Genomic DNA, 57172 nt, shown 5'->3' on the forward strand with positions numbered 1-57172 from the left:
TCTCGGTTCTGCTCCCCGACCCTTCGTCCCCGCTCAGCCGCGAGACCGCGGCGCAGGCGTTCGCCGACCTGCTCGACGGCAACGTTCCCGATGACGCGATCGCCGCCTTCCTGATCGGCCTCACCGAACGCGGCGAAACGAGCATCGAGATCGCCGCCGCCGCGCGCGCGCTGCGCGACCGGATGCTGCCGATCTCGGCGCCCGTCGGCGCGCTCGATGTGTGCGGCACCGGCGGTGACGGCCATCACACGCTCAACGTCTCGACCGCGGTGTCGATCGTCGTCGCGAGCACCGGCGTGCCCGTCGCCAAGCACGGCAACCGCGCCGCCTCGTCCAAGGCGGGCGCGGCCGACACGCTCGAGGCGCTCGGGCTCGACATGCAGCGCGCCGGGCAGAACGCCGAGGCGAGCCTCAACGACATCGGCATCGCCTTCCTGTTCGCCGCCAACCATCACCCGGCGATGAAGCGCATCACGCCGATCCGCCAGCGGCTCGGCCGCCGCACGATCTTCAACCTGATGGGCCCGCTCGCCAACCCAGCAGGCGTCACGCGCCAGCTGATCGGCATCGCCCGGCCCGACTACGCCGCGACCTATGCCGCCGCGCTCGAACAGCTCGGCACCGAAGCGGCGCTCGTCGTCTCCGGCGATGAAGGGCTCGACGAACTGTCGAGCGCCGGACCGAGCGTCGCGGTCGCGGTCGGCCAGGTCGACCTCCCGTCCGTTATCACCCCCGAGGACGCGGGCCTCCCCCGCCACCCGATCAGCGCGCTCCGCGGCGGCGACGCTGTCCACAACGCCGCAGCGCTGCGCCGGTTGCTCACCGGCGAGACCGGCGCATATCGCGATGCCGTCTTGCTCAACGCCGCCGCCGCGCTGATCGTCGCCGGCTCTACCCCCACCCTCACCGCGGGCGTCGCCCTTGCTGCCGAAGCGCTCGACAGCGGCGTGGCCAACGCACTGCTCGATCGCTGGATCGCTTATTCATGACCGATATCCTCAATCGCATCCTCGAGACCAAGCGCGCCGATGTCGCCGCGCGCAAGGCGACCACCGCGCTCGCCGAACTCGACGCCTGCATCGCCTGCCAGTCGCCACCCCGCGGGTTTCGCGCGGCGCTCGACGCGCGCGCGGCGTCGGGCGGCTATGCGCTGGTCGCCGAGGTCAAGAAAGCGAGCCCATCCAAGGGCCTGATCCGCGAGGATTTCGATCCCCCCGCGCATGCGCGCGCCTATCAGGCGGGCGGCGCGACCTGCCTGTCGGTGCTGACCGACGAGGCTTGGTTCCAGGGGTCGGACGCCTTCCTGACCGCGGCGCGCGAGGCGTGCGACCTCCCGGTGCTGCGCAAGGATTTCATGGTCGATCCGTGGCAGGTCCCCGAATCGCGCGGGATCGGCGCCGATGCGATCCTGCTCATCATGGCCGCGCTCGACGACGTGACGCTCGCCGAGATCGAGGCGAGCGCGCTCGAATGCGGGATGGACGTGTTGGTCGAGGTGCACTCGATGGCCGAGATGGAGCGCGCGATGAAGCTCAAGTCGCGGCTGATCGGCGTCAACAATCGCGACCTGCGCGATTTCACGGTCGACTTCGCGCGCACTTACGAGCTGGTGTCGAAGGCGCCGAAGGACTGCACCTTCGTCGCCGAAAGCGGGCTGACGACGCGCGCCGATCTCGATGCGATGGCCGAGCACGGCATCCGCTGCTTCCTGATCGGCGAAGCACTGATGCGGCAGGACGATGTCGAGGCGGCGACGCGCGCCTTGGTCGGCTAGGCGCGCGTCGCCGCGGCGGCCGGCGCGGAACGAAGCCCCGCGCTGCGCCGTTTGCGTCTCCACATTCGACACGGAGATATGCCATGAAGACCGCCCTGCTCGCCCTGGTTGCGATCGCCACGCCCGCCCTCGCGCAGACTTCCGCCGCCCGCGCGCCGCAATCGGTGGCGATCACCATGACCGACCACGGCTTCGTGCCCAGCACCATCGTGTTGCGCCGCGGGGGTTCGTACGTACTGCGCGTCACCAACCGCTCGGACAAGGGCCACAACCTCACGCAGAAAGCCTTCTTCCGCGCGGCGCGTCTCTCTCGCGAAGATCGTGGCTTGGCCAGCGACGGCCAGCTCGTCCTGGCGCCGGGCGAACGCGCCATGCTACGCTTCGAGGCGCCGATGACCCGCCCCGGCGGGACGTACCAATTCAGCAGCACGACGCTGGGCGATGCCGACAACGATTATACCGGCGTGTTCCGGATGCGCTGACGATAGCGCAAGGTTAGCCGCGCTTCCACGGAGCCGGGACACCGCCCCGGCTCCGTCGGTTTCGCGTTCGAGGTCCCGCTCCGCCTTACCGGTAGCGCCCCATCGTCACCTTGAGCACCTGCGGGCGGCTGACGAAGTTTAGACCGTAATCGGTCTGGTCGCCATTCCACACCCGGCTCATCGCCCAGCGGCCATTCTCGAACTTGCCCTCTTCGACGCGCACCATCACGCCGTTCGATCCGGTGCCGGGGGCGCCTGCGAACGACACGCGGACGTGATCGCCCATCACGAGGAATTCGTTCGCCGACAATTGCGCGACCGCGACCCCGCCGACGGGCTCCTTGCCCCATGGCGCCTGGTCGCTCTTGAGCCATTCCCAGTCCTTCATGCCGAACTGCCACTCACCCCAAGTCGCGGTGATCGACCAGTCGCCCATGCGCGTCGACTGGATCGCGCCATCATCGGGCTTGGCCGCCCCCCAGGTCGGCTTTTCATAGGCGATCTTCGCCCAGTCGCGCATCATCGCGCCGACCGCGGCATAGGGCAGCGCGAACGCGCCGAGTGTGGCGGGCGACAGGTCGGCCGCGCCGAGCGGGAAATTGACATAGCCGGTCTCGTCCATGCCGAACGGCGAGAAGCCGATCGCGCCACGCCCGATCGTCGGCCAGAAGAAGCGCGCGAAATCGCGCGTATTGCCCATCTCCGGCACCATCAGCGCATTGTCGGGCCGCGCATATTGGTCGAGATATTTGATCACATTGGCGCTGGTCTTGTCATAGATGTCGGGCGCCTGCAGATCGATCGCGGGAGCCGCCGCCTTCCAGATGTCGAGCACGTCCTGCTGCGGCCCGCCGCTCGCGACGCCGTACGGATCGGGAACGTTCGACGGCCCCGAGAGCGAGGCGTTGACGTACATCGGCAGCGGCTTGATCGCCTTGCCCGCCGCCGCGATCGCGTTGACATAGCTGCCGACGTACCAGGTGTTGAACGCGCGATCGGCCTGCGCGCCGAACGCCGCGCTCCAGCTGCCGCTCTTGTGCAGCCGCTGCGCGAGCGCGGGCGGGATCGGCTTGGCGAACAGCGCGTCGGCGGTCGCGGAGAAGTCGCGCGGGTTCTTGTAGCTGCCGGTCTCATTCTCGACCTGAACCATGATGACGGTATTCTGCGAATCGTGATCGCGCAAATAGGTCATCAGTTGGACAAAGGCGCGCTTGTCGGCGGCGAGCGTCGCCGCGCCGTGCGCGCTGAGCACGCCGTGATCCTTGCCGTCCTTGGTCTTCATCCGCGGAAAGCGGCGATTGTCGAGCTTGACCCAATCGGGCGTGTAGGAGAACGACGTGTTCTTCCACGTGCCGAACCACAGCAGGACGACGCGCTTGTCATGGGCGCGCGCCTGGTCGAGCAGCGTCTGGAGGAAGCTGAAATCGAAGCTGCCCTCCTTCGGCTCGACCTGTTCCCACGCGATCGGCACCTCGACCGTATTGGCGCCGAGCCGGTCGAGCACGGGCCATGCCGTCGCGAGCGGCTCGGGATAATTGGTCGAATTGTTGACCTGCGCGCCGAGCATGAAGAACGGCGCGCCATCGACGATCAGCGCGTGGCGGCCGTTGCGGCTCTCGATCCGCGGAAGCTCGTGCGAGGCCTGCGCCGAGGCGGCCGAGCAGCCGGCGAAGATCAGGCCGGCCGCGAGCAGCGATGTCATCGCGCGACGACGCAGGGCCGTGCGGCCGTGGGGGGTGCTGTTCATCATCGTCTCCGGATATGGCGTATGTCTGGCAAGAAGCGGGCGTTCAGCCGCGCGGGGTCGGCTCGAGCGTCATCAGCACGACGTCGTTGGTGTCGAGCGGCACCGTCGCCGCGTAGCGACCATTGGCGCCGATCCGCACGACCCGGTCCTGCTCGGGCTTGTCCTGCGTCAGCGCCTGCAATTGCGAGACTTGCGCCGGGCTCAGCGTGGTCGGCAGGCCCATGTCGATATAGGCCGAATAGGCGTCGTTATGGCGATAGCCGGTGCGGTAGGTCCGCAGCCGATAGCTGCCGGGCGCGAGCCCGGTGAGCTGGACCGCAGCCGGCGCCTGCGCGGTCGCGGGCACCAGCTTGGTGTAGAACGGGCGATTGCTGATCTTCTGGACGGGCTGGTGCCAGTCCCACAGCAATACGCTGGTCTTGTGCCCCTCGGTCGCGGCCCAACTGTTCGCATCGAGCGTCGGCACCGCCTTGCCGCGCAGCGCGTTGAGATATTTGTAGGCGAACCACGCCGGCTTGCGGATGCCCTGCGGGTTCATCAGCCCGAAGCCGCCTTGAAACGGCGCGGTCGGCGGGCCGGGTTCCTCGAACAGGTCGCTATAGGTCCAATAGCTCATCCCCTGGACGATGCCCTGCACCGCCTTCAACTTGCTCAGGATATAGGGCGCGCTGACATAGCTGTCGTGCACCGCGTCGCGCGGGGTGTAGCTCGTGCTCCATTCGGTGAAATAGAGCGGCAGCTTGGGGAAGGGCGACGCCACGATCTCGGCGCGGACCTTCCGCGCGTCGGCGATGATCGCGTCGGGCGAGGCCGACAGCTTGGTGTCGCTCTTGCCCTGCTCGTCGAGGAAACCGCCCTCGACGCCATAGGTGTGCGTCGTGACGAAATCGACCGGCGCGCCGCTCTTGGCGACATGCTCGAGAAATTCGGGCACCCAGGCGGCACCGGCGGTCGATGGACCACCGACGCGCAAGCCCGGATCGACCTTCTTCAGCGCGCGCGCGGTGACGTCGTAGAGCTCGAAATAGGCCGGCTTGTCGGCCTTCTCCCAGAAGCCGTCGAGATTGGGCTCGTTCCACACTTCGAAATACCAGCTGCGCACCTCGGCGGCGCCGTAACGCTGCTGCAGATGCCGCGCGAAGGCGTCGATCAGCGCCGCCCAGCCGTCGAGCTTCGGGTGCGAGGTGTTGCCCTTCCAATAGAAAATCGTCAGATCCGACGTCTTGAGCGCGTCCGGTGTGAAGCCGAGCTCGACGAACGGCTTGATGTGCCGTTTGAGCATATCGTCGTACAGCCGGTCGATCCCGGTCCAGTCATAAATGGTCCGGCCATTCTCGACGCGGACGGTCTTCAGCACGTCGTGGAAGATCGCGTGGAAGCGAAGGTAGCGAAAGCCGAGCTCGTCGGTCGCGGTCTTGAGCTGCGCCTGGCTGTCGGCGCGGATCAGGGTGCCTGGATAATCCGAGCCGACCGAGAGATCGTAGAAGCGATCGACCGGTCCCTGCGCGCGGGCGACATCAACCGTGACGACGCGCTCGGGCGCGGCGTGTGCAGGTAGCGCTACCAGAAACGCTGTCGCGGCAGCGCCGCTCGACCAAAAAGTCATCCGTTGCATAGCATCGATCCTTGAATTTCCCTGTGCCTATCGCGCGGTGTCACGCAATGGCAAGCGTGGTCGTCAGGCGCAGCGATGCCGGGACGAGCCGCGGCCCCTCCCCGCTCGCCGCGAAAGCGTCGATCGTGATCGTGCCCGGGCGGCCGGTCGACTGCACGATCAGCTGCGCCAGCCCGTTGAACAGCGCGCGCTGCGGCGCGACGTCGCTCTCGAGGCTGTTGGGGTTGCCGTTGCCGACGCCGATCAGCTTGCCCGCGCCCGACACGCGGAAGCGCAGCGCGTCGTTCGCGGTCGGTACCGCTCGCCCGCGGGCATCGAGCAGGTCGACCGTCAGCATCGCCACGTCGCGTCCGTCCGCCGCGATCATCGTGCGATCGGCGGCGAGCCGGAGGCGCTGCCCCGGCCCGGTCGTCTCGCGACGCTCGCGCAGCACGATGCGGCCGTCGCGCCGGCCGATCGCCTCGATCACGCCGGGGGCATAGGGCACTTGCCATTCGACATGCTTCAGGCGCGGCATCGCCTTGCGGCCAAGGCTCTGCCCGTTGAGCAGCAATTCGATCTCGTCGAGGTTGGAATAGACCCAGACCGACACCGGCTTGCCCTCCTGCCCCGGCCAGTTCCAGTGCGGGAAGAGATGCAGGCTCGGCGCCTTCCCCCACCATGCCTTGTAATAATAGAAATAGTCCTTCGGGAAGCCGCACAGATCGACGATCCCGAATTGCGAGCTGTTCGACGGCCAATTGTACGGCGTGGGTTCGCCGCGATAGTCGAACCCGGTCCAGGCAAAGCCCCCGGCGAGCCAGTCGTGCGCGCCATATTGGCCCCACCATTGCTCGGGCGTAGTCCCCCAGCCGACGACCCCGTCATACGAACTCATGACGTGCCGCGCGGCATCGGTGCGATATTCGCCGCGCGTCGCGATCGCGCTCGACGTCTCCGATCCGTAGATCGGCCGCTCGGGATATTTCTTGTGGAACGGCTCGGGGAATTCGGGGTGATAGTTGAACCCGACGATATCGAGCGGCTCGGACAGCCCGGCTTCATTGTTCCAATTGACCGCCGCGGTGACCGGCCGGGTCGGGTCGAGCGCATGGCAGCGATCCACCATCGCCTGGGCGATGCGCTTCCCCTGCTTCATCAGCCCCTCTTGCTGGAGCAGATATTCCTCGTTGCCGATCGACCAGCCGATGATCGAGGGGGAATTGCGGAAGCGCTTCACCATCAATTCGAGCTCGGCCATGCCGCTCGGGTTCGAGCTCATCTGGCGCGTCTCGCACAGCAGCATCACGCCCATCCGGTCGCACGCCTCGACCCATTCGGGGGTCGGCATGTTGTGCGACGAGCGCACCGCGTTGCAGCCCATGCCCTTGAGCACCTCGAGCCGATACGTCTGCAACCGGTCGGGCAAGGCCGCGCCGACGCCGGCGTGATCCTGATGATTGCAGGTGCCCTGGATCTTGAGCGACACGTCGTTGAGGAAGAAGCCGCGATCGGCATCGAAGCGCGCACTGCGGATGCCGAAGCTGACCCGGTCGGCATCGCGCACCGCGCCGTTCGCGACGACCTTTACCACCGCGGTGTAGAGGTGCGGCGTTTCGAGCGACCACAAGGCCGGATTATCGACGCGCGCGCTGCTGCGATAGGTGGCCGCGCCCGACGCGGCGATCGCCTGCGCCGGGGCGGTCGCGCGCGCGACCACCGCTCCGCGCGCATCGAGGATCGTCCAGTCGAGCGCGGCATCCGCCGCCACGCGTCCGGCATTCTCGACGGTCGTGACCAGCTCGAGCGTCGCCGCGCCCGCGCCGGGCGTCGCGCGGACCACCGTCTCCCACGCGCCGAAATGCAGCGGGTCGGTCTTGCGCAGCCAGACGTGGCGATAGAGGCCGGCGCCCTCGTAGAACCAGCCGTCGCCGAAGCTCGCATCGACCCGCACCGCGATCGCGTTCTTGCCGCCATAATCGAGGAAGTCGGTGAGATCGAAGGCGAACGGCGCATAGCCATTGGCGTTGCGGCCGATGAAGCAGCCGTTGACGAACACCAGCACGTCGCGCATCGCGCCGTCGAATTCGAGCGTGATCCGCCGGCCGAGGTCGCTCGCGGGAATATCGAGGGCGCGCCGATACCAGCCGACGCTGGTCGCCGGGTAGCGCCGCCCGAGCGGGCGATAGCCGTGCGAGCGGAGCTGCGCGTCGCCCTCGCCTTTGTCGTCCTGCACGAAGGGCAATTCGACTGCCCAATCGTGCGGCAGATCGACCGAGCGCCACGCTCTGTCATCGAAATCGGGCCTGGCGATCTTGATGATCCCGGTCTTCGAGAAATCGGCCTGGCCGAAGCCGAAGTCGAAATCCTTGGTCGGATCGCTGCCGTGGCCGAGCGCGAAGCGCCAGCCGCTGTCGCAGCGCAGCCGCTCGCGCGGGGCGAGCGCGGCGGCGCTCTCGGCGGGGTTTCGGGCGCCGCTAGCGCGCGTTTCGGCGGCGCTGGCGGCGGGCAAGAAGGAGGCCGCGCTCGGCAGCGCCAGACCGGCGCCGACAAGGGCACGGCGTGTCATATCGGTCATCGCGTCAGCTCCGGGCAGGTGGCGCAGCGCGGACGCCGCTGAGGAAATCAGCATGGGTCGGCAGCACGCTCGCGCCTTGGCGGATGACGGCGCGCATCCGCTGCAGCTGTGCGCGGACCGCGTCCTCGGGCAATTCGTCGGCGAGCGGGTCGTGTCCGCGCGGCATCGCGCCCTGGCCGAGCAACACCGCGAGCCAGCTCGGCTCGCGGAACAGTTCGGCAGGATCGAGCACCAGGCGTCCGAGATTGGCGAAGATCGCCATGCGCTGGGCGAGGCTGTCGGGCACCGCCATTGCGCGCGTGTGCCGCCAGAAGGGCGAATCGTCGCGGCGCGTCAGCTTGTAATGCAGGATCACGAAGTCGCGCACGGCCTCGATCTCGCTGCGCATCAGGCTGTTGTAGAGATCGATCTCGGGCGCGGCGAAGCCGTTGCTCGGGAAGAGCGACATCAGCGTCGCGATGCCGCGCTGGATCAGATGGATGCTGGTCGATTCGAGCGGCTCGATAAAGCCCGAAGCGAGCCCGAGCGCGACGACGTTGCGGTTCCACGACAGCCGCCGCCGGCCGGTGGTGAAGCGCAGATGCCGCGGCTCGGCCAGCGCCGGCGCGTCGAGCGCGCCGAGCAACTGCGCGGTCGCTTCGTCCTCGCTGATATACGCGCTCGAATATACATGGCCGTTGCCGGTGCGATGCTGCAGCGGGATCCGCCAGCGCCATCCGGCCGAGCCGGCGGTCGCGCGGGTATAGGGGGTCGGCGCCTCGACCGCGGCGGTCGGCACGGCGATCGCGCGGTCCATCGGCAGCCAGTGCGACCAGTCGACATAGCCCGTCTCAAGCGCCTGCTCGATCAGCAGGCCGCGAAACCCCGAACAATCGATATACAGGTCCGCCGCGCAAACCCGCCCGTCGGCGAGCGTGAGGTCCTCGACGAAGCCGGTCGCGCCGTCGAGCCGCACATCGACGACGCGGCCCGCGACATGCTGCACGCCCTCCCCGATCGCCAGCTCGCGCAGGAAATCGGCGTATAAGGCGGCGTCGAACTGCAGCGCGTAGGAGATGTTCGACAGGACGTTGCGGGGATCATCCGAAGGTCGCGCGAATTTGCCCTCGCGCGCGGCGACTGCGGGGAGCGAGTAATCAGACCACGCCCCCTCGCGCGTGCGCAACCAGTGATGGTGGAAGGCGACCCCGCCGAGATCGGCCCCGTAGCGGCCGAAGGGGTGGAAATAGCGCTCGCCGATCGCGCCCCAGTCGCGGAATTCGATCCCCAATTTGTAGGTCGCCTGGGTTCGGCGGACGAGCTCGTCTTCGTCGATCCCGAGCAGCGCGTTGAATTGCAGGATCGGCGGGATCGTCGCCTCGCCGACCCCGACGGTGCCGATCTCGGGCGATTCGATCACCGTCACCGCCAGCCGATCGGCGGCGAAGTTGCGCGCGAGTGCCGCCGCCGCCATCCACCCGGCGGTCCCGCCGCCGACGATGGCGACCGATCTGACGGGCCGATCACGCATCCATCTTCCGTTCCTTATGCTCTCGCCCCGAAAAAAATGGCGGCGTGTCCGTATCGGACACGACCGCCCAAGGGGGGAGTGTTAGATGACGACGTCGAGCGATCGACGCGCCATCAATAGCGGACCTGCAGCCGGATCGACACGCGGCGGTCGTTGATCTGGTAGTTGCGCAGCAGATTGGGATCACCCTGATAGCTCTTGTTGACCGAGTCGGTCAGGTTCTGTCCGTCGAGCGTGATCGAGGCGAAACGGTTGAGCTGATAGCCGATCGAGGCGTCGAGCGAGCCGTACGACTTGAAATAGATCGGCAGCGTCGCCGCGCCATTCTCGCTGACCGAGTCGAGGAACTTCGAGCGCCAGTTGAACGCGACGCGCGCGGTGAGCCCGTATTTGTCGTACAGCCCGATCAGATTGTAGCTGGTGCGCGACAGGTTGATCAGCGGCACCTGGAACTGCGTCTGCGAGCCCACGTTCCCCGAGGCGAGCGTCCCGGCGTTGCTGTCCGCCAGCGTGAAGTTCGCCGCCACGCCGAAGCCCGACAGCGGCCCGGGGAGGAAGTCGAAGAACTTCTGCCCGGCGACCTCGAAGCCCTGGACATAGCCCTTGGTGACGTTGGTCACCGCACTCACGTTGAACTGGACCATGCCGACACCCGCGATGCTCTGCGTCTGGAGCGAGGTGCGCGTGTCGATGATGTCGCGCAGGTTCTTGCGGAACAGCGTGACCGCGATGTAGCCGGTCGGCTCGAAATACCATTCCGCCGCGGCATCGAACGAGGTCACTCGCTCGGGCTTGAGGTTGGGATTGCCCGCGACCGAGCCCGACCCCTGATACGGGTTGGTCACCGCATTGTACGGCTGGCCCGAATTGACCGTCAGCGGTGTGCTGTTCGACCCGTTGTAATTGGGCGAGAGCGTGAAGGTCGGGTTGAGCTGCGCGAAGGTCGGGCGGAAGATGTTCTTCGAGAAAGCGAAGCGCGCCTGCAGCTTGGGCGTGACGTGGAACCGAACGTTCACGCTCGGCAGCCAGGTGTCGTAGCTGCGGCCGCCAGTGTACGGCTGCACCACCGACGTGCTGGTCGAGTCGGTCGCCCCAGCGGTGCGATAGGTCAGGATCTGGAACCCCGCGGCCGAAGCGTCGGTCTTGACGTAGCGCAACCCGACATTGCCATCCAGGTCCATCCCGGCGAGGCGCGTGCCGAACGCGGCGCGCAGATAGGCCGAATAGTCCTTTTCGCTCACCGTGCTGGTGGTCGATTTCGTCGGATCGTCGAGCGAGCCGAACGCCGCAGTCTGGCCGCTGATCGCCTTGATGTGCGCGAAGGCCGAATCGGGGTGGAGCGCGTCGTAGAGGTTCCACTGATAGATCGGCCCGAACACCGAGTTCGCCGCGGTTCCGCGCAGCAACGTCGCCTGCCCCGGATTGTTCTCGACCACCTCCGGATGAGCCGACGCCAGATAGCAATTCGCCGCGGTCGAGTAGCTCGCGCAGGTGCCGCCGATCGTCGTCCAATTGTTGACGTTGGTCTCGCGGTTGATCGCGGTCTTGCTGCTGTAGCGCACGCCCGCGCTCAGCGACTTGAGGAAGCTGCCGTCATCGAAATCCCAGGTGAGATCGAGCCGCGGGGTGTTGCCGACCGCGGAATTGCTGATGCGGTCGGGCTGATAGGCGGTGAAGCCGTAATTGGCGATGTTGGAGAAGAAATTGGATGGCCCGCCAGTGACCGGATCGACCGCGACCTGGGTCGGGAAGGTTCCGCGATTGTCGAACGCATAATTGTAGCTCTGGTTGAACAAGCCGGCCACGCCGCCGCTCTTGGTATAGGGCGTGATGTAGAGGTTGAGCGAATCCTGCTTCACCGTCGAATCGATGTGCTGATAGTCGAACACGAGCTTCAGCCGATCGGTGACCGACCATTTCACGCCCGTCGTGATGTCGGTCGTGCGCGTCTTGCGGTTCGAGCCGTAGGTGACCGACAGCCCGCCCGGATTGGACAACTGCCCCGACGTCGCGATCCCGTTGGCGACGGTATAGCTGCCGGTCGGCGCGGCGCCGTCGTCCGACGCGAAATAGGCGACGCCGGTATCGGTGAATTTGTAGGTCGTGCTCAGGACCTGCGCATAGGCCTCGACAGTGTCGGCCGGGCGCCATTGCAGCACGCCCGAGATGCTCTGCCGCTTGCGATCGCCCTGCGCGACGTTGAAGCCGCCGCCCTTCTGGACCTGGATGTTCTGGCCAGCATAGCCCGGGACGAGCGTCGATTGCACGGGCGCGCCGCCTGCATCGGCGTTCGGGCCGTGGATGTTATAGGGTTCGACCTGATCGAGATCCTGGCGGAAGAACGAGCGCTGATACGAAGCGTTGACCAGCACGCCGATCTCGCCGAGCCCGGTGTGCCAGCGATTGCTGTAGAGCGCTGAGCCGCCCCAGCCCTTCTTCTTGGCGAGATCATATTCGGTGCCCGACACGGTCGCAGCGATGATCTGCCCCGGTGCGTCGAACGGCTTGCGCGTGCGCAGGTCGATCGTGCCGCCGAGCGACCCTTCGATCATCTCCGCCGAGGGGTTCTTGAAGACATCGACGCGCGACAGGAGATCGGGGCCGATCTCGTCGAAAGCCAGGCCGACCCCGCCGTTCGCGGTGAAGATGTCGTGGCCGTTGAGCTCGGTGCGCACTTCGCTGAGGCCGCGGATCGCGACCGTGCTGCCCTCGCCGAGGTTGCGCTGGATCTGGATGCCCGAGATGCGCTGGAGCGATTCGGCGATGTTGGTGTCGGGGAACTTGCCGATGTCCTGCGCGGTGATCGAATCGACGATCTGCTCGGAATTGCGCTTGATCGCCTGCGCCGAGGCGAGGCTGCCGCGCAGCCCGGTGATGACGATATCGGCAGGATCGGCGGGCGGATTCGCCTGCGTCGCGTCGGCAGCGGCGGGCGCTGCGGGTTGCTGCTGATCCGTCGTTGTCTGGGCCTGGGCCTGGGCCTGCGCGACCGCCGCCATACCGCAGATGCCGATCGCCAAACCGGAAACCCCGGCCAGATTGCGTACGCTCGTCATCATCAAATCCCCTCCCTCACGTCCCTGTCCGGGCTTGGAGCTTGCATAGAGGATATCCTCACATATGAAAACAGAAATTTATATGCGCTAAAAGAAATCTCATTCCGGAGGCAGGATTCGCGCCCTGCCCAACCTGAATCTTTCGTGGCTTGCATCAAAGAGAATAGTATTGCACCTGTGAAAGTGCTCCACGCGCCGCTGCGGGCTATCGTCAGCCGTCGCTTGGCTACCACGCGCTAGGCGCATACCGGACAGTGGCGACCTGCTCGGCACAATCAATCGGCGGCGGGACCGCACGTGGGAGGAAACGATGACGAACTTCAGCAAGCGCGAGCTCTTATATGGCCCCCTCGCCGCGCTAGGCGTCGGTGCGTTGAATCGCGTGGCGCCTGTGGCGGCGGCGACCAGCAAGCCCCGCATGGGCGCGATCGAACGCGGCCCGTTCAACGCCACCCACGAATCGCTTTCGACCTACGCCACGCCCGACTGGTTCAAGGATGCGAAGTTCGGGATCTGGGCGCATTGGGGGCCGCAGGCCGTTCCCGCGCGCGGCGACTGGTATGCGCGTTGGATGTACGTCCCGGGCCACCCGCATTACGAGCATCACCTCAAGACCTACGGCCACCCGTCGGAAAAGGGCTATAAGGACATCATTCCGCTGTGGACCGCGGAGCATTGGGATCCCGAGGCGCTGATGGCGCGCTATGCCAAGGCGGGTGCCAAATATTTCGTGTCGATGGGCGTCCACCATGACAATTTCGATCTGTGGAATTCGAAGCACAACCGCTGGAACGCGGTCGCGATGGGCCCGAAGCGCGACGTCGTCGGCACGTGGCAAAAGGCGGCGAAGCGGCAGGGCCTGCGTTTCGGTGTTTCGGAGCATCTCGGCGCGAGCCATAACTGGTGGTATCCCAACCATGGCTATGACCAGTTCTGGCCCAAGCTCGGCATTCCCTATGACGGCGCCAATCCCGCCTATGCCGATCTCTATCACGACAATCGCACCGAGCCGTTCATCGACACCAAGGCGAGCTGGTACACGACCGACCCGGCCTATCATCAATTATGGCTGAAGCGGATCCGCGATCTGGTCGACGGCTATCAGCCCGATCTGCTCTATTCCGACGGCGGGTTGCCGTTCGGCGAGGTCGGCCGCAGTCTGGTCGCGCATCTCTACAACAGCAGCATCGCGCGCAGCGGCAAGCTCGAGGCGGTCTATAACTGCAAGGACGCGGGCACCGGCGAATTCTTCAAGGAAGGCATGGTGCAGGACGTCGAGCGCGGTGTGCTGAAGGGCATCAACCCGCTCCCCTGGCAGACCGACACATCGAACGGTGACTGGTTCTACAACGAACACGAGACCTACAAGTCGTCGAACCAGATCGTCACGATGCTCGCCGACATCGTCAGCAAGAACGGCAACATGCTGCTCAACGTCGTGCTGCGCGGCGACGGCTCGCTGCCGCCCGAATCCGACAGTCTGCTGACCGATCTCGCCGCCTGGATGGCGGTCAATGGCGAAGCGATCCACGGCACCCGGCCGTGGACGCTCTATGGCGAGGGGCCGACCGAAGCGGTCGAGGGCATGTTCAAGGAGAAAGCGGACTATTCGCCGCGTGACATCCGCTTCACGACCAAGGGCAAGGCGCTCTACGCGATCACGCTCGGCGAGCCGCGCGGCACGACCGAAATCGCCGCGCTACGCAGCGGAGCCCCGCAGGCGCGCGGCCGCGTCGTCGGTGTCGAGCTGCTCGGCGCTGGCCCCGTGCGCTTCCGCCAGACCGCTGCTGCGCTGTCGATCGATATTCCCGCGCGACTCCCGACGCGCCATGCCAGCGTCTTCAAGATCCACCAGGCCTGATACCGGCGCGCCGACCCTGCCCAGACTTACGAAGGACCATCCCATGTATCGTCGCCCGGCCCGCCTTGCCAGCATCGCGCTCGCGCTCGTCCTTTCGAGTGCCGTCGCGCTCGCCCCATCGGCGCGCGCGCAGAGCGCGGTCGGCCATCCCGGCTGGCCCGGCAAGGGCGAGCTGTTCGTCGGCGCCTGCTATCAGCCGATCGATCGCAGCCCCGCGCAGATCCGTGAGGATATCGCGATCATGAAGCGCGCTGGCTTCACGATGGTGCGGATGGGCGATCTGTCGTGGGATTCGTTCGAACCCGAGGAAGGCCGCTTCACCTTCGAATGGTTCGACGACGTGATCGCGCAGATGCACGCCGCCGGGATTCGCGTGATCGTCGACATTCCGGGTCAGCCCGCGCCGATCTGGCTGCACAAGAAATATCCCGGGGTCGATATCGTCAATCAGGACGGCGTGCGGATCAACCCCGCCAGCCGCTATTGGGACAATATCAGCGACCCCGACTATCGCCGCCTCGCCGCCCGGCTCGCCCAGAAGATGATGCAGCGCTACGCGCACAATCCGGCAGTGATCGCGCTCGGCTATGACAATGAGATCGGCAACGGGCACATGTCCTATTCGCCGGCCGATCGGACGCGCTTCGTCGCGTGGCTCAAGCGCCGCTACGGCACGATCGAAGCGCTCAACAAGGCATGGGCGACACAGCGCTGGTCGCGCCGCATCAACAACTGGGACGAGGTCGACATCCCGTACGAGCGCGGCCCCGGCCCGAACGAGCGCTATCTCGATTTGCATCGCTATTGGTCCGACGACACTGTCGGCGCGCTCGAGGAATTGGAAGCGGTGCGCAAGCAATACGCGCCCAATTTGCCCGTCGCCTCGAACTTCTGGCCCAATGCCAGCACGAAGGGCTTCGATTACCTGCGCGCGTGGGACAAGATCTCGACCTATGGCGCGCAGGGCTTCTATCCCGGCGACCCGCTCAGCGCCGCGGTCGATGTGATGTCGAACCGCGCGGGCCACACCACGCCGGTGTGGTTCAACGAATTCACCGCCGGCGGCGGCGGCTATTACGGCACGCCCGGGCGCGCGCGGATGTGGGCCTATTACGGGCTGATCTATTACGCGCAGAGCTTCCTCGCCTGGACCTTCAACTCGCATAGTGGCGGCGAGGAACAGGCGCTGTTCGGGCTGGTCGACCATGACGGCCGGGCATCGTGGAAGGTCGACGAATTCGCGCAGATCGCGCGCGAGTTCAAAACGCTCAAGACGCTCGGCTTCCCGCGCTACGATCCGCCGCAGGTCGCGGTGAACTTTTCCTATCAGAGCTATTGGCTGACCAACCCGCCCCCCGGTCCCAACACGATGCAGGAATATTTCAAGGGCGATTACAACAAGTTCGAACAAGCCGCGTACAAGCCGTTGTTCGAGGACAATATCGACGCGGCGGTGATCGATTTCGGCCACGACTCGCTCGACAAGTACAAGCTTGCGATCCTGCCGAGCGCCTATGTGATGGACGCGGCGACCGCGGCCGCAGTGCGCAAATATGTCGCGAACGGCGGGACCGTCATCATGACCGGCTATTCGGCCAAGGTCGACGAGACCGGCAAATGGTTCGAGACGCCCCTGCCCGGCCGCCTCGGCGACGTGTTCGGCGTGCGCACCAATGCCTTCTACCGGGCCGAACAGCCGCTGAAGGTGAGCTTCGACGGCGCGACGTTGACCGGCAGCGACCCCTATTACGAAATCCTCGAGCCGAGCACCGCGACGCCGCTCGCGAGCTTCGCCAACACGCCGCAGCATAGCCCGGCGATCACGCTCAACCATTACGGCAAGGGCCAGGCGATCTACGTCGCCACCGCGCCGCAGTCCGAACTGATCGGGCCACTGGTCCGCTCGCTCTACGCCAAGCTCGGCATCAAGCCCGGCCCAAGGACGCCCGCAGGCGTGATCGCGCGCGAGGTCGATGGGCGGACGCTCTACGTCAACACGACGCAGGCGCCAGTCAGCGTATCGTTCGGCGGCAGCAAGCGCGGTTTGCTGTCGAACAAGCCCTACGACGGCACGCTGCCCCTCGCCCCCTATGGCGTCGAAATCGTCCAGTGATCCCACCGGCGGCCGGCACCGCGCACGCGCCTTGCATGTCCTCCACTACCTAGGAATGATCGCGACGCCCATCGGGAGACGATACGGCTGGATCGGAGCGTCGAGAGCCGGTCCGCGTCGATCAGCGGTATCACGGCTGATCCTCCAGCGCGTAGATCTGTTCGGCGGTGACCCACTTCTCGCCCTCGGCCGCGAAGCGCAAGCGGCGCTGAAAGCGGTCCATCAGCGTCTCCCACGCCTGGATCTCGGGATCGGTCGCGTCGCGCACGGCCTTGGCCGCCGGGTCGAAGTCCGGTGTCGTCTCCATCAGCATTACCAGGCGATCGCCGACCTGCCAGATCTCGAGCGTGGCGATCCCATCGGCGCGGATCGCGCGCGTGACAGCAGCGGGCGGACCACCCGGACGATGCCAGTGGCGATAGGCGGCGATCGCTTCGGGATCGTCGTGCAGGTCGAGGACGAGCACGTGCCGGGTGCGTCGTCCGGGAGCCGCCGACACGGCACCGCTATCGGGCAAAAACGTGTCGGACGTCATGGCTTCACCTTTGCTGTCTCGTCGATCACGCCGTATGCCACCGGCAGCGCCGATTGCCATCGCCCGCTCTTTCCTGCGACGCGGGCCGCCGTTATGCCGCGCATACGGTCGTCGTGGCGGGACCGCCACACCGGAGGATTTACGTGACCAAGAACGGACCGAAAGGCGTCTATGCCGCGCCCGCGCTGGAAAAGGCGTTCGAGATCATCGAATTGCTCGCCGAGCATCCCGATGGCGCGCTGGTCAGCGAGATGGCGGCGAGTCTCGGTCGCTCGGTCGGCGAACTGTTCCGCATCGTGATCGTGATGGAGCGGCTCGGCTATCTGCGCAAATCGGTCCACACCGATCGCTACACCGTGTCGTACAAGCTGCTCGAGACCGCCTATCGCGCGACCCCGGCGCAGAATCTGGTGCGCGCCGCGCTGCCGCAGATGCAGAGCCTCGCGCTGGCGGTCGGCCAATCCTGCCATCTGGTGGTGGCGAGCGAAGATCATGGCTTGGTGATCGCCTGCGAACAGCAGCCCGGTGTCCGTGGCTTTTCGTTGCGCGTCGGCGCGCGGATCGACCTGGTCAACAGCTGCTCGGGCCAGATCCTGCTGGCCTATGCCACACCGCAGCGCAGCGACCGGATTCTCGCGGCGATCGACGCGCAGCGCGCGGATCCGGTCGATCGTGAGCGTTTGGCGCAGCGCTTCGCGGTCATCCGCGCCGCGGGGCATGACAGCCGGCAGAGTCCGATAACCCACGGGGTGACCGATATCAGCTTCCCCGTGTTCGGCTTCGACGGGCGCGCGATGGCCGCGCTGACCATCCCGTTCCTCGAACTCATCGACGGCTCGCAAAAGGTTGGGCTCGAGGCGGCGCGCGATGCGCTCCGCGCCGCCACCGCGGCGATCTCCGATACGCTCGGCTATCACGGCGCGCCGTCGGACGCGTAATCCAGCGCACCGTGTCCCCCGAATGCGGTCTGCTGAGTCGGCGCTCCGCCGAGCGTCCGCGCGCGCTGCCCAGGTTTTAGAAACGCGCGATCGCCTTCAAGACGTGGTCCGCCTCCGCGATCAGCTGCGGCAGCCGCTCGGGCATGTCTTCGGCCGCAAAACTGTGAGTGTGCAGCGCATCGATCGGGATCTGCCCCGCCGTGATCGACGCGATGACATGCGCGAAGTCGCTTGCCAACGCGTTGCGGCTCGCCAGCAGGGTCGTCTCGCGCTTGTGGAACTCAGGATCCGAGAAGACCAGATCGCCCGGCGCGACGCCGACCAGGATCAGCGAACCGCCGTGCGCGACATAAGCGAGGCTCTGCGTCATGGCGGTCAGCGCACCCGTCGCGTCAAATACCGCATCGTACATCGCGCCGTCGGTCCGCTCGGCCAATCGCGCCGCGATATCCGGATCGACCGGAAAGGTATCGTCGAAACCTAGTCGCTCGCGCGCATAATCGAGACGCGCGGCGCGCGTATCGATCAGCGTCACGCGCGCCCCGGCCAGGCGCGCGAACAGGCCCGCGGCGACGCCGATCGGCCCAGCGCCGACGACGAGCACCCGGCTTCCGCCAATTAGCTTCGCGCGGGCGACGGCATGCGCGCCGATCGACAGGAACTCGACCATCGCGGCCTGGTCGAGCGACAGGCCTTGGGCATCGAGCACCGCGCTCTCGGGCACGACGAGCAGTTCGCACATGCCCCCATCCTGATGGACGCCGAGAACCGAGATGTTGACGCACGCGTTGGGCTTGCCCGTGCGACACGCGACGCAGGTGCCGCACGACAGATAGGGATTGATGACGACGCGCTGACCCTTGGCGAAGGCTGACCCCGCGGGCACCGCCTCGATTTCACCGGCGAGCTCGTGTCCCATCACCCGGGGATAGGCGAGATACGGATGCCGCCCGGCGTAGATATGGTAGTCGGTCCCGCACAGCCCGACCCGCCGAATGCGTATCGTCACCTCGCCCGTACGCGCGGAGGGCGCTGGCCGCTCCACAAGATCGAGCTGATATGGCTCTGTACAGACGATGGCTTTCACAGGTTCGGCCGCTCCAAGGAAAGACCAGCGTCTTAATAACCACCTATCATATGTGCAACTTAGTTTTGACCTGTGCAAATCACCGGTGCGTCGTCGCGGCGTGGTGCCCGGAGCCCGCAGGCGGAAAGAAATAGCGCACATTTAGGATCAGAAGGGAGCGTACGACCTATAGCCCTGAGGGCGGTGGAGCGCGGTGGGGCGCGACGCGGATCGCCGCACCAAGCTCGATCGAGACGTCGCTGCTCCGCACGCACCACTGGATCGGCCGATACGATCTCGACGCTTCCGGATGGAAAGCGGCTCAGGGAGAGGTCGGGACGATGCGCCGAAGCCCGGCACATCGTCCCGTTCGCCTCAGAACTTGCCGCTGAGCGTCACACCGATGATCCGCGGATCGTTGAAAACCGCCGCGTTATAGTTGTCGAGCACGCCCTTGAGGTTCTTCTCATTGGTGACGTTGCGCACGAACACCGCGAGCTCATAGGCATTGTCGGGACCGGTATAGCCCGCCTTGAGCCCGGCCTCGAACGTCCCCTCCGACGTGTATTCGACCGTCTTGTACGGGACGAAGCTGGTATAGCCCTGCAGCGTCACGTCGCCGCCGACGAACAGCTTGCCGCCATTGCCGAGCGGGAAGTCGTAGCGCGCGTTCGCATCGAGCTGATACTTCGGTGCGTTGGGGAGCGCGTTGCCGTTGATCTGCGCGAGCACCGCGGTCGCCGCACCCGCGGCATTGCGGATCGTGATCGTCGGGTTGAGCACGGTGCAGGTCAGCGCGCCGTTGAGGAAGCACGCGGGGGTGTAGACGCGCGTGTCGTTGATCTCGGTGTGCAGCACGCTGCCACCCAGACCCAGCGTGAAGTCGCGCACCGGGCGCCACGTCAGCTCGGCCTCGCCGCCCCACGCCTGCGCCTGGTTGGCGTTGAACAGCAGGCCGTTATTGTTGGCGTCGTTGCCGTTCAGCTGGATGTTGTGGACCTTGTAGTAAAAGCCCGTCGCGTTGAAGCGCAGCGTGTTGCCGAGCAGGTTCGACTTGAAGCCCGCCTCGTACGAGGTGATCGTCTCCGACCCTGCCGTCACGAACGCCGAGCTGAACACCGCGTTGCGGCCCTGGATCGTCGGCCCGCGGAAGCCGTGCGAGACGCGCGCGAAGACGTTGACGTTCGGGTCGACCGCATAGTTCAGGCTGGCCTCCCAGCTCGGCTGGGTGTCGGCCAAGCGAACGTTGGTCGCCGCGGTCGCCGGGAAGGTCGAAACGCCGGCCGCATTGCGCGGCGGGGTGACGAGGCGCGTCTTCTTTTCGTCATAGGTCACGCGCACGCCGCCGGTCAGCGTAAGCTTGGGGACGATCTCGTAGCTCGCCTGACCGAAGCCCGCATAGGAGGTGTTGATGTTGCGCAGCACGACGAAGTTGTTCGGGTTGGGCGCTGTTCCGAACGAATTGTTGAGCAGGAAGAAGCCGCGCTGGTCGAATTCGGTCGTGTCGCGCGATTCGAAGTAGATCCCGCCGATCTGCCACTTGAAGCGGCCCGTGCCGTTGCTGGCGAGGCGAACTTCCTCGCTCAGCTGGTCGAGATCGCGCACGCGGCCCTGGCTCTCGCCATAGAATTTGCCGCCGGCAAAGTTGCTCGCGGCACCCCCATCGGTGTCGCCACGGCTATAGCCCGCGGTCGTCTCGTACGCGGTGATCGAGGTCAGCGTCACTGCGCCGAAATCGTTCTTCGCGTTGAACGAGCCGCCATAGGTCTTGTACGCCTGGACGTTGCCGGCGCCTTCGTCGAGCGCGACGCTCGCGCGCGGTGCGGCGCTGACGTCGTTCGAACCGCGCAGGATCGCGCCGCGGTGGAAGATCGTCGAGGTGCCCGAATAATCCCGCGCATGCGCCGAGAGGAGGCCGGTGAAGCCGGTGTCGGGCGGGGTCAGCATCAGCTGGACGCGGATGTCCTTCTCTTCGAAGCCGCCAAGCTTGTCCTTGCCGCCGACGGTGCCGTCATCGCTCGGGCCGGTATAGGTGTTGTCGATCCAGTTATCGCGGCGCTGGTACAGGCCCGACACGCGGAAGCTCAGCACGTCCTTGACGATCGGGCCGCCGACGCCGGCATCGACGCTGACGGTGTTGTAGCTGCCATACGACGCGGTCGCGCGGCCGGTGAACTCGTTGGTCGGGCGGTTGGTGTCGAACTTGATGATGCCCGCGGTCGTGTTGCGGCCGAACAGCGTGCCCTGCGGCCCGCGCAGCACTTCGATCTGGTTGACGTCATAGACCGGGTTCGACTTGAGCACGACATGCTCGAGCACGACGTCGTCCTGGATGATCGACACCGGCTGCGATGCGCCGAGATAGAAATCGATGTTGCCCAGGCCGCGGATGTAGAAGCGCGGGAAGATCTTGCCGGTGGTCGTCTCGGCGTAGAGGCCGGGGACGCGGTTGGCGAGTTCGAGCAGCGTGTCGCCGCCGCCCGAGGTGTAGGTGCGCAGATCGGCGCCCGACAGCACGCCGACCGAGACCGGGACCTTCTGGAGCGGTTCGCTACGGCGCTGCGCGGTGACGACGATGTCGCCGAGATTGTCGCTCTCGGGCGCCGCCGAAACCGCGGCGACCGACGCTGCGGCGTCTTGTGCGCTTGCCGAACCGATGCTGGCGATCGCGCCGAACGCGGTGCCGAGCAGAAGGAGCGCCTTGGCGGCGTGTGACTTGGCCATGATGTTTCCCCGATGGATCTGATTGTCTGCCCACCCCGTTCGCCGCAGCGGTCGTTTCGACCTGCGCGGCGATGCTCTTACGACAATGCGGGATACGGTGTGGCCCCGACCGCGCCGCTAGGTCGCGATTGTGACGCGATTATGACAGGCAGCTCAGCGTCCCCGCTTTGTCGGCGCGCTGTGGCTTTCGGGTTGCACCGCCAGCGCCACGGCGCCGGCCGTTGCCGCTCGAGTTGGGATGGCCCCGACCTGATTGAGGATACGGCCGGCCGACACGATCTCGCGCAACGACAGCGTGGCGACGCCCCCCTAGCCCTGACACCCACGGATGGGACACAAAGGCATGCGGCAGATCCTTTATGTCAGTTTGAGCACGCTCGCCGGCGACACCGCCGACCTCGCCAGCATTCTCGAGCAATCCCGGCACAATAATGCGCTCGACGGGATCACCGGGCTGCTATGGTCCGACGGCAGGAGCTTCATGCAGGTGCTAGAGGGACCACGCGTGAGCGTCATGGCGACCTTTGCCCGCATTCTCGCCGACCCGCGCCATCATTCGCTTATCGTCCTTCAGGAACGCCGTATCCGCGGCAACGAATTCGGCGGCTGGACGATGGCGCACCGCCGCGCGAGCGATGCCGCCGACGCGTACGACGACCGGATGCAGCGCGTGCTGGTCAACACGTCCGAGGGGGTCCGCACCCACTTCCTAACGCTGGTCTCGACCGGTCACGTTGCGGCGCTGGCGCTTCCCGTAGCAGCCATCGGTGGGCCGCCGCCGGAGCTTACCCCGATTTGCACCACCGCGGTGCCGCGTCGGATCGATCAGCGGATCGGGGCTCCGTTCCACAATGCAGGTCTGGCGCTGCACAGCGCGTTCGACGATATGCCGCAAAGTACGAACCCCCAGCATGATCTCTGTATCGAAAAGCTCCGCAGCATTCCCCGGATCGCGACCGGCGACTCGCAGGAGAACCGCGCCCCGCACTGATACCATCGCTTGACGGGCGATTTTTCGTTCCGTATAGGTTCGTCGTCTGTTCCGACGAAAGGGCCGCGCGATGCTTACCCGCAAGCAGCATGAGCTGATCTGCTTTATCAACGACCGGCTCGACGAGACCGGGGTATCGCCGTCCTTCGAGGAAATGAAGGAAGCGCTCGACCTCAAGTCCAAGTCGGGCGTGCATCGCCTGATCAGCGCGCTTGAGGAACGCCAGTTCATCCGCCGCCTGCCCAACCGCGCGCGTGCGCTAGAAGTGCTCAAGATGCCCGAGCGCGGGATCAAGACCCCCGTCAAGGCGGCGCCATCCGCCGCGCCGCGCGCCGCACCCCAGCCCGCCAACGACGTGATCGAAATCCCGCTGCACGGCCGGATCGCCGCGGGCGTGCCGATCGAGGCGTTCGAGGGTGCGTCGATGCTGTCGGTGCCGGCAGCCCTGCTCGGCAGCGGCGAGCATTATGCGCTCGAAGTGTCGGGCGATTCGATGGTCGAGGCGGGGATTCTCGACGGCGACTATGCGCTGATCAAGCGCCAGGACGTCGCGCGCGACGGCGAGATCGTCGTGGCGCTGATCGAGGAGAGCGAGGCGACGCTCAAATTCTTCCGCCGCGAAGGCGCGATGGTGCGGCTCGATCCGGCCAACCGCGCGTACGATCCGCAGCGCTACGCGCCGGCGCAGGTCCGCGTTCAGGGCAAGCTCGCCGGGTTGCTGCGCCGCTACGACTGAGCAAGGATCGGCATTGCACCTGGCCGGTGCGTCGCGACGGTCGTGTCCGGTCAGTCCCGGTGCTCGGGGTTCGCAAGCTCGGAGTCGCGAGGCTCGGCAAGCGTGGACGCCACCACCGCATTGGCGTGCCCATGGCCCATGCCATGGTCGCTCCTCAGCAAGGCGACCAGGTCCATATGCCTTGCCGGCAAGCGTTCGCGCACCAGCCTGCCACTCTGCGATCGGACGGCCATAGGTCTTCTCGATCGATGGAAAATAGGATGCGGGTCCCGTGATCCTTTGGTCGACCACGGCGCGCAGGCTCCACAATGCGCGAATATGGTGGGCACCCTCCGGCATCCCGGCGTGAACCGCAAGGCCGGCTCAGCGCCGGTACCGGTCGATCACCGCGCCCCCGGCGGACCGATCTCCCAGGGTGCCGATCGCGATCGCATCGCGCCAGACCAGCGCCGCCGGACGCTTTCATCCTCCGGCGTCGCGATCCACGGATGCGCGTCGCCCGCGTGGCGAACCGTCCGCACCGCACCCGACGCCAGGGCGATCGCGACCCCGCCCGTCTGTGCGAGCATCGGCCGGTCGAGCCGCAGCCAGCGCGGCGCGCACCGCCGCGGCAAGCGATGCTCGCTGATCACGATATCGACGCCGGCACAGGCGGCGATCAATTCGGCGGTGGGAACGCGATACAAGCTGCGCGTCGCCAACACCCGCCACGCGCGCCCGCCAGCCATCCGTCGCGCTAGGCACAGGTCGCGGCTACAGCGGGCATCGCGTTGCTCCGACAGCAACACCGGCAAGTCCGAGACTCCGCCATTTTCGGCGAGCGTATCGGCGGTATAGTCACCCGTCCGGTCGCGCAGCAGCGCCAGCGCGCCGTCGGCGGTGCGGATCGCGACATGCCGCCCGTCCCCGGTCACGAGCAGATCGGGCGCCGGCGTCGCGAGCGACCATACCATGCCAACAAGCAAGGGAACCGCACCGAGCCGCCGCCACCGCGTCCGCCACAACGCGATCCACAGCCCACCCGCGACCATCAGGCCATAGGCGCCGCCCGGCATCGCCGGCAGCGGCGCGACCGCGCCCGGAATGGCCGCCGTCGCGTGCGCGATCCACAACAGCAGATCGAGCGAACGCGCTGTCAGCCACCAGAACGGCAGCCCCGCCCCGACCGTATCGAACAGCAACGCCAGCGCCTCGCACGGCATCGTCACGAAGGTCGTCAGCGGGATCGCGACGATATTGGCGACCGCGCCGTAGATCCCCGCTTTATGAAAGTGGAACAGCGCGATCGGCAACAGCGCGAGCTCGACGACGATCCCGGTCAGCAGCAGCGACGCCAGTTCGCGCGCGAGCTTCGCGAGATGCGATTGCTCGCGCGGCCCGAACCACGTCCGCAACAGCGGATGTTCGTTGAGCGAGACGATCGCCGCGACCGCCGCGAAGGACAGCTGGAAACTCGGCCCGGCAAGCGCTTCCGGGTACAGCAGCAACACCACGATCGCCCCTGCGGCGACCAGCCGCAGCGTCAGCGCCTGCCGCCCGAGTGCCAGCGCGACCAGGACGAGCAACGCCGCGACGCACGAACGGATCGTCGGGACTTCCGCGCCGGTAAGCAGCGTATAGCCGATCGCCGCAAGCGCCCCTGCCCCCGCGGCGATCAACGGCACGCGCGTCCGCAGCGCGATCCACGGGCTCAGCGTGAGCAGCCGTCCGACCAGCAGCATCACCGCGCCGACCGCCGCGGTGATATGCAGCCCGCTGACCGACAGCAGATGGGCGAGACCCGACCGGCGCATCGCATCATTGTCCGCGAGCGGGATACCGCCTTGGTCTCCCGTCGCGAGCGAGGCGGCGATGCCGCCCACCCCACCCCCGCCCGCGCTCGCCTGGATATGCTGCGACAGGCGCTGGCGCAGGCCGACACCCCCCGCCCCGCCGCCAGCGAGGATCGTGATCGGCGAAAAGCCACGCCCGGTCGCGCCGACTCCGTCGAACCAGGCGGTCCGTGCGTAATCATAGGCGCCGGGTACGGTGGGGGGCGGCGGCGGCATCAACCGCGCCGAAAGCTGCAGGATCGCCCCCGGCTCCAGCCGCGCCGGAACGTCGGTGTCGACGAGATTGACGCGGATATGCGCGGGGAGCGTCGGAAGCGGTCGGGCCGGGCCGCGCGTCGCCGGCACCGCGAGCACGCGCAGCGGGGCAAGCCGCAACCGCACCAGGTCTCGCGCGGCGAGCGGCTCGATCCGCTCGACCCGCGCGGTAAACGTCGCGATCGTCGGCGCGGCGAGCACCCCGTGCGCGACGCGTTCGGCACGCCACCAGATCAGGCCGAGCCCGATCGCGACCGCAAACCCGCCGACCGCCACGACCCGCGCCCCGCGCCCATGCCGCGCGAGCGCCACGCCCGCAAGCGCGACCGCGATCGCAACCAGCCCGGCCGCTTCCCATGCCGTCGGGTCGGGCAGCACGAACCACAACACGATCCCCGCGCCGAGCGCCACCGGCAACCACAGCGCCAATTGATCGCGCTCGGCCTCGAGCCAGGCTTCGACCCCCACCCCGAGTCGTCCGCCCAGTTGCCCGCCGAGTCGCGCACCGACGCCGAACCACCCCCGCGGCACGCCGATTTGAAGCGCAGGAAGGTGCGTGCTAGAGGCGCTCGAGGCTGATCCGGCCATCCAATCTCTAGTCTGGGAGCATGCGCGATTGAGCGCAATATCTGACCCCGCCGCGGCCCCCGCCGCCGGCGTATCCGACACCAAGGTCGTCACCCGGTTCGCGCCGTCGCCGACCGGTTTCCTGCACATCGGCGGGGCGCGCACCGCTCTGTTCAACTGGCTCTACGCGCGTCATCACGGCGGCGAATTCCTGCTGCGGATCGAGGATACCGATCGCGCGCGCTCGACCCAACCGGCGATCGACGCGATCCTGACCTCGCTGCGCTGGCTCGAGCTCGATTGGGACGGCGCCGAGGTCTACCAATCACAGCGCGCCGACCGCCATGCCCAGGTTGCGCACACGATGGTCGAGCATGGCCACGCCTATCGCTGCTATTTGACGCAGGACGAACTCGCCGCGATGCGCGCCGAGGCCGAGGCCGCGAAGAAGCCGCTGCGCGTCCGCAGCCCGTATCGCGACATGGATACGAGCGCCGAGACGCGTCCGTTCGTCGTGCGGCTGAAAGCCCCGCTCGACGGCGCGACGACGATCGAGGACAAGGTCCAGGGATCTGTGACGGTGCAGAACGCCGAGCTCGACGATCTCGTCCTGCTGCGCTCGGACGGCACGCCGACCTATATGCTCGCGGTGGTGGTCGACGATCACGACATGGGCGTGACGCACGTGATTCGCGGCGACGATCACCTCAACAACGCCTTCCGCCAGTTGCCCATCATCCGTGCGATGCACGCGATCGAGGGCAGGTGGCCGGATCCCGTCTACGCGCACATCCCGCTGATCCACGGATCGGACGGCGCCAAGCTGTCGAAGCGCCACGGCGCGGTCGGCGTCGAATTCTATCGCGACGAATTGGGCGTGCTGCCCGAAGCGCTCGACAACTATCTGCTCCGGCTCGGTTGGGGCCATGGCGACGACGAGTTCATCAGCCGCGAACAGGCGATCGAATGGTTCGATCTCGACGGTGTCGGCAAATCTCCATCGCGGTTCGATCTAAAGAAGCTCGAGAACCTGAACGGTCAATATATCCGCCAGGCGGACGATGCGCGTCTTGCTGCGCTGGTCACGCCACAGCTCGGTTTCGAACCTTCGGACAGCCAGGCTGACGTTCTGCGCCGCAGCATGGCCTCGCTCAAGCCGCGCGCTGCAAATCTCAACGAATTGGCGGCGGGAACGGCGTTCCTGTTCCACGTCCGGCCGTTGGAAATGCACGCCGAAGCGACCGCGTTGTTAAGCCCGGATGCGCGCGCATTACTCGCCCGTCTGCACGCAGCGCTTGACGCCGTCGAAAGCTGGGATACGGAGGCGCTCGAAGCTGCGGTCCGGCTGGTCGCCGAGGATGCAGGGGTCAAGCTGGGTCAGGTCGCGCAACCGCTGCGCGCCGCACTGACCGGGCGCAAGACCTCGCCCGGAATCTTCGACGTGCTCGATCTGCTCGGGCGCGACGAGAGCCTGGGGCGTATCGCCGACCAGATGGCTGCTTAGGTTTTCGAAAGGACTAACGATGACTGACTCCGTCAAGCTGAACGCCGCAGGCAAGGACCTCGATCTGAAGGTCATGTCGGGCAGCGTCGGTCCCGATGTGATCGATATCCGCAAGCTCTATGCCCAGACGGGCATGTTCACCTACGATCCGGGCTTCACCTCGACCGCGTCGTGCGACTCGGCGATCACCTATATCGATGGTGACGAGGGCGTGCTGCTCCATCGCGGCTATCCGATCGGCCAGCTCGCCGAAAAGTCGAGCTTCATGGAAGTCTCGTATCTGCTGCTCAACGGCGAACTGCCGAACAAAAGCGAGCTCGACGGCTTCACCCACACGATCACGCGCCACACGATGCTGCACGAGCAGCTCGCCTCGTTCTTCCGCGGCTTCCGCCGCGACGCGCATCCGATGGCGATCATGTGCGGCGTCGTCGGCGCGCTCTCGGCTTTCTATCATGACAGCGCCGACATCACCGATCCGCAGCAGCGCATGATCGCGTCGCACCGCCTGATCGCCAAGATGCCGACGATCGCGGCGATGGCGTACAAGTACAGCGTCGGGCAGCCCTTCCTCTATCCCGACAATTCGCTCAGCTACACCGGCAACTTCCTGCGCATGACCTTCGGCGTGCCCGCTGAGGAATATGTCGTGAACCCGATCGTCGAGCGCGCGATGGACCGGATCTTCATCCTCCACGCCGATCACGAGCAGAACGCCTCGACCTCGACGGTGCGTCTCGCCGGTTCGTCGGGCGCCAATCCGTTCGCGTGCATCGCAGCGGGCATCGCCTGCCTGTGGGGCCCGGCGCATGGCGGCGCCAACGAAGCCGCGCTCAACATGCTGCGCGAGATCGGCACGGTCGACCGCATTCCCGAATATATCGCCCGCGCCAAGGACAAGAACGATCCGTTCCGCCTGATGGGCTTCGGTCACCGCGTCTACAAGAATTACGATCCGCGCGCGACCGTGATGCAGCAGACCGTGCGCGAAGTGCTCGGCGAGCTCGGCGTGACCGATCCGGTGTTCGACGTCGCGTTGAAGCTCGAGGAAATGGCGCTTAACGACCCGTATTTCATCGAGAAGAAGCTGTTCCCGAACGTCGATTTCTATTCGGGCGTGATCCTCTCGGCGATCGGCTTCCCAACGACGATGTTCACCGCATTGTTCGCGCTCGCCCGCACCGTCGGCTGGGTCGCGCAGTGGAACGAGATGATCTCGGATCCCGAGCAGAAGATCGGCCGTCCGCGGCAGCTCTACACCGGCCCGACGCAGCGCGACTTCGTGCCGCTGGCCGACCGTTCGTGAGCGTGCTCAAGACGCTCGCCCTGGTGGCGGGCGTCTTGATCCTCGCGTTCGGCTTGCTGTTCGCAGGGCAAGGCGCCGGGCTCATCATGTGGCCGGCCTCGAGCTTCATGCTCAAGCAGGGCAGCTGGGTACTCTACGGCGCGATCGTCGCGCTTGCCGGCGCCGGTTTGATCTGGTGGGCGCGGCGCTAAGGCGCGTTACGCTGCCGGTAACGTGAAGATGAAGCGCGCGCCCTGCCCCGGCGCCGAATCGACCGTGACATCGCCGCCCATCGCGCGTGCCAGGCGGCGCGCGATATAGAGGCCGAGCCCGCTCCCGCCAGCCTCGCGCGGATCGACGCGCTCGAACTTCTCGAAGATCCGCGCCTGATCCTCGCGCGCGATTCCCTTGCCCTGATCGGCGACGATCACCGCCGCGATCGCACCCTCGCGTTCGGCGCGGACCCACACCATGCCGTCGGCGGGCGAATAGCGTACCGCGTTGCCGATCAGATTGACCAGGATCTGCAATGCACGGCGGAATTCGCCGGTCGCCGCCAGCGTCTCGCCGAACGCTGGGCGATCGATCCGCACCCGCGCCTCGCTCGCGCGCACCTGCAACAGCCCCGCCGCACGCCGCGCGACGTCGGCCAGATCGACTGGTTCCTCCAGCACCGCGAAATCGGGCCGCTCGATCGCCTGCAAATCGACCAGGTCGTCGACCAGGCCCTTCAGATGTCGCCCCGCACTCGCGATATCGGCAGCGTAATCGGCGTAATCCTGGCGCAGCGGTCCTTCCGACTGCGCATGGATGCTGTCGGCATTGGCGATGATCCGGTCGAGCGGCAGCCGTAATGCCTGGTCGAGCCGCTCGGCAAACGCGCTGATCGTCGCGTCGCTGCTGGGCTCCGGCGCAACAATGGCGGCTTCATCGAGCATGTGCGTGGCGCCGACAAAGCCTGCGAACAAACCGCTCGCATCGGTGCGCGGCGTCGCCGAAAGCCGTACCGCGCGTCCCGTGTCGCGAAGCGTCGCCGGCTGATCGTCGAAGCGCTGCTGCAGCGCGAGCCCGCCGAGGATCGGAAACGCCCCGCCGTCGCTTTCGCCGAGGATGAACAGCCGCGTCAGCGGCTGACCGAGCAATGCCGCCGCGTCGAAGCCGTAGCGCGCGCCGGCGGTGATCGTCATAAAGGTCAGCCGCAACGCGCTGTCGGTCTCCCACAGCCAGTCGGCCTCGCTTCGCAAGAAATCGCTCGCGCGGTCGTCGGCGATGTCGCCGGGATACCAGGGCGCGCGCGTGCGCCATCCGGTGATTGTGAGGCGGACACCATCGGGCGCTTTGCTCGGCCCGGTTTCCGGCTGCGCGCGCACCCACAGTTCGAGATCGTCGTCGCCATCGGCGGCGACGACGCCGCGCGAGACGAGGATGCCGAGCCGCCCCGCGAGATGCGCAAGCGTCGCGATCTGCGGCACGGCCAGCGGCAGGCCGATCGCGCCGCCCGCGCGCGCGTTAAGATCGTACAGCCGCTGGTCCGCCTCGACCAGGCGGCCTTCGCGGTCGATCAGCCCATGCACCGGCGGCAGCATCGGATCGTTGACGTTCATCGTGCACGCCCTAGCGCAACCAAAGCAGCGCGGTAATCGCGGTGGAGCAGCAGCGGCGCGAGCGCTTCGCGTGCGATCACAGGATCGATCGCGACGATGTCGTCGAGTGAATCGGCGAAGCGATCGATCGCGCGCGCGGGATCGGCCTCGCTCAGCGCAAGGCCGATCCGCGCGATCGATTCGCGATCGAGCTCGAGCGCGCGCAGCAGCAGCCACAGCCGCTCGGCGCCGGGATCGAGCACGATCTCGCGCGCATCGGCATAATCGATCCCCATCGCATGCGCGAGCAAGGCGATGAACAGAGCGAGACGGCGGTCGGCCAACGACTCGACCAAGAGCGTGGCAAATTCCTCCGGCTGTGGATCGAGCGCGGCCGCCAGCCGCAACGCGACCGATTCGAGTCGCTCGCCTTCGTCGTGTGCGGCGATGCTGCGCAACGCGGCCTCGGCAAGCGCACGGTCGAGCTGCGCGACCGCCTCGGGCGAAACATCGCAAACGCGTTCGCGCAACACCGCGGCGACCCACCACACCAGGCGATGGTGCAACTCGGCCGGCAGTTCGGTGGTGACCGGCTGGCCGGGCCCTGCGGGAAAGCGACGACGACTATCGGCCGAGAGCAACGCCATCGCCCCGGCCGCGACGACGCCATCGGGCGCGCCGACGAGGCGCGGTAACAGGCTGGCGCGATCGGGATCCTCGGGCGCCTCGCTCGGCAAGGCGTCGGCGAGCAGATCCTGGCGGACCCGCCCAAACAGCTCGCGCATCAGCTCGGGATCGCGCACCAGCCCCGAGCCGATCAGCCGCTCGAGCGTAGCCGGCGATTCGGCGGCCAGCGCCTCGGCGATCGTCGGCACGCCGCGCGCGGCGAGCAGGCGCGCGGCATGGCGCCGCAAGCCCGCCTCGACCCCGCGCGCGAGATCGCCGAGCACGCGCCCCATCGCCAGCCGCGTGCGGTCGTCGAGCCGGGCATGGTCGGCGAGGTAGAAATCGTCGATCGCGACCCGGAGCCGCTCGTCGGCGCGGCCGTCTGCCGCCGCCGCCCGGCCGAGCAGCGCCATGGCGCCCCCGCGGGCGCCGGCATCGATGTCGCGACGTTTGATCGACATACGTCAAGCATCTAGGGGGTTGTCGTTAAAGCCAAGCTAAGGCTTTCGACGAAACCCCTCAATCGCCGAAGCGAGCGTCGCAGCGGCATAAAGCCCGGCCGCACCGAGCGCGAGCAGCGGCTGACCGAACACCAGCAGGACGAACAGCACCAGCGGATAGGCCGCGGGGCTCGCCCACCAGCGCCGCTGCAGCGCCGGATCGGCGGCGCGTTCCAGCAAGACGGCGACGATCACCAGCGTGACCGCGAGGATCAGGCCGGCGGGGCGATCGGCGCGATACCCGACGAGGAGCGCCGCCGCCGCGGCAAGTCCCGATCGGGCATGGTCGGCGAAGCGCGCCGGCCCGGCTTCGTCGCGCACCCAGGCGATCGCCGCCGCGATCGTCGCGATGACGATCGCGCCGCAGACGAGTCCCATCCCGATCGCGCCATGCCCTGCCAGCAGCGTGACGAAGCCACCGAGTGCCACCGCCGCGCCCGCGCCGATCACCCCGAACGTCGGCACGGTGCGCGCCATCAGCGGCGGCAGCGCAAGGCGCACCAGCGGCGCCAGCAGATAGCGGTCGACCCAGCGCAGCGGCTTGGCGACCAACGCCGCGACCATTCCGTTGCCGCGCCGCGCGAGCGCCTGTGCGCTGCGCTCGATTCCGTGCGTCGCGGCCATATGCGAATCGAGATGGACCTGGTCGGCGCCCGCTTGCGCCGCGACCCGCAGCAAGGTCGACTGAAAGTCATAATCGCGCGGCAGCGCCGCGGCCTCGACGACCCGCTTCCCCTCAAGCAGCGCAAGTCCGGCCCAGGCGGTGTCCGCCCCGACGCGCTCATAGTGCGGGTCGCCCTCGTCGGTGACGAGCAAGGTATCGTGCGGCATCAACGCGATCGCCTGCACGACGTCGCCGGTCGTCACCACGCCATCGGCGACGACGAGGACGCGCGCGAGCGGATGGAGCTTCTCGACCGCCTCCGCCGCGGTACGCACCGCATCGACCGACACGCCGCGCCGTCCGATCCGGCTGATCGCGCCGAGCAATTCAGGCGTCATCCGCGCGACGACGAGCACGATCTGCATCGCGCCCGCAGCGGCAAGCAAACGGGCCTGGAACTCGATCAGCGTCAGTCCGCCGAACGGCAGCGTCGCGGCGAGCACGCCCATCCGGTCATCGGCATCTTCGGTCGCAAAAATCAGTCCAGCCAGCATCGCAAAGCTGTTAGGGCGTAAGCGTGGCTAAGGCAAAGCCTGCGAGACGCTTACAGCCTATCGACCGCGCGCCGCAGCCGCCGCAGCAGTGCAGCGTCCTGTGCTTCGGCCTCGGCCGCCTCGGTCGCGATCGCCATCAGCCGGACCGCACCGAAACTCGCCGCGAGCCCGCGCAGCCGGAACGCCGCGTCGCGCCACGCGGGGTCGCCCTGCGCCGCTTCGAGCACGGCGAGGCCATGCCGCACGCTGTCGAGGAAAGCAGCGCGCAATTCGGCGATCAGCGCGGGTTCGTCCCCCACCGCCGCCGCCAGCGTCGCATCGATTGCACCGGGATCATAGGCCATGCGCCCGGCATAGCGAACGATCGGTTAAGCCAAGGTTTCGCTATTCGCTTTGCGCGCGGCATATTCGTGGTAAACACCCCCTATGAACGGGGGTTCGCGGATCATCGACTTGCGGCCGAGCAGCGCCGCCTTTTCGGGCGAGAACCGCGACGGCGGCGTTTCCCCCGGAGCGACGCCATATATCCATGAGGAACCGATCGAACTGACCGACGTGATCGAAGATACACCCGTCCGCTATCCGCTGCCATGGCCCGGCATCATCGGAGCGGTGGTGTCGGTCGGCTGGCTCGGCGGGATGCTGGCGCTGTCCCGGGCGAGCCTCGCTACGCTCGCCCCGCCGATGCTGGCGATGTTCGTCGCCAGCCTGTGCGTCCCGCCTGCGCTGATCGGTATCCTCTTGCTCCTTACCCAGCGTTCGAGCCGCGCCGAGGCGAAACGCTTCGGCATCACCGCGCGCGCGATGCGCGCCGAGGCGGCGAGCCTAGAGCGGACCGTCGCGGTGCTCGGCCGAACAATCGACACGCACCGTGCCAACCTCGCCGAACAGACCAATGCGCTGATGGCGCTGGGTGACGGCGCCGCTGCGCGCCTCGCGAGCGTCGGCACCGGGCTCGCCGCGCAAGTGGCGGACGCGGACGCCCATGCGGCGACGCTCGCCACCGCCGCCGATCAGGCGCATACGCGGCTCGACGTGCTGCTCGCCCTGCTGCCGCGGGCGCATGGCGAAACCGATGCGCTCGCGCAGCTGCTCAAGGCCACCGGCGTCACGGCGAGCGAACATGCCGCCGCGCTCGACGCGCAACTCAATGCGCTCGCCGAACGCGGTCGCGAGGCCGACGCCGTCGCCAACGGCGCCGCGCAGAAGCTCGCGGCGCACATCACGCGAATGGAAGTCACCAGCGAAACCGCCGGGGCCCGGCTCGAACAGGTCACCGGCGACATGTCGCACGCAGTCGATGCCCTGCTCGGCCGCACCGCCGACGCGGTCGACGAGGCTCGCAAGGGCATTGCCGCGCAAGGCGACGCAATGCTCGCGATGCTCGAGACCAATCAGGCCGCGCTCGACCGCGCCGCGCACGACAGCGCCGAAGGACTGGCGGCGCGGATCCTCGAGATCGAACGCCTGATCGAAGACGTCGTGGCGCGGCTCGGCGAGCAGCGCAATCTCAGCGGCGCGATCGTCCGCGATATCGACCAGGGCATCACGCGCGTGTCGGGTCAGTTCGACCAATTCCATTCGCAGGGGGTATCCCGCGCGCAGGATCTTGCGGCGTCGCTTAGCGCGCTCGGCGGCTCGGCGCATGCCATGATTGAGGCGCTGCAGACCGGTGACACGATGGCGACCAATGCGATCGCGACGACCGAGCGGCTGCTGCTCGCGCTCGACGCGGCGGCGCGCGAGATCGACGAAACGCTGCCCGACGCGCTGACCCGGCTCGATTCGCGCACCGCCGAAAGTCGCCGCGCCGTCGCGCTGGCCAAGCCCGAACTGCTCGCCTTGGTCACCGCCGCGGAGAGCACGCACGACGCGATCGAGGCGATCGCGCATGTCGTCGCCACGCAGCGCGACACCGTCGAGAAGATGGCGGGCACGCTGCTCGATACGCTCAGCGACGGCAAGGTCCGTGCCGATGCGCTCGGCCAGATGGTCGACGACACGATCGATCGTACGCACCGTTTCGCGGAGGAAGCCGCGCCGCGGCTGGTCGAGGCGCTGCTGCGCGTCCGCGACAGCGCCACAGCCGCCGCCGACCGCGCGCGCGAGACGCTTGCCAGCGTCATCCCCGCGGCCGCGCTCGCGCTCGAGGAACATAGCGCCGCGGCGATGGAGCGCGCCACCGCGAGCGCGGTCGACCGCCAGATCGCCAGCATCGGCGACGCGGCCGAGGCCGCCGCCGCGGCGGCCGAACGCGCTTCGCAGCGATTGACCCAGCAGATCCAGGCGATCGCCGATTCGACCGCGCTGGTCGAAAGCCGGCTGATCGAGCAACGGCAAGAGCGCGAGCAGGCCGATCAGGACACGCTGACGCGCCGCGTTTCGCTGCTGATCGAATCGCTCAATTCCGCCTCGATCGATATCGCCAAGGCCTTCTCGGTCGATGTCTCGGACAGCGCCTGGTCGGCCTATCTGAAGGGCGACCGCGGGGTCTTCACGCGGCGCGCGGTGCGGCTCGTCGACGCTGGCGACGCGCGCGAGATCGTGCGACTGTATGACGACGACGCGACCTTCCGCGACCAGGTCAATCGCTATATCCATGATTTCGAAGCGATGCTGCGCGCGATCCTGTCGCAGCGCGACGGGACGCCGCTCGGCGTGACGCTCCTCTCGTCGGACATGGGCAAATTGTACGTGGCACTCGCGCAGGCGATCGAACGGCTGCGCTAGGCGGCAGGGTTAGATCGCGCGCCGCCCGAACGCCGGCCGCCGCGCGACGAGCGGATTGGAATCGCGTTCGAGCATCGCCAGCGTTGCCTCGAACAGCGGCCGCAGCGCGACGATATGCTCGAGCGCTTCCTCAGGCGTGTCGTGATTCTCGACGCAAGCCCGCGCGATCACCTCAATGCGCTCGGCCACGGTGCCGAGCGGCTCCGCCCCGAACTGGAACGATTCGCCTTTGAGCGTATGCGCCGGAATGACCATCGCGGCGGCGTTTCCGGCGCGCATCGCGGCTTCGAGCGCGGCGACGGATTTGACCCCGTCCTCGCGAAAGTAACCGAGAATACGCACGAACCCGGCACCGAGCTCGGAGCGCGCACGGGCAAATGCCGTCCGGTCGATCAAGTCCTTTTCGTCGAGCGCCACCGCCATCTCCCGCAGGCCTATCGCCCCGTTACCTGAATATTAGGCGGCCGAAGTAAACGAGAGGTTGATGCCCGTGTCAAAAAGGCAGCTGTCGAACTAAAGGCATGCTTCAGATCAATAGAGTAATTCTGCTATTGGAAGCGATGTCAGCGGTCGAAAGGATTTTTGGGGGCGCGCAAGGTGAGCCGGACCGGAACCGCGCCAAAGCCCAGATCGCGTCGAATGCCGTTGATGAGGTAGCGCTGGTAGCTCATCGGCAATTGATCGACGCGCGTGCCGAACAGCACGAAACCGGGCGGACGCGTCTTGGCCTGCGTCATATAGCGCAGCTTGATCCGCTTGCCGCCGGGCGCGGGCGGCGGATTGGCCTCGACCGCTTTCTCGAACCAGCGGTTGAGCTCGCCGGTGCCGACGCGGTGCGACCAGGTGTCGCGCGTCTCGAACGCGACCTTGAGCAACGTGTCGATGCCCTTGCCGGTGGCGCCGGACACGGTGAGCACGGGCATGCCCTTGATCTGGCTGAGCCCCTCCTCGAGCGCGCCACGGATGCCGTTGAACAGGCTCGAGCCGTTCTCGGCGATGTCCCATTTGTTGATCGCGACGATCAGCGCGCGGCCCTCCTGGAGCGCGGCGTCGGCGATGCGCAGATCCTGCGATTCGAGCCCACGCGTCGCATCGAGCAGCAGCACGACGACTTCGGCGAAATCGATCGCGTGGAGCGCGTCGGCAACCGACAGCTTCTCGAGCTTGTCCTGGACGTTGGCGCGCTTGCGCATGCCGGCCGTGTCGATCAGGCGCACCTTGCGCGCATCCTCGCCATGCTCGCGCTCGGGATCGTGCCAGATCCAATCAACCGCGATCGAATCGCGCGTAATGCCCGCTTCCGGCCCGGTGATGAGGCGTTGTTCGCCGAGGATCTGGTTGATCAGCGTCGACTTGCCCGCATTGGGGCGCCCGATGATCGCCAGCTTGAGCGGCGCATCGGGGGCGTATTCCTCGTCGTCATCCTCGCCGTGTGGAATGTCTTCGCCCGCGGCGTTCTTCTCTGGCTCGATATAGGGGAGCAGCGCGTCGAACAGTTCGACCAGCCCCTCGCCATGCTCTGCCGACAGCTCGACCGGGTCGCCGAAGCCAAGCGACAGCGATTCGAGGATGCCGTCGGCGCCGGCCTTTCCTTCAGCCTTGTTGGCGACGAGAATCACCGGGGTCGTCGATCCGCGCAGCCAGCGCGCGATCTCTTCGTCGAGCGGCACGAGCCCGACCCGCGAATCGAACATGAACAGCGCGACGTCGGCCTGCGCCACCGCCGCCTCGGTCTGCTGGCGCATCCGGCCGGGCAAGGACGCGGCGTCCTCATCCTCATAGCCGGCGGTGTCGATGATGCGGAAATTGAGCCCGACGAGCGTCGCGTCGCCTTCACGGCGATCGCGCGTCACGCCGGGGCGATCATCGACCAGAGCGAGCTTCTTGCCGACAAGGCGATTGAACAGCGTCGATTTGCCGACGTTCGGCCGGCCGATAATCGCGACCACGGGGGTTTTGGACATGCGCGCTCCTTACGGCACGCGCGGCCTTTCGTCACCCCCGTCGTCATTGCCGCGCCGAGACATCACTTATAGGCGGAAACGCGCCCCTTCTGGTCGAGCACATAGAGCGTCGAATTCGACACGATCGGCGGCAGCGTGAACGGCGCCTTGTTCTCGATCACCGTGCCGACCTTGCCGCTGTCGACCGACGCCGAGACGATCTGCCCGGCCGAATTGGTCAGCACCAGCCGCCCGCCCGCAAGCACGGGGCCGAACCAGGTGACCGGGTTAGCCTTCTTGCCTTCCTTGAGCGTGCCGTCCTTCTTGGTCTTCTCGCTCATGTAGTGACGCAGCTGGCTGATCCACCGCACCTTGCCGGTCGCGCGCGCGAGGCAGACGAGGCGCGCATCGTCGGTGACGATGAACACCCACTCGCCCGCGACCCACGGCGTCGAGATGCCCGCGAAATTCTGCTCCCACAGACGCTGACCCGAATCGATCTCGATCGCGACCATGCGACCGCCCTGCCCGACGGCATAGACGATGCCGCGGTCGATTACCGGATCGGCATCGACGTCGGCGAGCGACGAGACCGAGGTCGAGATCGTCGAGCGCGAGAGCGCATCCTGCCACAAAGTGCGGCCATTCTCGTAACGATAGGCGTTGAGCTCGCCCGAGGAGAAGCCGGCGACGACCGTCCCCTGGCTGACCGCGGGAGCGGCAACGCCGAACACGCCCTGCGTCTCGACCGAGCCCGACTGGTTCCACACCACGGTGCCGTCGGCCTGCGACAGCGCGAACAGCTGATTGTCCTGGCTCAGTACATAGAGCTGGCCATTGGCGACGGTCGGGGCGCCGCGCAGCGGCGAGCCCGGCTTGACGCGCCACAGCACCTTGCCGGTCGCCGCCTCGAGCGCGACGACGTCGCCGAGCCCGTCGGTCGCAAACACCTTGCCGTCATCGAAGCTCACGCCGCCGCCGAAGCGCGCGCCGCGGGCCTTCTTGTCGGCCTTGGCCTTTTCGGTCTTGGCGATATCGGTCGTCCACAGCTTCGCGCCGGTGGTCGCCGAAAAAGCGTGGATCGTCGCGTCGACGTCGATCGTGTAAAGGTTTCCGCCGGCAACGACCGGCGCCGCACCGAGCCGCTGGCGGTTGCTGCCGCCGTCGATCGTCGCACTCCAGACGCGCGATAGATTGGTACCAAGCGCGACCTGTCCGAGCGCCTTCGACGGGTTGCCGCCGGGCTGCGCCCAATTGTCGTTGGTCGTCGCGGGCGGCACGAGCACTTCGACGCCCGCAATCGTCTTGTCGGCGGTGACATCGTTCTCGCTGGCGAGGATCGCGATCCGCTGGCCAAGCACCGGGGTCTTCTTCTTGCCCTTCAACGCAGCACAGCTGCTCAGCGCAACGGCGGAGACGGCGATGAGGAGATAGCGGTTGGTCATCTTCATTGCGATTTTTGTTCCTTAGCCCCGGACACGGCATCGACGCCCAATATACCTGCCATCTGAACCGCGCGTTGCCGGATCGTTTCGGGCATATCGGGGTTTTGCGCAATCTGTCCGTAGAGCGTCCCCGCCAGATCGCGCCGGCCCATCCGCAGATACGAGATCGCGACGAGCTCGCCCGCGCTGCCGAACCACGGATTGCCCTTGACCGCGATGCCGCGCAGCCGCGCGACTACGACGTCGGGCTTGATCGTGTCGAACTCGGCAGTGGTCTGGCGGACAAGGGCGAGATCGCGGAACGGCTGGCCGATCGAAGTGTCGCTGGCGACCGCGCCGAACTTGGCAGCAGCACCGCGCAGATCCTTCTTCTGCAGCAGCGCATCGCCCTGGCTCATCAGCGCGAGCGCGCGGTAACCCTCGCCACGCGACTGGGCGAGCGCGGTCAGTTCGCCCTGCGCCGCATCGGGCTTGGCGGCGTTGAGATCGTCATACGCCTTGGAGAGCGCAGCGCCCTCGTCGGCGGCGACGCTTTGTTCATGCGACTGCCAGAGCAGCCAGCCCGCAAAACCAACGAGCGCGAGCACGATCACCGCGATCGCCGCGACGCCGTACCGCCGCGCCGCCTTCGCCATCTGATCGCGGCGCAATTCCTCATCGACTTCGCGCAGGAATGCGGCATCGGTATTCGGCGGCACGGCCAAGGCGGAACTCCATCGGATCAGGGCAGGAAGGCGCGGACCTTAGCCGCGCTGCCCGCCAAACAAAAGCGCTCAAAAAACGGGTGGGGCCGCTAGTCCTTCTGAGGGTAGATCTGCTCCAAGCCGGGAAAGCTGCGCGCCCGCACCTCATCGGCGTACTGCTCGACCGCGGCGGAAATACGGCCTGACAGATCATCGAATTTCTTCACGAAGCGCGCGGTCCGCTCGAACAGGCCGAGCATGTCTTCGGTAACGAGCACCTGCCCGTCGCACTGCGCCGACGCGCCGATCCCGATCGTCGGGCAGGCGATGCTGCGCGTGATCTCGATCGCGATCGGTTCGACCACGCCCTCGATCACCACCGCGAAGGCGCCGGCGTTTGCGACGGCCTTGGCGTCGGCGACGATCTTGGCGGCCTCGGCGGCGCTGCGCCCGCGCGCGCCATAGCCGCCGAGCGCGTTGACCGCCTGTGGGGTGAGCCCGACATGCCCCATCACGGGAATCCCGCGTTCGGACAGGAAGGCGACGGTCGGCGCCATCGCGGTGCCGCCCTCGAGCTTCACCGCGGCGGCGCCAGTCTGCTTGAGCAGCCAGGCCGCGCTTTCGAACGCCTTTTCGGGGCTCGCTTCGTAGCTGCCGAACGGCATGTCGATGACGACGACGCTGTGATAGCTGCCGCGCACCACCGCCGCGCCATGCGCCGCCATCATCTCGAGCGTGACGGGAACGGTCGATGGCAGGCCGTAGATCACCTGTCCGAGACTGTCGCCGACGAGCAGCATGTCGCAATGCGGATCGAGCAGTTGCGCGTTGCGCACGGTATAGGCGGTGAGCATCACCAGCGGCTCGCCGCCGGCCTGCCCGTCGCCTTTCCGCGCGCGGATCGCGGGAACGGTGAGCCGCTTCATCGGCGCCGGGGTCGGATTGGCGCGACTGGTCGCGGTGTCGATCGTGAAGGTCGTGGACATGACCAAGGCGAATAGCGCCTCGGGCGGCGCGACGCCAGCGCCCCGCGCGGGGCGCCGGCGCGCGGGAGGTTATTTGACTTCGACGCCCTTCCAGAAGGCGAAGCGATCCTTGATTTCGGCTGCCTTGGGCTTGGGATCGGGATAGAACCAAGCGGCGTCAGGGTTGCGCTTCCCGTCGACGATGATCGTCTTGTAGCTCGCATTGCCCTTCCAAGGGCAGTGCGAATGCGTCGCGCTGTCCTCGAAATATTCGGCGACGATGCTGTTGGCCGGGAAATAATGGTTGCCCTCGACCACTACGGTGTCGTCGGACTGGGCGATGACGGTGTCGTTCCAGCGTGCGGTCGGCATGGGCGTATCTCCTAGGGCTTGAGAACCGATAGATAGGTATCGGGCGTGAACCCCGCCAGCAGCGTTTCGGCTTGGACCAACACCGGGCGCTTGATCGCGGAGGGGTTGGCGAGCATCAGCGCGATCGCCTTTTTCGCATCCAAGTCGGTCTTCTCGGCGTCGGGCAGTTTGCGGAAGGTCGTGCCGCCGCGGTTGAGCAGCGCTTCCCAGCCGAGCCAATCGACCCAGCCGCGTAATTCCGCTTCCGGAACGCCGGCCTTTTTATAGTCGTGGAAGTCGTAGGCGACGCCGTGCTCGCCGAGCCAGGCCCGCGCCTTTTTGACGGTATCGCAATTGGGGATTCCGTACAGTGTCGTCATGCAAAGCGCCTTCGTTCGATTCGGGTCGTGGGGCGCGCCGCTGCCGGTCGGCGCGAGGAGGATCGACAGATGACTCGCCGCAGCCTCCCGTCGTTGGCGCCTGCGATGGGTTCGCACCCGTCGTCGCAGCTACGCGAGGCGCCCGCATCAGCCGAACGATACCCGCGCATTTGGAAACGTGGCGGCTCCCATCACTGTCTTACCGAGACGGTTGGGCGTCAGGGAGCTACCTCAAAAACTATACTCGCTAAGCGCTTGTTATGATTGAGCGTCGGTACCGTCTGCGCGCTCAATTAATACAACCCATTGGCCCCCGTGCAACCAAGTTCGGGCGCCCCCCTCATTCCCCATCACGGCCGCGTGACCGTCGAACCGGTCATGGAGGGCCTTTTTCGCAGAAGTTTATGCCACGCGTCGCTACGCGGATCCGAAATGCCGCCCGCCGCTTTTCGATATGCGAAATCGACAGCAATGCGTGTGCGGGCGACCATTACGATTGGATCCGGCCGCCTTGTCGAGTTCGGTGACGATCGGCAGCGGGTTCGGGCACAGCGTCGCTGCGATCGGCACCAACGGCCACGGAAGTTGAGCTGTGGTCCGCCTCCGCGCGGTGCCAGACAGTTGCCGATCGTCGGAGGCATTCCCGAGTTCCAGCACCGCGCTTTCAAGCGCAGCGCTGCCGCCAGACGGCAATCTAGTTAAGCTTGCCGATACCCGGTGGGCCGGTCAGCAGCATCCGCTCGATGCGTACCGACCAGCGCTCGGCCAGCGGTATTTCGAACCGGGCGGTTTGCTGCGTGATGCCCTCGCGCGCGATACGGCGGCACACCCGCAGGCACACCAAGATTTCAATGTCGGCCGAGGTTGAACACCCAGAATGGTCCGTTCGGCAAGACGGTCACAGCCAGGCGCCTTCGCGTGCGCTCTCCCGCATCGCCTCGATGAAGATCCGTACCGCCGGCATCGCTCCGCGCCCGGCCTCATAGAGCAGCGTAATCGGGATCGGGCGTGGGGCATGTTCGGCCAGGACCGGCACCAGCCGCCCCGCGCCGATCGCCGCGGCGGCCTGGTAGCTCAGCACATTGGCCAAACCCGATCCGGCCTCGGCGGCGGCGATGGTCCCGTCGATGGTATTGATGGTGAGCCGCGGGGCGATCTTCACGATGGCGTCGCCTGCGGCTCCGAACCGCCAATTGCTGCCGTCGCGCACCCCGTTGCAAGCGATGCACCGATGGCGCTCAAGGTCGGTCGGCACCATCGGCGTGCCATGCTCGGCGAGATAGGCGGGGCTTGCCACGATGGTCTGTTGCACCGATCCGATCGGCACGACGCGCAGGGCGCTGTCCGCGAGTGCGCCGATCCGCACCGCCACGTCGATCCCCTCCTCGACGATGCGGACATTGCGGTCGACCAGCATCATGCGGGCGTTCAGACCATCGTATCTGGCCAGCAGCGCGCTGATCGTGGGCAGCACGTGCAGCTTCCCGAACATTACCGGCGCCGTCACGTAAAGCTGTCCGCGCGGCACCGATCGCCCGCCCATCGCAATCTGCTCGGCCTCGCGCAGATCGGCGAGGATCCGCCGGGCACGATCGAGAAACGCCAAGCCTTCGTCGGTGAGCGAAACCGCCCGGGTCGAGCGATGGAACAGCGTGACGCCGAGATGCCGCTCCAGCGCCGCGACCGCACGGGTGACCGCGGGGGGTGACGTCCCCAGCGCGCGCGCGGCCGCAGCGAAACCGCGCCGGTCGGCAACGGCGACGAACGACGTCAGGGCGTCGAAGCGATCCATTATTCCTCGATGTGCAATAGTGAACATCGAGGATCGAGGATTATCATCGTATCCGCAACGTATTATCTTCCCTGCATGGCACAGACCTTTCTCCACACCCTCTTCGGCCCCCGCGCCCGGGCGATGCAGGAGGCGGATGGATCGCGCGCATCCTATGCGCGGTTGGAGGCCAATGCCGGACCGGTGGATATCCTCACCGAGCGCGAGGCTGGTTTCATCGCCGCCCGCGACAGCTTCTACATGGCAAGCGTCAGCGAGCAGGGCTGGCCCTATGTTCAGCATCGTGGCGGGCCGGCGGGATTCCTGCGCCGGATCGCGGGCAACCGGATCGGGTTCGCGGACTATCGCGGCAATCGGCAGTTTCTATCGGCGGCGAACCTGATGGCCGACGATCGGGTATCGCTGTTCCTGATGGACTACCCGAACCGGCGTCGGCTCAAGCTGATCGGCACGGCGCGGGTCAGTGACGATCGGGCCGAGATCGCCACCCTGATGCCGCGCGGTTATGCTGCCGAGCCCGAGCGAGCCTTCCTGATCGACGTGGTCGGTTTCGACTGGAATTGCCCTCAACATATCAGCCCGCGTTTCACCGAAGCGGAAATCCGCGAGCAGACCCGACCCCTGCTCGATGAACTTGCCGAGTTGCGCGCCCGCGTGACCGAACTGGAAGGAAGAAAACCATGACGACACAGCCGACCCTTGGCGTCCATCATATCGGCCTGACCGTCCCGGACCTCGATCAGGCGCGCGCGTTTTTCTGCGAAGTCCTCGGCTTCGGCGAGGTGGGCGGTGTCCCGGAATATCCGGCGATTTTCGTGTCCAACGGCGCCGTCTTCCTGACGCTATGGCGCGCCGCCGATCCGCTGACCGCGCGCGCCTTCGACCGGCGCGCGAACATCGGCCTGCATCATCTTTCGCTGTCTGTGGCCGACGACGCCGCGCTCGATGCGCTATGGGCAAAGCTCAGCGTTCATCCCGAAATCGTGATCGATGCCGCACCGGGCCCAATCGTTCCGGGAGCGGCCACGCGACACTTTCTCGTGTTCATCCCGGGCGGCATCCGGATGGAGTTCGCGACGCCCTTCGCTTGACGCATTGGTAGGGCGAGCGGCAGCATCGGACGCCCGCGATGGCAGATGCCGATCCGCCTGTCGCGGCGCCCGACCTACCCACGCGCCTGACCGATTCGCGTCTTCGACGCGTTCGATCCGGCGACTGGCGATGAAGGCGAATTTAGGTCTTCGCGAAAATCTGCTCGAACCAGCTCACGAACGCGCGCGCCTTCGCCGTCGGCAGCCGACCGCTCGGAAACAGCGCCCACAAGTCGGCGGTGGGGAGCTTCCAGTCGGTCAGCACCGGGACAACGCTTCCGCTCGCAAGCTCCGGTTGCATTACCCAGCGCGAGCTGATCGCGAGGCCAAGGCCGGCAATCACCGCCTCCCGAACGCCCTCGGCCGCGCTGAACGACAGTCGCGTGGGGATACGCACCGACGTCTCCCCATTTGCGCCCTGAAAACGCCATTCCTCCGCGATCAGCCCCTGCGTGTAGACGAGCGCGGTGTGCTCGAGCAGGTCGGCGGGAGTCGACGGAGTGCCCATCCGCGCAAGGTACGTCGGGCTCGCCACGACCAATCGGTCGCACGTGGCGAGTTTGCGGGCGGTCAGGCTCGAATCCGATAGCTCTCCCCCGCGGAGCGCGACGTCGATATTCTCGCCCATCAAATCGACGAAGCGATCGTCGAGGACGAAATCGACGCGAAGGTTCGGATGCGCGTCGAGGAAACCGCCGATCTTCGGAATGACGTGCAATCTGGCGAAGGTAACGGGGGCGCCGACGCGCAGCCGTCCATCGAGCCCCTTGCCCAATCCGCGCGCGGCGGTCTCTGCCTCATCGGCTTCGGCAAGGGTGCGCCGCGCGCGCTCGTAGAACGCCTGGCCCGCTTCGGTCGGGTGGAGTTGCCGCGTCGAGCGGACCAGAAGCCGGACCTGGAGACGCTCTTCCAGTGCCGCGACAAGTTTCGACACGTTGGGCTGGCCGGTCTGCAAATCGCGCGCAGCCGCCGAGAACGAACCGGCCTCAACGACGCGGACGAAAACCTCCATCGCATGCAATCGATCCATTCGCCGAGCCACCTATTCCATAATTGAATAAGTGATATCGCTTTGGCTCTCCTACTGCAACGCATCAGAATAGCGCATTTGGGCGGCAGGGCAGCGATGATGCTCGGCCGCCACGGAGAAGCGCGATGAATTTCCAGGAAACTTTCGCCCATATCCTGCAATCGGATTTGCCGCTGCAGGCCAAGCTCGATGCCTTCAAGATCGAGTTCGATACGCGGCTTGCCCCGCCCGCAGCCGTCGAAGCGCTGCATCGCTCGGTCGATGAATTGATCGCGTCGGGCGCACCGGATCGCGCGCTCAAGGTCGGCGACGTCGCCCCGGCGTTCACCCTCCCCGACCCGGACGGCAAGCCGGTTTCGTCCGCAGCGCTCCTGACCAAAGGGCCGCTCGTCGCGAGCTTCTATCGCGGCGTCTGGTGCCCGTACTGCAATTACGAGCTGACCGCGCTCGAGCAGGCGCGCCCGGAAATCGAGGCGCGTGGTGCGAGCCTGGTCGCGATCTCGCAGCAGTTGGCGCCCAATAGCCGGAAGTCGCAGCGCCAGAACGGGCTCGGCTTCCCGATCCTGGGCGACCATGGCGGCGCAGTCGCGGCGGACTTCAACCTGCGCTGGACGCTGCCGGAGTATCTGCGCGTGGCGCACAGGACGCTCGGCGCCGACCTGCCGCAGTTCAACGGCGAGGACAGCTGGACGCTGCCGATGAGCGCCCGCTACGTCATCGCGCAGGACGGAACGATCGTCTACGCCGAGGTGAATGGCGATTATACCCGGCGCCCCGAGCCGTCGGCGATGTTCCCGGTTCTCGAACGGCTGGCGCGCCGGCAGGCCGCCTGATCCCTCTTGATCGTCGCTCGACCGTCACGTCGCTGCTGTGAAGCAGCACGCGACAAAGGTGAGCGCCTGATGTCCGCATCTGCGCGCCGCGCTCTGATAGTATCTATCACGGGTGCAGCAAGCAGACCCTCGGAAAGCGTAAATCGACATTTACGTCACGGCACCGAGCTGGCGATGTCGAGCCAGCTTAGTACTGCGCGCGCCACCGCTCGCGCAGGTCAACACAAGGAACATCGCAATGTCCAAGTTCGCATTTCTGATCGAGATGAAGGCCAAGCCTGGCAAAGAAGCAGACGTCGAGGCGTTTCTCGCGAAAGAAGCGTCGCTGGTAAAAGGCGAGGCCGGAACCCTGACGTGGCACGGCTCGAAGGTCGAAGGGGAGACGGGCGTCTACCGGGTGTTCGACTCGTTTATCGACGAGGCTGCCGGCGAGGCCCATATGGCTGGTCCCCCCGGACAGGAGTTCGTCGAGCGGGCGGACGATCTGTTCAGTGAGACGAAGGTCTTTCGCCTGCAGGTGATCGCCTACAAGTAAGGCCGCAAGGCGGCGCTTGATTGCCAACGCTGACAGGCGCGTGGGCGGCTTGGCGCGACAGAAGCGCCGGCCGCCCATCCACACACCTCCCTCCCCGCAAGGACATCCAGTGGACACCGAATCAGCCAAACCCACGATCGTGCTCGTGCACGGCGCAGTCGAAGATTCATCGCTCTGGACACACGGCGTGATCCAGGGGCTGCAGCGCGGAGGCTACCCTATCAAGGTCTTCTCCAATCCCTTGCGGGGCGTGGCGCACGACGCTGCCTATCTGCGCAGCCTGCTCGACACGATCGAGGGCCCGGTGCTCCTCGTTTCCCACGCCTATGGCGGGGCCGTCATCAGCCAGGCCGGGGACGACCCCAAGGTCAAGGGGCTGATCTATGCGGGGTCGCCCATGCCAGCAGCGGGGGAATCGACGAACGACTGCCTCGACCGGTTTCCCGGTGGCGATTTCGCCACGTCGGTCGATCTGGTCCCCTACACCCTGCCCGACGGCACCAGCGGCACCAACCTTGTCGTGAAAGCGGAGAGATACGCTTACCTCCTCGCCGGCGACGTGCCCGAAGACAAAGTCGCGCTGATGATCGCCACTCAGCGGCCCATTTCGCTGGCAGCGCTCGACGAGAAACTGACAGCGGCGGCCTGGACGAGCAAGCCGAGCTGGCAGATCCGGCCGCTGCTCGATTCTGTCATCCCCCGGGCGGAGTTTACGTTCGAGGCCGATCGTGCCGGCGCGCACGTGATCGCGTTGGAATCCTCGCACGCTATCCCGGTGACCTTCCCGGACGTCGTGGTGGATGTGATCGGCAAGGCTGCCCGGACAGTCGCGCCGTAACGGCGGCGACCAGTAGCGGCGGTAGCTGGTGCGGACCTGGAGCAGTCAGGCCGCCGCAGCCACCGCGACGCGCCATCGGCGCGACCGGGATACGGCTCGACGAGAAAAGGCATTGGCATGCAAACCACTTCTGAGCTTTACGGCGCGTTGACGGGCAAACCTAGCCTCGAGGCGTTCGCTTGAGACGACGATCGGGGGCATTGTCGTCGGTACCGAGAAAAACGCCTTCCGCCTCCGAATGGGGCTATCCGTCAAACCAGTCGTGACAGGAGACGTTCCGTATTACCGCTCGCGGCTCCTGGCGCGATCCGCGTCGCGCGCCGTTCGCCGCCATGGCCAGCATCCTTCGATCTCGGTTTCGAGCGAGAAGCTCAGAAAGGTACGGATCGCGATAATGGCGCCAAGCAGCCCGACGCTCGCGAAGGTTAGCGGCGCAGTGATCGTTGCAATTATGTCGGCCCCGACGAGAAGCTCGAGACCCAGGAGAATGCCACGCCCCAACCCCGCTCGATACCGCTGATACGCGTCGCTCCAGTTCGTCTTACTGCCGTCCAGGCCGAATCTTACCGAGGCAAGCACGACACCGCCCAGGATTATCGTCGCTCCGACCAGCTCGAGGAGCTTGGCGAGGATATCAACGACAGCGTGCGCCTGCTCAATCATGCTGCTGATTACGCGGAAAAGGCTTCCTATTGCTATAGGTCGCCTTCGCCGACCGCACGTGCCTCCGACGACCCGATTGCGGTCCTTTGCGGCGTGGTCTTCGCTTCCCGGTGTCTGCCATTCGTTCGCCTGGATCGTAAGACCGTTTCGGGCCCGCGGGCCTGGCCACCCAACACCCAAACCCGGTGGCAACGGTTCTTCCGCCTTTCGGAGAGAAAGGCGCGATTGCGTCGCCTGGCGTTACTGTCTTCGCGACGGGGATCGTACTTTGGGACGGCGTGAGAAAATGGTGGCGCGTCCTTTGACAGCTAGTTTCCGTCTTCCAACCCGCCGCCTGGTTTCGAAGCGTCATAGGCACATTGCGCGTTTTCCAGCGCGGTGCCATTGGCGAGCGCCCAGTTGTAGAGGGCGGCAAAGGGTTCGCGCAGCGAGCAGCCGAGATCGGTAATGGTGTACTCGACGCCGATCGGCTGCGTCGGCAGGACCTTGCGACTGATCAGGCCGTTGCGCTCGAGACGCTTCAAGGCCTCGGACAAGGCCTTGTGGGTGATGCCGTCGAGGCGGCGCTTGAGGTCGTTGAACCGCGCCGGCTGGGTGCAGAGGACGCTCAGGATCAGCACCGTCCATTTGTTGGCGATATGGTCGAGGATGGGCCGCGTCGCGGCGACATCGAGCGGCAGTTCGAGCACGTCGGTGGCCATGGGTATATGCCTCACTATCTACGCACCATCTGGTACCTTCTTGCGATCAGATATAGAATCTATATCTGCAAGTCATCCCCCGCAACGTGAGGACGTATGAGCATGCTTTCTGGAAAAATCGCGGTCGTCATCGGCGGCCTTGGCGGTATCGGTGGTGCCATCGCAGAGCGGTTCGCCAAGGAAGGTGCGACGGTTTACGCCACCAGCCGTCGCGCCGAAGAGCGCGAGGTCGAGCTTGGGGCCGGCATACTGCGCGCGCGCCGCGTCGATAGTGGCGATCTGACCGCGCTCGCCGCCTTTTTCGAGGCGGTGAAGAGCGCGGCCGGACGGGTGGACGTTCTCGCCGTCAACGCCGGCATCTCCGAGTTCGCGACGCTAGACACCATCGGCGAGGATCATTTCGACCGGACCTTCGACCTCAATGTGCGCGCACTGCTGTTTGCTACCAAGGCCGCGACGGCGGTCATGCCCGATGGTGGGTCGATCGTGTTGGTCGGCTCGATCGCCGACGCGATCGGCACCAAGGGCTATGGCGTCTACGGAGCGACCAAGGCCGCCGTGCGCTCGTTCGCGCGGACCTGGGCCAATGAGCTCGCGCCGCGCAACATCCGCGTCAACGTCGTGGCACCGGGACCGACCGACACCGCGATGATGGCGGCGGCGTCCGACGAGGTGCGCGCGACGCTCGCGAACCTGATCCCGCTCGGCCGGATGGCGCGTGCCGACGAGGTCGCCTCGGCCGCGCTGTTCCTCGCCAGCGACCAAAGCAGCTTCATCACCGGAGCCGAGCTTCCGGTCGATGGCGGCATGGCGCAGGTTTAATCCCGACGCGAGCAGGACTTACGTGGTTCGGGGGGCAGCGCCGCAACCGCCGCCTTTCCAGCGCTCACGTTCGGCGCCATCATCGTCCGGCTGCAACCGTTGCGTCCCGCGCCTCGGCCGCGATGTCGCGAAGCGCCTGTTCGAAGACTTCCGGTGGCTGCCCACCGGAGATCAGATAGCGCTCGTTGATCACGACGGCCGGTACCGCGCTTATGCCGCGCGATTGCCAGAGCTGCTCTTCCGTCCGGACGTCATCGGCGTATCGCGTCGACGACAGAATCGCTTTTGCCTCGATCGGATCAAGCCCGACAGCCGTAGCGACCCGCACCAGAGCCTCGTGACTGGAAGGATCGCCGTGATCGGTGAAGTACAACGCGAACAGGGCCTCCTTGAGGGCCTGCTGCACACCCTGCGTCTCCGCCCAATGGAGCAGGCGATGCGCGTCGAAGGTGTTGTAGATCCGGCTGCCCTCATTCATGTCCATCGTGAAACCAACCGCCGCTGCGCGATCCCGGATCATGGCGCGGTTCGCCGCGGACTGCTCCGGCGTCGAGCCATATTTCTGCGCGACGTGTTCGACGATGTTCTGACCCTCCGGCGGCATCGTCGGATTGAGTTCGAACGGTCGAAAAACGATATCGGCGTCGATCGAATCGGCTAGGCGCGACAGCCCGGCTTCGAGGCCACGCAGCCCGACCACGCACCAGGGGCACGAGACGTCGGAGACGAAGTCTATCTTGAGCCGTGTCTTCATCTCGATACCTCTCCATGTTCATGATCCGTGTTGCTTGGTCACGGCCAGCTGACGCTGCATTCCCAACACTTCGGTCGGTACCCTATCATCCCCTGTGCCGGCTTGCGCTGCAGCAGAAACGACAGCGTCATGCCCGGATCGCCTGCAGATCAGCTGCCGTCAAATAGTGAGCAAACTCAGAGATTCAGAGGGGCGTCCGTCCCGCCCTTCAACGGCCTCTATTGGATTGAATTAGCACACCCATCAAAGCTTCTCGAGTTAGAAACACGCGTTTCCCAAGATCAAAAACTTCGATTGATCGCCAATACCATGGTTCCACGCCAGCGACCGCCGTCTTCATCGGGTCCCCCACCCACGAGCGTCGCGCTGACCGTCGCTTTGCCGATTTGACGAGACAAACCGAGCCGACCGTCAATCTCCACGCGCTTCAGCGGGCGTCCCTCGCGCTGCGGCGGCGCCAAGGCACCGACATGGCTGGCGAGCGACCATGCGCCGCGATCGAAGAGCAGACCATCGAGTTCGACATAGGTCGCCGACCGGGCATGGCCGTCGTAATTGGGCGAGTAATAGATGTGGGTCGAAAACCGCCGCCCGACCACGCCCAAATAGGCCTGCGTAAAGCGCCCGCCATATTCTACCGTGGCATACCGGCTGTAGAAACGGTTGGTGACACCCGCATCCAACGCCAGCCCCGACCGGAGGCGATGCGCGTAGCCGACATGTTGAACCGAGCGGAGCGGCTGGAGCCCGTCGTTGCGGGTCGGCCCCAGCGTGACCGAGAGACCACCATAGACGCCGCTCACGTCGTCATAGGAGATCGCGGCAGTCGCGACGGGAAGGCCATCGCTGGTCGAATGGCCGCGAAAGCGGTCATCGCTGGCAAGGGTGAGGCTGTAGCCGGGTTCTGCGCGCGCCACGGTCGGAATCAGAAGCGCGATCGCCACGCCGAGCAGACGCGTCGGGTCAGCGCGCCACGCGGCAGCCCCCGCCCTTTCCGCCGCTGGCGAGCAGCAGCGTAGCGCAGGCGTCGATCGACCCGCTGCCGGCATCAGTCGACGCGAGTTGCCGGCCGCCGCGCGCATTTAATTCGCGCGCCAGGGCGAGCAGGCCGCTGACATGCGCCGCTGCGTAGGAATTGCCGCTGACAAGATACCATCGTCCCCCCGGCTGCGTCGTCGGGACATCACGGCCAGGGGCGTTATAGACGCCGTGCCGCGACGCGGCCACCCCCAGTTCGGCAACCGCGACGACGCCGGGGATCGACGCCGGGAACCCTTCGCCGGTCCGCGGATCGATCGCCGCGACGACCGACATGCCGCGACGCATGCCGAGCTGGATCAATCGCGTGAGCAGCAGATCCTGCGGGCCGGTGAGGCTCATGTTGACGATATCGACGCCATTGCCGATCGCATAATCGAGCGCGCGCGCCAGGCTGAGGCTATCGCACACCGTGCCGCCGGCGGTCCGCTGCCAGCAGGCGCGCAGACCGATCAGGCGCGCGCCGGGGGCCACACCGGCGATACCGACACTGTTGTTCTCGCGCGCGCCGATGATCCCGGCAACGCCGGTGCCATGCGTTTCGGGGCCGGACGCTGCGCCGACGAAGTTCTGGCTCGAGATCAGCTGCCCGCGCAGATCGGGGTGGCCGGTGTCGATCTGGCTGTCGACGATCCCGATCTTGACGCGGAGCCCCGTCGCCATGCGGTGCAGGTCCGCCAGCTGCCAGTTGTGGGCGGCGGGCTGCGCCGCGAACAGCGGGTCGTTGGGCGCGCGCGCTTGGGCAGCCTGCGTCTCGAAATGATTCATCGGCTGCGACCAGGCGACGCCCTTCAGGTGCGACATATGCTCGCTGACGTCGGCGAGCGGCGTGGTGCCGGGCACCGTCATGATGACGCAGTCGATCCCGAGCGTCGGCATCGGCCAGGTGTCGAGCACAGTGAGACCGTTGTCGCGGGCGAGCCGCTCGGCCAAACGTCGCCGCGCGCGTGCCGCTGCTGGATCGCCATAGCCGCCGCTGCCGCCGCCATAATCGGCGGATGGCCGGTAATGCTCCGGCGGCAGCTCGAGCATGACGAGGATGCGCCGTTCGGGCGATGAATCGGATACGGTCACGGGCGCGGTCGGGGTCGGCGCCTGTGCCATCACCGGCACCGCGCACAGCGCGACGGCAATCGCGATCAGTGCGCGGATCATTCCGCCGGCGCCTGCTCGATCGGTTCGGCCATCGCGACGTCCTTGTCGGCGCGCAGCATTTTCAACGCCGTCCCGTCGGAGCCGCCGGGGACGTCGAGCACCCATGCGCCCGCGCTGGTCGGCCCGTCGACCAGCCGCGCGCCGCTCGCCAGCAGAACGCGGCGCAGCTCGGCCTCGCTCGTACCGGGACGAAACATCGCGAGCACGTTTCCGGTCCGCACCGCCGGTGCATCGCCCAGGACACGATAGGGGCCGGCGCGTTCGGTCGGGATCGCCAGCCCGCCCAGCACGAGCAGCCCGACGAACTGCGCGGCGACGACCCAGCGCAACGTGCGCGGCTGCGACATCGCGCGCCGAGTCGAGGCCGCCCAGCGACGCCGGCTACGGTCACGTCGCGGTATCGATGGCGTTTCGACAGGGCGCGGGGCGGCGTCGATCCGCGCCTGCAGCGTATTCCAGCTCGGCGTCAGATCGGATGTCTGCGCCGCAATGGCGCGCGCGAGCCGGCGCTCCATCTCAAGCTCCGCCCGACAGTCGTCGCATTCGAGGAGATGGGCCTTCACCAGCGCCTGGTCCGCCGCCTCCAACTGCCCCGTCGCATACCACGGCAGCAACAGCATCGCCGCGCGATGGCGATCGTCGAATGTCGATGCAATTTCGTCCATGTCGAACATCCTATAGCCAGTCGGCCAGATCGCCCGCGAGCGACTGCCGCAGATTGCGCCGAGCATGGAACATGCGGGTCTTCACCGTGTCGGTCGGGCAGTCCATGATCTCCGCAATTTCCCGATATCCAAGGTCCTGATAATAGGTCAGATTAACCACCGCGCGTTGCGGTGCCGACAGCTGTGCGATCGCCTCGGCGAGATCGCGCGCGACGCGCGCCCTCCCCGCCGCCCGGTCCGGCCCGTCGCTCTGCGCGTCCGCCATCTCGGCGGGGTCCTCCTCGACAGGCTCGTCGAGCCGCCGCAGCGCGCTCAGGCCCTGCCGATAAGCGATGCCGAACATCCAGGTGGACAGCCGACTCTCGCCGGCAAATCCGTCGATCCTGTCCCACACGACCATCATCGTGTCGTTCACCACCTCCTCAACCAGATACGGCCGGCGCAACAGGTTCGACAGGAAGCGCGACAGCGGCGTGTGTTCGCGCCGATACAGTTCCTCGAACGCGGTGATGTCGCGGGCCCGCAACCGCGCAACGATTCCCGCGTCGCCATTCCGGCCGTGGTCCCCCGTCCGCTGCGTCACGCGTGTTCAGCCCAGCCTTTCCTTGCTCGTTCGAGTGTTGGTAGCAGCCCGCACCCGAAAGGTTCATCCGCCGCCTGTTTTTTTCGCCTACCACACCAACCCGCAAAAATATTTCGCCGCGTGTTGAACCGTTTGCCGCGCCGCGCCCACTCACGAGGACCGGGTGCCTGACGGCACGGGTGCGGCCCGAGCGGGATCCGCGGTCAGACAAGGGGCAAAGAGCATGACGTTCGACAGACAGTTCGCAAAATTCAAGATCGGCGGCGCGGCGCTAGCCGCGATGCTCGCGCTGGTGGGGCTGCCCGGCGTCGCGCAGGCCGCGAAGTCCGATGGCTGCCCGGGCGGCGGCTTCACCGTCAGCGGCTTTTCGAACGGCGCGGTGCTCGGCACCAGCGGCCTGAAAACGACGGCACAGGCGTCGCTGATCCAGCCGACGCTAACGGTCACCGGCAGATACAACACCTTCGACATCACCAGCGACAGCTTTGCGGTCCGCAATTATGCGTTCACCGGCGTCGCCAACCCCGAGGATCTGACGGGCGGCCACCGCACGACCGTCTTCCAGGAAAAGACCCCCGATCACCGCGGGCTCGTGCTCAACGGAGCGATGACGGTCGAGATTGACGGCGACAGCCTCGTCATCACGCGCACCGGCCCCGGCCTCAGCATGCAGATCCAGGCGAAGGATTGCGCGGCCGGCGGTGTGTTCCAGATGGAGGTCGAGCGCGGCGACGGCACCGCGACGCGGATCACCCATGTCCTGGCGCCGGGCGCGTTCTTCTACGACAACCCCAATTTCCGCGCGCGCCAGGGCGACGTCGTGCCGTTCAAGGACACGACGATCGCCGTCACGCCGCGGATCAACATCGGCAACGACGTGTCGGCGAAGTTCATTGCGCGCGACAGCTCGCAGGTGGCGACGCGGGTCGACGATCCGACCTGCCCCAACCCGATCCAGACGCGCACCGGTGCGATCAACATCGTCAAGCATTGCGGCCGGGTGTCGAAGTGGGACGTCTCGAGCGGTGGTCGCCTGGGCTTCGTAACGGGCGAGGACGCGACCGAAGTCGCGCCACCGCCGACCGTATGCACGCACAAATGCCAGGCACAGAACCAGGTGCAGGGCCAGTCGGTCATCCTCGGCGCGCCGTTCCCGGTGCCGACCGAATCGCGGCTGAAGCCCGACCTGTCCTGATCTAGCCTTCACGGGCGGGTGTCGAACGCCGGTTGCCTCGACGCCCGCCCCCTTTGTCGATGAGACTGATGATGCGAGTTTTTCTTTATCCAACCGCGATGCTTGCGCTCGCGCTCGCCGCATGCGGCGCGCAGCCGCCGGCAAAGGCCAACACCGACATCGTCGTCGTGCGAGGATCGCCTGCCGCGCTCGACGCCGCCGTCTTCGCGAAGCAGCCGAATGCGGCTGTCGCAGCGACACCGGCTATCGCACCCGGCACACCCCAGCCGCGGCAACTCACCGTGGCGGAGTCAGCGCGGATCCACACCAGCGAGATGTGGTCGGAACCTCTCCCCGCCAACTGAGCACGAACCGAACAGGACGACAGCTCGAGCCGGTCGGATGTCGTCCAAGGATCGCGTACAGACGATAGCGACGTGCGGCCCGTCGCCACCGGTCGCAGGCTGCAGAGCCCCAATCGCAGACGCTCGCCGTCTATCGACGGATTCCCGGGAAGAGACGCCCAATCCGTTTCCAATACGGCGTGCCGATTTCCGACTGTGCGGACCGAACGGCAGATCGCCGTCTGCCTGCCCCCCCCCGCATAGCCGATACGACTAAGCGCTGCGGGCTAAGAGGCTCGCCCTTCCAGTTCAGCGGCGCGTGCCCATTTCGGAAACACGTCTGTGCTCCGTTCGCGTCTTGCCGAACCACGCGTCCCTGGTTGAGATCGCGCGTCGTTTTGCGGGGGTGGCGCTGCACCGCCCGACGCTCGACCGGAGGATGACCGTACCAATCCGGCAAAGCCGACGCCTTGCCGGTGCGCTTCAAGATGGACCCTTCCGCGCCCATTGGATTTGGCGACAAATTTCTTGATAAGGTCGATATAGGCCAGGATCGATCGTCCAACGCAGATAATTTGTAGTACAAGCCTTGCGCCATTCGTGGGCGACTGATACGCCATCCCTCAATCGGGCAAAGCTCGACATTCACGAGGGGAAGACCATGAGCTTGTTCACGACGACCGCACTGGGACGCATCCTGGCATGCAGCTTGGCGGTCACCGCCAGCAGCGCGGCCTTCGCGCAGGCGGCACCGACCCAGCCTAACGATCCCGCCCCGACCACCACAGCGCTTGCCGAGCAAGGCACCCCGCCCGAAACCGCCGGCACCGATATCATCGTCACCGCGCAGAAGCGCGCCGAGCGCGTCCAGGACGTGCCGCTCGCGGTGCAGGTGCTGACGGGCGACGCGCTCCAGGCGCAGGGCGTGCGGCAATTCTCCGATCTCACCAAGGCGGCGCCGTCGCTGATCATCCGCCCGGCCGAACAGCCCGTCAACGCCTCGGTCTCGATCCGCGGCATCGGCACCTTCGCCTTCTCGCCGAGCGTCGAGCCGAGCGTCGCGGTGCAGATCGACGATGTGCCGGTGCAGTTCCTCGCGCGCGCCTTTGCCGATCTGTCGGACATCGAGCGGATCGAAGTGCTGCGCGGCCCGCAGAGCACGCTCTACGGCCGCTCGGCCTCGGCCGGCCTGCTCAACATCGTCACGCAGGGCCCGAGCGCGCACCTCACCGGCCGCGTCGGCGGGCTAGTCACCACCGACCGCGAATATAGCGGCAATGCCGCGCTGTCGGGGCCGCTGACCGACACGCTCGGCTTCCGCGCGAGCGTCAATTACGACAATTTCGCCGGCAACGTGCACAATCTGTTCAATGGCGACACGGTCAACGGCTTCCGCACGCTGTCGACGCGCGGCAAGCTGGTGTGGAACCCGACCCCGACGCTCAACATCACCGGGCAGATCGGCTATATCGATGGCCATACCACGATCGGCCGGCCGTTCGTCCATGTCTCGCCCAACGCCCGCCTGCGCGGCGTCGCGGCTTACACCCCGGCGGTGTTCGCGCCGGGGGTGACGTTCGACAACGACAACACCAATGTCGT

At 66.5% G+C, this 57172-nt stretch carries 52 protein-coding genes (1 of these 52 running past the window's edge); 21 read left to right on the forward strand and 31 right to left on the reverse strand.

The annotated features are described in order from the left end of the window. Positions 1-8: 8 nt before the first annotated feature. The 3 genes from trpD to RH90_RS17145 all read left to right on the forward strand — a co-directional run bounded on the left by trpD (position 9) and on the right by RH90_RS17145 (position 2256). Positions 9-989, forward strand: coding sequence for an anthranilate phosphoribosyltransferase (gene trpD, locus RH90_RS17135; RefSeq protein ID WP_081477016.1), 981 nt, complete (start codon positions 9-11; stop codon positions 987-989). Continuing rightward, complete coding sequence (trpC, locus tag RH90_RS17140; protein WP_010187415.1) at positions 986-1774, forward strand: indole-3-glycerol phosphate synthase TrpC; 789 nt, start codon at positions 986-988, stop codon at positions 1772-1774. Before trpD ends, trpC begins: the two co-directional genes overlap by 4 nt. Positions 1775-1857: 83 nt before the next feature. After that, positions 1858-2256: a cupredoxin domain-containing protein gene (locus RH90_RS17145; RefSeq protein WP_010187417.1), complete on the forward strand. Its 399-nt coding sequence runs from the start codon at positions 1858-1860 to the stop codon at positions 2254-2256. An 85-nt stretch (positions 2257-2341) separates the two neighbouring features. Here RH90_RS17145 and RH90_RS17150 read toward each other — a convergent pair whose 3' ends face one another. From RH90_RS17150 to RH90_RS17170, 5 genes are all read right to left on the reverse strand, one after another. Further along, positions 2342-4003, reverse strand: a complete 1662-nt coding sequence (locus tag RH90_RS17150; protein WP_010187419.1) for a DUF5597 domain-containing protein — start codon at positions 4001-4003, stop codon at positions 2342-2344. Positions 4004-4046: 43 nt separating this feature from the next. Next, the gene (locus tag RH90_RS17155; RefSeq protein WP_010187421.1) at positions 4047-5618 is read right to left on the reverse strand and encodes a GH39 family glycosyl hydrolase; all 1572 of its coding nucleotides are present in this window, start codon (positions 5616-5618) and stop codon (positions 4047-4049) included. A gap of 40 nt (positions 5619-5658) precedes the next feature. Continuing rightward, complete coding sequence (gene galA / locus RH90_RS17160; RefSeq protein WP_010187423.1) at positions 5659-8175, reverse strand: beta-galactosidase GalA; 2517 nt, start codon at positions 8173-8175, stop codon at positions 5659-5661. A 4-nt stretch (positions 8176-8179) separates the two neighbouring features. Then, the gene (locus RH90_RS17165; protein ID WP_010187424.1) at positions 8180-9685 is read right to left on the reverse strand and encodes a tryptophan halogenase family protein; all 1506 of its coding nucleotides are present in this window, start codon (positions 9683-9685) and stop codon (positions 8180-8182) included. A 113-nt stretch (positions 9686-9798) separates the two neighbouring features. After that, entirely contained in the window at positions 9799-12744 is a 2946-nt protein-coding gene (locus RH90_RS17170) for a TonB-dependent receptor (RefSeq protein WP_010187425.1), read from the reverse strand. 307 nt (positions 12745-13051) lie between these two features. On the opposite strand from RH90_RS17170, the gene RH90_RS17175 reads away from it, so the two are divergent. Then, entirely contained in the window at positions 13052-14602 is a 1551-nt protein-coding gene (locus RH90_RS17175; RefSeq protein ID WP_010187426.1) for an alpha-L-fucosidase, read from the forward strand. A gap of 43 nt (positions 14603-14645) precedes the next feature. After that, positions 14646-16715, forward strand: coding sequence for a beta-galactosidase (locus RH90_RS17180; RefSeq protein WP_010187427.1), 2070 nt, complete (start codon positions 14646-14648; stop codon positions 16713-16715). Between the two features lie 130 nt (positions 16716-16845). Here RH90_RS17180 and RH90_RS17185 read toward each other — a convergent pair whose 3' ends face one another. Continuing rightward, positions 16846-17250: an L-rhamnose mutarotase gene (locus RH90_RS17185; protein WP_010187431.1), complete on the reverse strand. Its 405-nt coding sequence runs from the start codon at positions 17248-17250 to the stop codon at positions 16846-16848. Between the two features lie 143 nt (positions 17251-17393). Between RH90_RS17185 and RH90_RS17190 the strand changes: the two genes are divergently transcribed. Then, positions 17394-18188: an IclR family transcriptional regulator gene (locus tag RH90_RS17190; RefSeq protein WP_010187432.1), complete on the forward strand. Its 795-nt coding sequence runs from the start codon at positions 17394-17396 to the stop codon at positions 18186-18188. Positions 18189-18264: 76 nt separating this feature from the next. Here the strand turns inward: RH90_RS17190 and RH90_RS17195 are convergent, their stop codons facing one another. Then, a complete protein-coding gene (locus tag RH90_RS17195) occupies positions 18265-19197 on the reverse strand; it encodes a zinc-binding alcohol dehydrogenase family protein (protein ID WP_010187433.1) in 933 nt (310 codons plus the stop codon). A gap of 432 nt (positions 19198-19629) precedes the next feature. Then, positions 19630-21978, reverse strand: a complete 2349-nt coding sequence (locus RH90_RS17200) for a TonB-dependent receptor (RefSeq protein ID WP_010187434.1) — start codon at positions 21976-21978, stop codon at positions 19630-19632. A 343-nt stretch (positions 21979-22321) separates the two neighbouring features. Between RH90_RS17200 and RH90_RS22165 the strand changes: the two genes are divergently transcribed. After that, positions 22322-22969 (forward strand): BLUF domain-containing protein, encoded by a 648-nt coding sequence (locus RH90_RS22165; RefSeq protein WP_010187435.1) that lies wholly within the window; start codon positions 22322-22324, stop codon positions 22967-22969. Between the two features lie 70 nt (positions 22970-23039). After that, positions 23040-23705 (forward strand): transcriptional repressor LexA, encoded by a 666-nt coding sequence (gene lexA, locus RH90_RS17210; RefSeq protein WP_010187436.1) that lies wholly within the window; start codon positions 23040-23042, stop codon positions 23703-23705. Positions 23706-23755: 50 nt separating this feature from the next. Here lexA and RH90_RS24345 read toward each other — a convergent pair whose 3' ends face one another. Together RH90_RS24345 and RH90_RS17220 are read right to left on the reverse strand one after the other, a co-directional pair. Continuing rightward, entirely contained in the window at positions 23756-23938 is a 183-nt protein-coding gene (locus RH90_RS24345) for a DUF4287 domain-containing protein (protein WP_010187437.1), read from the reverse strand. A 150-nt stretch (positions 23939-24088) separates the two neighbouring features. Next, the gene (locus RH90_RS17220; RefSeq protein ID WP_081476963.1) at positions 24089-26380 is read right to left on the reverse strand and encodes a ComEC/Rec2 family competence protein; all 2292 of its coding nucleotides are present in this window, start codon (positions 26378-26380) and stop codon (positions 24089-24091) included. A gap of 28 nt (positions 26381-26408) precedes the next feature. On the opposite strand from RH90_RS17220, the gene gltX reads away from it, so the two are divergent. The 3 genes from gltX to RH90_RS17235 are packed head-to-tail and all read left to right on the forward strand — an operon-like array spanning position 26409 to position 29360. After that, positions 26409-27863: a glutamate--tRNA ligase gene (gene gltX, locus RH90_RS17225; protein WP_010187439.1), complete on the forward strand. Its 1455-nt coding sequence runs from the start codon at positions 26409-26411 to the stop codon at positions 27861-27863. A gap of 19 nt (positions 27864-27882) precedes the next feature. After that, positions 27883-29169 carry a citrate synthase gene (locus RH90_RS17230; RefSeq protein ID WP_010187440.1) on the forward strand — a complete coding sequence of 429 codons (1287 nt, stop codon included), beginning with the start codon at positions 27883-27885 and terminating at the stop codon, positions 29167-29169. Continuing rightward, complete coding sequence (locus RH90_RS17235) at positions 29166-29360, forward strand: hypothetical protein (RefSeq protein WP_010187443.1); 195 nt, start codon at positions 29166-29168, stop codon at positions 29358-29360. The genes RH90_RS17230 and RH90_RS17235 overlap by 4 nt, the downstream gene beginning before the upstream one ends. A gap of 6 nt (positions 29361-29366) precedes the next feature. Here the strand turns inward: RH90_RS17235 and RH90_RS17240 are convergent, their stop codons facing one another. The 4 genes from RH90_RS17240 to RH90_RS17255 are packed head-to-tail and all read right to left on the reverse strand — an operon-like array spanning position 29367 to position 33399. Continuing rightward, the gene (locus RH90_RS17240) at positions 29367-30752 is read right to left on the reverse strand and encodes a sensor histidine kinase (protein ID WP_010187445.1); all 1386 of its coding nucleotides are present in this window, start codon (positions 30750-30752) and stop codon (positions 29367-29369) included. After that, a complete protein-coding gene (locus RH90_RS17245; protein WP_010187446.1) occupies positions 30749-31858 on the reverse strand; it encodes a DUF2336 domain-containing protein in 1110 nt (369 codons plus the stop codon). Before RH90_RS17245 ends, RH90_RS17240 begins: the two co-directional genes overlap by 4 nt. A gap of 36 nt (positions 31859-31894) precedes the next feature. Next, positions 31895-33055: a hypothetical protein gene (locus tag RH90_RS17250; protein ID WP_010187448.1), complete on the reverse strand. Its 1161-nt coding sequence runs from the start codon at positions 33053-33055 to the stop codon at positions 31895-31897. Positions 33056-33105: 50 nt separating this feature from the next. Further along, the gene (locus RH90_RS17255) at positions 33106-33399 is read right to left on the reverse strand and encodes a hypothetical protein (protein WP_010187450.1); all 294 of its coding nucleotides are present in this window, start codon (positions 33397-33399) and stop codon (positions 33106-33108) included. Positions 33400-33481: 82 nt separating this feature from the next. On the opposite strand from RH90_RS17255, the gene RH90_RS17260 reads away from it, so the two are divergent. After that, a complete protein-coding gene (locus RH90_RS17260) occupies positions 33482-35785 on the forward strand; it encodes a hypothetical protein (protein ID WP_010187452.1) in 2304 nt (767 codons plus the stop codon). Between the two features lie 9 nt (positions 35786-35794). Here RH90_RS17260 and RH90_RS17265 read toward each other — a convergent pair whose 3' ends face one another. From RH90_RS17265 to RH90_RS17300, 9 genes are all read right to left on the reverse strand, one after another. Beyond that, positions 35795-36208, reverse strand: a complete 414-nt coding sequence (locus RH90_RS17265) for an Hpt domain-containing protein (protein WP_010187453.1) — start codon at positions 36206-36208, stop codon at positions 35795-35797. Between the two features lie 140 nt (positions 36209-36348). Continuing rightward, on the reverse strand, positions 36349-37749 hold the full coding sequence (gene der, locus RH90_RS17270) for a ribosome biogenesis GTPase Der (protein WP_010187455.1): 1401 nt from the start codon (positions 37747-37749) through the stop codon (positions 36349-36351). Between the two features lie 62 nt (positions 37750-37811). Beyond that, positions 37812-39179: a PQQ-binding-like beta-propeller repeat protein gene (locus tag RH90_RS17275; RefSeq protein ID WP_010187456.1), complete on the reverse strand. Its 1368-nt coding sequence runs from the start codon at positions 39177-39179 to the stop codon at positions 37812-37814. Next, positions 39176-39877 carry a tetratricopeptide repeat protein gene (locus RH90_RS17280; protein WP_010187457.1) on the reverse strand — a complete coding sequence of 234 codons (702 nt, stop codon included), beginning with the start codon at positions 39875-39877 and terminating at the stop codon, positions 39176-39178. The genes RH90_RS17275 and RH90_RS17280 overlap by 4 nt, the downstream gene beginning before the upstream one ends. A gap of 89 nt (positions 39878-39966) precedes the next feature. Continuing rightward, positions 39967-40842, reverse strand: coding sequence for a 3-methyl-2-oxobutanoate hydroxymethyltransferase (gene panB / locus RH90_RS17285; RefSeq protein ID WP_010187458.1), 876 nt, complete (start codon positions 40840-40842; stop codon positions 39967-39969). Between the two features lie 69 nt (positions 40843-40911). Next, a complete protein-coding gene (locus RH90_RS17290) occupies positions 40912-41193 on the reverse strand; it encodes a DUF427 domain-containing protein (protein ID WP_010187459.1) in 282 nt (93 codons plus the stop codon). 11 nt (positions 41194-41204) lie between these two features. Beyond that, the gene (locus RH90_RS17295) at positions 41205-41552 is read right to left on the reverse strand and encodes an ArsC family reductase (RefSeq protein ID WP_010187460.1); all 348 of its coding nucleotides are present in this window, start codon (positions 41550-41552) and stop codon (positions 41205-41207) included. A 694-nt stretch (positions 41553-42246) separates the two neighbouring features. Beyond that, positions 42247-42393 carry a hypothetical protein gene (locus tag RH90_RS23550; RefSeq protein WP_157134617.1) on the reverse strand — a complete coding sequence of 49 codons (147 nt, stop codon included), beginning with the start codon at positions 42391-42393 and terminating at the stop codon, positions 42247-42249. A gap of 57 nt (positions 42394-42450) precedes the next feature. Then, positions 42451-43440, reverse strand: coding sequence for a LysR substrate-binding domain-containing protein (locus RH90_RS17300; RefSeq protein WP_232280376.1), 990 nt, complete (start codon positions 43438-43440; stop codon positions 42451-42453). Here RH90_RS17300 and RH90_RS17305 point away from each other — a divergent pair. Continuing rightward, the gene (locus tag RH90_RS17305; protein WP_010187462.1) at positions 43420-44028 is read left to right on the forward strand and encodes a pyridoxamine 5'-phosphate oxidase family protein; all 609 of its coding nucleotides are present in this window, start codon (positions 43420-43422) and stop codon (positions 44026-44028) included. The two genes, RH90_RS17300 and RH90_RS17305, sit on opposite strands and share 21 nt — an antisense overlap. Then, entirely contained in the window at positions 44025-44435 is a 411-nt protein-coding gene (locus RH90_RS17310) for a VOC family protein (protein ID WP_010187463.1), read from the forward strand. The genes RH90_RS17305 and RH90_RS17310 overlap by 4 nt, the downstream gene beginning before the upstream one ends. A gap of 142 nt (positions 44436-44577) precedes the next feature. Here RH90_RS17310 and RH90_RS17315 read toward each other — a convergent pair whose 3' ends face one another. Further along, positions 44578-45465 (reverse strand): LysR family transcriptional regulator, encoded by an 888-nt coding sequence (locus tag RH90_RS17315; RefSeq protein ID WP_010187464.1) that lies wholly within the window; start codon positions 45463-45465, stop codon positions 44578-44580. Between the two features lie 125 nt (positions 45466-45590). On the opposite strand from RH90_RS17315, the gene RH90_RS17320 reads away from it, so the two are divergent. The 3 genes from RH90_RS17320 (at position 45591) to RH90_RS17330 (ending at position 47671) form a co-directional block, all read left to right on the forward strand. Then, entirely contained in the window at positions 45591-46298 is a 708-nt protein-coding gene (locus RH90_RS17320) for a peroxiredoxin-like family protein (RefSeq protein WP_010187465.1), read from the forward strand. A gap of 238 nt (positions 46299-46536) precedes the next feature. Beyond that, positions 46537-46833: a putative quinol monooxygenase gene (locus RH90_RS17325; RefSeq protein ID WP_010187467.1), complete on the forward strand. Its 297-nt coding sequence runs from the start codon at positions 46537-46539 to the stop codon at positions 46831-46833. Positions 46834-46942: 109 nt separating this feature from the next. Beyond that, on the forward strand, positions 46943-47671 hold the full coding sequence (locus tag RH90_RS17330; RefSeq protein ID WP_010187469.1) for an alpha/beta fold hydrolase: 729 nt from the start codon (positions 46943-46945) through the stop codon (positions 47669-47671). A 282-nt stretch (positions 47672-47953) separates the two neighbouring features. Here the strand turns inward: RH90_RS17330 and RH90_RS17335 are convergent, their stop codons facing one another. Both RH90_RS17335 and RH90_RS17340 read right to left on the reverse strand, forming a co-directional pair. Beyond that, the gene (locus tag RH90_RS17335) at positions 47954-48334 is read right to left on the reverse strand and encodes a DUF1622 domain-containing protein (protein ID WP_010187472.1); all 381 of its coding nucleotides are present in this window, start codon (positions 48332-48334) and stop codon (positions 47954-47956) included. Positions 48335-48642: 308 nt separating this feature from the next. Beyond that, on the reverse strand, positions 48643-49035 hold the full coding sequence (locus tag RH90_RS17340) for a winged helix-turn-helix transcriptional regulator (RefSeq protein WP_010187474.1): 393 nt from the start codon (positions 49033-49035) through the stop codon (positions 48643-48645). A gap of 102 nt (positions 49036-49137) precedes the next feature. Here RH90_RS17340 and RH90_RS17345 point away from each other — a divergent pair, with 102 nt between their 5' ends. Beyond that, positions 49138-49857 (forward strand): SDR family NAD(P)-dependent oxidoreductase, encoded by a 720-nt coding sequence (locus RH90_RS17345; RefSeq protein WP_232280377.1) that lies wholly within the window; start codon positions 49138-49140, stop codon positions 49855-49857. A gap of 79 nt (positions 49858-49936) precedes the next feature. On the opposite strand, the gene RH90_RS17350 is transcribed toward RH90_RS17345, so the two are convergent. The 5 genes from RH90_RS17350 to RH90_RS17370 form a co-directional block, all read right to left on the reverse strand. Next, positions 49937-50611 carry a DsbA family oxidoreductase gene (locus RH90_RS17350; RefSeq protein ID WP_010187478.1) on the reverse strand — a complete coding sequence of 225 codons (675 nt, stop codon included), beginning with the start codon at positions 50609-50611 and terminating at the stop codon, positions 49937-49939. 281 nt (positions 50612-50892) lie between these two features. After that, entirely contained in the window at positions 50893-51555 is a 663-nt protein-coding gene (locus RH90_RS17355) for a TorF family putative porin (RefSeq protein WP_010187481.1), read from the reverse strand. 19 nt (positions 51556-51574) lie between these two features. Beyond that, positions 51575-52804, reverse strand: a complete 1230-nt coding sequence (locus tag RH90_RS17360) for a S8 family peptidase (RefSeq protein WP_010187483.1) — start codon at positions 52802-52804, stop codon at positions 51575-51577. Continuing rightward, the gene (locus tag RH90_RS17365) at positions 52801-53469 is read right to left on the reverse strand and encodes an anti-sigma factor family protein (RefSeq protein ID WP_010187484.1); all 669 of its coding nucleotides are present in this window, start codon (positions 53467-53469) and stop codon (positions 52801-52803) included. Before RH90_RS17365 ends, RH90_RS17360 begins: the two co-directional genes overlap by 4 nt. Before the next feature lie 10 nt (positions 53470-53479). Further along, a complete protein-coding gene (locus tag RH90_RS17370) occupies positions 53480-54052 on the reverse strand; it encodes an RNA polymerase sigma factor (RefSeq protein ID WP_010187486.1) in 573 nt (190 codons plus the stop codon). A gap of 223 nt (positions 54053-54275) precedes the next feature. On the opposite strand from RH90_RS17370, the gene RH90_RS17375 reads away from it, so the two are divergent. The 3 genes from RH90_RS17375 to RH90_RS17385 all read left to right on the forward strand — a co-directional run. Further along, positions 54276-55247, forward strand: a complete 972-nt coding sequence (locus RH90_RS17375; RefSeq protein WP_010187488.1) for a hypothetical protein — start codon at positions 54276-54278, stop codon at positions 55245-55247. Between the two features lie 71 nt (positions 55248-55318). Then, a complete protein-coding gene (locus tag RH90_RS17380) occupies positions 55319-55591 on the forward strand; it encodes a hypothetical protein (protein WP_157134618.1) in 273 nt (90 codons plus the stop codon). 640 nt (positions 55592-56231) lie between these two features. Then, positions 56232-57172, forward strand: partial view of a TonB-dependent receptor gene (locus tag RH90_RS17385; RefSeq protein ID WP_010187492.1) — the 5' portion only. Its footprint extends 1351 nt past the window's final position; 941 of the gene's 2292 nt are visible here — the first part of the coding sequence; the start codon lies at positions 56232-56234; its stop codon lies off the right edge, out of view.

The organism is Sphingomonas sp. PAMC 26605, assembly GCF_000241485.1.
Classification (GTDB): domain Bacteria; phylum Pseudomonadota; class Alphaproteobacteria; order Sphingomonadales; family Sphingomonadaceae; genus Sphingomonas.

Excerpts from the sequence above, each read along its gene's own strand:
- trpC (WP_010187415.1), top strand. The coding sequence starts at position 986 with ATGACCGATATCCTCAATCGCATCCTCGAGACCAAGCGCGCCGATGTC.
- RH90_RS17145 (WP_010187417.1), top strand. The coding sequence starts at position 1,858 with ATGAAGACCGCCCTGCTCGCCCTGGTTGCGATCGCCACGCCCGCCCTC.
- RH90_RS17150 (WP_010187419.1), bottom strand. The coding sequence starts at position 4,003 with ATGAACAGCACCCCCCACGGCCGCACGGCCCTGCGTCGTCGCGCGATG.
- RH90_RS17155 (WP_010187421.1), bottom strand. The coding sequence starts at position 5,618 with ATGCAACGGATGACTTTTTGGTCGAGCGGCGCTGCCGCGACAGCGTTT.
- galA (WP_010187423.1), bottom strand. The coding sequence starts at position 8,175 with ATGACCGATATGACACGCCGTGCCCTTGTCGGCGCCGGTCTGGCGCTG.
- RH90_RS17165 (WP_010187424.1), bottom strand. The coding sequence starts at position 9,685 with ATGCGTGATCGGCCCGTCAGATCGGTCGCCATCGTCGGCGGCGGGACC.
- RH90_RS17170 (WP_010187425.1), bottom strand. The coding sequence starts at position 12,744 with ATGATGACGAGCGTACGCAATCTGGCCGGGGTTTCCGGTTTGGCGATC.
- RH90_RS17175 (WP_010187426.1), top strand. The coding sequence starts at position 13,052 with ATGACGAACTTCAGCAAGCGCGAGCTCTTATATGGCCCCCTCGCCGCG.
- RH90_RS17180 (WP_010187427.1), top strand. The coding sequence starts at position 14,646 with ATGTATCGTCGCCCGGCCCGCCTTGCCAGCATCGCGCTCGCGCTCGTC.
- RH90_RS17185 (WP_010187431.1), bottom strand. The coding sequence starts at position 17,250 with ATGACGTCCGACACGTTTTTGCCCGATAGCGGTGCCGTGTCGGCGGCT.
- RH90_RS17200 (WP_010187434.1), bottom strand. The coding sequence starts at position 21,978 with ATGGCCAAGTCACACGCCGCCAAGGCGCTCCTTCTGCTCGGCACCGCG.
- RH90_RS22165 (WP_010187435.1), top strand. The coding sequence starts at position 22,322 with ATGCGGCAGATCCTTTATGTCAGTTTGAGCACGCTCGCCGGCGACACC.
- lexA (WP_010187436.1), top strand. The coding sequence starts at position 23,040 with ATGCTTACCCGCAAGCAGCATGAGCTGATCTGCTTTATCAACGACCGG.
- RH90_RS24345 (WP_010187437.1), bottom strand. The coding sequence starts at position 23,938 with ATGGCCGTCCGATCGCAGAGTGGCAGGCTGGTGCGCGAACGCTTGCCG.
- RH90_RS17220 (WP_081476963.1), bottom strand. The coding sequence starts at position 26,380 with ATGGCCGGATCAGCCTCGAGCGCCTCTAGCACGCACCTTCCTGCGCTT.
- RH90_RS17230 (WP_010187440.1), top strand. The coding sequence starts at position 27,883 with ATGACTGACTCCGTCAAGCTGAACGCCGCAGGCAAGGACCTCGATCTG.
- RH90_RS17240 (WP_010187445.1), bottom strand. The coding sequence starts at position 30,752 with ATGAACGTCAACGATCCGATGCTGCCGCCGGTGCATGGGCTGATCGAC.
- RH90_RS17245 (WP_010187446.1), bottom strand. The coding sequence starts at position 31,858 with ATGTCGATCAAACGTCGCGACATCGATGCCGGCGCCCGCGGGGGCGCC.
- RH90_RS17250 (WP_010187448.1), bottom strand. The coding sequence starts at position 33,055 with ATGCTGGCTGGACTGATTTTTGCGACCGAAGATGCCGATGACCGGATG.
- RH90_RS17255 (WP_010187450.1), bottom strand. The coding sequence starts at position 33,399 with ATGGCCTATGATCCCGGTGCAATCGATGCGACGCTGGCGGCGGCGGTG.
- RH90_RS17260 (WP_010187452.1), top strand. The coding sequence starts at position 33,482 with ATGAACGGGGGTTCGCGGATCATCGACTTGCGGCCGAGCAGCGCCGCC.
- RH90_RS17265 (WP_010187453.1), bottom strand. The coding sequence starts at position 36,208 with ATGGCGGTGGCGCTCGACGAAAAGGACTTGATCGACCGGACGGCATTT.
- der (WP_010187455.1), bottom strand. The coding sequence starts at position 37,749 with ATGTCCAAAACCCCCGTGGTCGCGATTATCGGCCGGCCGAACGTCGGC.
- RH90_RS17275 (WP_010187456.1), bottom strand. The coding sequence starts at position 39,179 with ATGAAGATGACCAACCGCTATCTCCTCATCGCCGTCTCCGCCGTTGCG.
- panB (WP_010187458.1), bottom strand. The coding sequence starts at position 40,842 with ATGTCCACGACCTTCACGATCGACACCGCGACCAGTCGCGCCAATCCG.
- RH90_RS17290 (WP_010187459.1), bottom strand. The coding sequence starts at position 41,193 with ATGCCGACCGCACGCTGGAACGACACCGTCATCGCCCAGTCCGACGAC.
- RH90_RS17295 (WP_010187460.1), bottom strand. The coding sequence starts at position 41,552 with ATGACGACACTGTACGGAATCCCCAATTGCGATACCGTCAAAAAGGCG.
- RH90_RS17305 (WP_010187462.1), top strand. The coding sequence starts at position 43,420 with ATGGCACAGACCTTTCTCCACACCCTCTTCGGCCCCCGCGCCCGGGCG.
- RH90_RS17310 (WP_010187463.1), top strand. The coding sequence starts at position 44,025 with ATGACGACACAGCCGACCCTTGGCGTCCATCATATCGGCCTGACCGTC.
- RH90_RS17315 (WP_010187464.1), bottom strand. The coding sequence starts at position 45,465 with ATGGATCGATTGCATGCGATGGAGGTTTTCGTCCGCGTCGTTGAGGCC.
- RH90_RS17320 (WP_010187465.1), top strand. The coding sequence starts at position 45,591 with ATGAATTTCCAGGAAACTTTCGCCCATATCCTGCAATCGGATTTGCCG.
- RH90_RS17325 (WP_010187467.1), top strand. The coding sequence starts at position 46,537 with ATGTCCAAGTTCGCATTTCTGATCGAGATGAAGGCCAAGCCTGGCAAA.
- RH90_RS17335 (WP_010187472.1), bottom strand. The coding sequence starts at position 48,334 with ATGATTGAGCAGGCGCACGCTGTCGTTGATATCCTCGCCAAGCTCCTC.
- RH90_RS17340 (WP_010187474.1), bottom strand. The coding sequence starts at position 49,035 with ATGGCCACCGACGTGCTCGAACTGCCGCTCGATGTCGCCGCGACGCGG.
- RH90_RS17345 (WP_232280377.1), top strand. The coding sequence starts at position 49,138 with ATGCTTTCTGGAAAAATCGCGGTCGTCATCGGCGGCCTTGGCGGTATC.
- RH90_RS17350 (WP_010187478.1), bottom strand. The coding sequence starts at position 50,611 with ATGAAGACACGGCTCAAGATAGACTTCGTCTCCGACGTCTCGTGCCCC.
- RH90_RS17360 (WP_010187483.1), bottom strand. The coding sequence starts at position 52,804 with ATGATCCGCGCACTGATCGCGATTGCCGTCGCGCTGTGCGCGGTGCCG.
- RH90_RS17365 (WP_010187484.1), bottom strand. The coding sequence starts at position 53,469 with ATGGACGAAATTGCATCGACATTCGACGATCGCCATCGCGCGGCGATG.
- RH90_RS17375 (WP_010187488.1), top strand. The coding sequence starts at position 54,276 with ATGACGTTCGACAGACAGTTCGCAAAATTCAAGATCGGCGGCGCGGCG.
- RH90_RS17380 (WP_157134618.1), top strand. The coding sequence starts at position 55,319 with ATGCGAGTTTTTCTTTATCCAACCGCGATGCTTGCGCTCGCGCTCGCC.